We start from the raw sequence: 57,196 nt of genomic DNA on the forward strand, positions 1-57,196 counted from the left end.
CGCCGGTTGAGTGAAGGGCATGTTAGAACCAGGGAAGAGAGCGATGAAAGGTTCAGATCACAGAATGGGAGAGAAGTTCAAAAAAATCCCCAAGCGACGCTTGGGGATTTTTGTATAAGAGACAGCCGTTATGGTGGCCTTGTTGTTGACTGCAGTGACAGACCCGCTGGCTCGGTAATCCGAAGAGGCAGGCCGCAGCAGTTAAACGGACTCGATATAGTAGGCCTCAACGGTGCCTTTCAGGGTGATCAGGATCGGCTGACCGCGACGATCCAGCGCCTTGGGGGAGGGGATTTTCACCCAGCCTTCACTGATGCAATACTCCTCGACATCGGTGCGCTCTTTACCATTGAGTCGAATACCGATCGGGTGTTCGAAACAGGCTGCGACATGGTGCGGGCTGCGCGGGTTGCCCGCAAGGTGATCCGGCAGTGCCGGTTTGGTGTTGGTATCGCTCATCAATATGACCTGAAATGGGTAAAAAGTGCGTCATTGTAGAGAATGCCGTCATGGCATTCAAGGTGGTCATAAAGCCCACAAGCAGCACCCGCCACCCATTTTTGGGGCCTCATTATTGCTCGTTGGTGTTCAGGATGTTTATTGGTTTTTTCGGTCAGTGTCGGGCTTGGCTGACCGTTTGACATGACGGTGTGCAACATATTAACGGGACTGCGTTTCGCTTTGTTTTCTGAATGCGCTTGTCGTCCGCCGTCTGCACGATATTGATCGTTCGGGATGGTGGGGATGTGTCTTTTTTGTCCCTGTCATCGGCCCCTTTGTGTTGATCTATTTTCTCTCGCAGCAAGGCGATTCATACGCTCAATCAGCGAGGAGGACATAATGAAACATTATCTATGGTTGCTCATGCTGGCGTGTCCGGTCCTGCTCGCCGAGACTGTTGATATTCATGATTTCCCCAAGGGGGCGCTGGGTATATTGTCGGTAGAGCGTTTGACTCAGGGAAGTCTTTTATGGATGCAGGGGCGAGTTGGTGAAGGGAGCTATACCACAGCTGATAGTGAAGGTCGCCACTGTACAGTCAAGGTACCTGTTGTGGTTGGGCGGGTAGCAAATACCGGGCTGGGAATAGATTCAGTGACGGGACTGTCGATCATTGTGATGAATCAACAGCTAAGTGACGCCTTGCTCAAGGGTGAGCGTATTAATAGTAACGAATGGCATTTTGCCGGGGTGGCAGAACAGTTGTCAGCAGATGGCTACATAGTAAAAGGCATTGAGGCAGATGAAGGGTTTGTTCTAAATTCAAAACGGCGCTGGATTTCCTGGCTGCTGGATGACAAACCCGCGTTGAACTGCCGCTAATTGAATATAAAAAACACCGCCAGCTGGCGGTGTTTTGATATGGCGGCTTATTGAGCCAGTGATTTCAGTTGCTGCTTGTCCGGCGGGTTATTCCAGTCGATGGGGCCGTGGGTGAAGCGATACTGCAGGCGGGGCAGGCTGGTTTCCAGCCACTCTTCCCGAAAATAGGCATAGCCCTGATCCCAGTCAGGATCGTTTGCCCAGCCGCTTTGCAGGAAGTAGAGGCGAGTACCCTGACCTTCAGGCACAAAACGCAGGCTGACCTGAGTTTTTTGCAGACGAATATGGGGCAGGGAGGGCGGAAAGTTCCAGCTGAAGCTGAGCAGGTCGTGTGGCATGACGGCCATCACCCGACAGCCTTCGCTACCACGTTCACCCAGCGGGGCATCGGGCCTGAAATAGATCTCGAAGGGACCATTCGGTTCGGGCACCATCAGGCATTCCGGCGCCAGGAAGCTGCGCAGGCCGCTCTCGGTTGTCCAGGCACGCCAGACATCGTCGATATGGGCCGGAACAAAGATGTTGCCTTCTATCTGCTTGTTATCCATAAATCAGCGAGCCTCAAACCATCCATACATGGGACTCAGGCAGTATAGCCCCATGGGCGATAAAATGGACAGAGGTGTGTCACACCCGTGCCATCGGTCGGTCGTTATTCTGACCATGATATTTGACACTGTGCGGCGATCCATCCGACAGTGTTGCCAAGTGATAATAGTGACGAAGGAAGGCCTGATGATCAGAGTCATGCGAGAGACGGATATTCACCAATTGGCGCAGCTGTACCTGAAGGGGCGGCGTCAGACCTTTCACTGGGTCGACCCTTCCCACTTTCGGCTGGAGGATTTCGACGAGCATACCCGGGGCGAGCAGCTCTGGGTGGCTGAACAGGGTGGCACCCCTTGCGGGTTTGTTTCCATCTGGGGGGATGAGAGCTTCGTGCACCATCTCTACGTATCGGCCGACTGGCACGGTCAGGGGCTGGGGCGGGCACTGCTGAGCCAGGGGTTGGCGGCTTGTCGGAAGCCTGCCTCACTCAAGGTGGCGACCCACAATACCTCTGCTCTGGCCTTTTATCATCGCCTCGGCTGGCAGAATACGGAGGAAACGGGTCACTGCGAGATCACAGGCCCCTGGCGTCGCTTGATCCTCAAATAACATGATGTGAAGCGCGAGGGTGAGAATATAGGGATGGCAGGCATGGGGCACTATGGGGCAGTAATATATAGCGCCATTCGTCTACCTTGAGCCTCGTCTGAGTGGTACAGGTTTTAACCACAATGGCCAATTGTGAAAATAGCTGACATAAGTGTGATGAGAAATATGCCTGGGTGTGTCCGTCTATTTGTCAGGCACGCCGGGGAGAATTGTGTGGTGAGCGATCACGGCGGTTACGACAATGAGCAACGAGTGAATAAAGTTGCTGGCATATTCAGCCAATCGTTTTTGTTAAGAAAGTGACAGGAACTATAAAAACAGTATGTTGTTATCAAACAGGCATGCTATTCTCAAGCTGTGTTATCCCTGTGACAAACAAAAATAATTTTGTGAGGAAGTAATGAACGAATTTCTGAAAGTTCTGCTGAACATTCGCAGCCTGCGTGCTGCCATCCGTGAATTGCCGTTTGAACAGCTGCAAGAAGCGAAAGAAAAGTTTGAACTGGTATATAACGAGCGCGCCGAGTCTGTTGAGCAAGAGCGTGCCGAGCAGGAAGAGCGTCAGCGCAAGCTGAGCGAGTTCACCGAAATGCTGCAGCAAGCCGGTATTGATCCCCGTGAGCTGATCAACAGTGCCGCTGCCCCAGCCGCCACTGCTGGCGCCGCCAAGAGCAAGCGCGCACCACGTCCTGCCAAGTACAAGTATCAGGAAGATGGCCAGGAGAAAACCTGGACCGGCCAGGGCCGTATGCCGAAAGCCATTGCCGAGCAAGTTGCGCTGGGCAAGGATCTGAATGATTTCCTGATCTGATCCACCGGATCGATCATGAATGATGCCGCCCGCAAGGCGGCATTATTATTTGTATTCACCGAAGTATTCTCCTGTCAATTCCCTCCTCACTTTGTGCCGTCCCTGTTTGTCGCAGTGCGACAGCATACTGTCAGCCGTGATGCTTGCCTTCCTTATTGGCCGATTAATTGTCATGTGTGCATCGGCTTGTGGTTTCCCCATCTTGTATTGCCAGCAGTTCACCGACGACCAATGAGAGACGAGTCACTGGACTCATATAGCCCATTGTATATTCTCCTCCACCATTCCCCAGAAAATTAGGGGGCATTAAGCTGCCCGCAAGCAAACTACGATTCTTTTTACTCATCGGAGGGGCTTTTTCCATTAACTGACATGCTTTTCAGTTTTATCTGACATGGCATAAAGGGGTGCCGGTATGCCGGTTGCTGGTCATCGAGTGAAGAATGGAGGGAGATAGCACGGATATTTTCTTTATCCCATCCAAAGCCCGCACCCTATGGTCTTTATCCTGAACGGATAAGTCGGGGCCATTTTATTTGGCGACCTGGCGGACTAAATGGTAATGACGGGACTTGCAGATAATAAGGCTCCCGCTGGGGGAGCCTTCTCTTGTTCAGCTGGCTAATTGGGTATCCCAGTGTACCGTTCCGGGCTGGCGTCGGGTCCGGCTCTGGCGACGTAACTCGACAGCCTCGGCCAGCATGGCGAGCAGGGTCTGGGTATCGTCCCAGCACAGGCAGGCGTCGGTGACCGACTGGCCATAGGCGAGTTCGTTCAATGGTGCAGGCTTCTGGCTGCCCCCTTGCAAGAAGCTCTCGACCATGACGGCGGCGATGGCGTCGCTGCCTTCCCCCAGCTGACGGCAGAGCTCACCTGCCACCCGGATCTGATTTTTGTGCAGTTTCTGGCTGTTGCCGTGGCTGCAATCCACCATCAGGCGGTGGCTGAGCCCCTGCCGCGTCAGGCGTTCGGCGGCATCCTCCACGTCGCTCTGGTGATAATTGGGGCGTGTGCCACCACGCAATATGATGTGGCCTGCGGGATTGCCTTCGCTCTTGATCACCACAATGCCGCCCTGACTGCCCGGCGCGGTGAACAGATGGGAGGCTTCACTGGCCTGAATGGCATCGATGGCGACCCGGATATTGCCGTCCGTGCCGTTCTTGAAGCCGACAGGACAGGGCAGCGCCGAGGCCAGCTGACGGTGCACCTGGGATTCTGTGGTGCGGGCGCCGATGGCTCCCCAGCTGATGAGGTCGGCAAGATAGAGGAAGCTGGTGGTATCGAGAAACTCGGTGGCGGTGGCCAATCCCAGACGGTTGATGTCGAGCAGCAGCTGACGTGCCAGCTGCAGGCCGTGACCTATGTCGTTGCTGCCATCCAGATGGGGGTCGAATACCAGCCCCTTCCAGCCCACTGTGGTGCGTGGCTTCTCGAAATAGGTGCGCATCACTATCTGCAACCTGTCTTGATAGGCGTCGGCCAGCCGTACCAGTCGCTGTGCGTAATCGAGGGCGGCGAGGGGATCGTGGATGGAGCAGGGACCTATCACCACCAGCAGGCGATCGTCTTCTCCTGTCAGGATCTGGCGAACTTGCTGGCGATGGTGATCGATCTGCGCTGCAACCTCGCTGGGACAGGGATGAAGTGCCAACAGGTCGGCAGGAGTGGGAAGAGCCTCCACCGCGAAGGCGCGCATTACTGAGTTCAAAACTGCCATCTGGATTACCTTGCTGTGCAAACGGGAGTGAATGACGTGCGCTCCACATCCAAACCCGGGGCATGGAGAGAGGCTGCAATGGGGCGTCATCACTGTTTATTGTTGAGAGTGATTATCATTATCTGGTTGTTTGCATCAAATCAAGCACAACCGCTCGGATCACCACAATGGGGGGCAAGGAGCAAATCAGGGGAGTGCAGATAGCAATCAAGCCCATGACCGGCAGGCCATGAGCTTGATATTCCAAGGAAAAAATGGGCAGATCAGCTGTCCATCACATCGTGACGGGCGTGGTGATAGGCCTCTTCATCTTTGCCGTGGCGCCAGTAGGGGACTGCGTAGACCCGAGTGCGATCCACCTCCAGGGTGCGTCTGACGTGACGGCGCAATGGCACCACCAACCCTTCTTCACCGCCGAACCAGAAGTAGCTCGCCTGCTCCTGCATCGGCAGGGCGGTGAAATACGCCACCAGTGGTTCAGTCTGCTCGGGGGTGCCGATAAACCAGCGCAAGGTCACGCCGGCGGGTAGCGACAGATCCTGCACATCTTCCTGATAGGGTACCAGCAGGGCGATGTGGCCCTGGGCGTCGGCGGGCATTACCTCGGCCATGGCGCTGATGGCGGGCAGGGAGGTGAGGTCACCCACCATGTAGTAGTGCCGGGCGGGCTGCAGCATGGGATCCGGGCCACCCGGGCCCGAGATGGCAAGCAGATCGCCGGGTTTGACCTGCATGGCAAAGCGGCTGGCGGGGCCGGCATCGCCGTGCAGCGCGAAGTCGATGTCCAGCTCCAGTGCCTCGCGACGAAATGCCCGTATGGTGAAGGTGCGCATGATGGGGCGCTGGCTCGGGTCTTCCCAGCGCGGCCCTTGCGGGGTGGGCGTGGGGAGTACGGCGTGGGTCTGGCCCGGCTGTGGCAGCATGATCTTGATATGGGCGCCGCCGCAGGTGAAGGGGTAGTCAGCGAGTTCCGGGCTGGTCAGGCAGACTCGGCGCAGGTGCGGGCTCACATCCCGGACGTGTTTGACCGTGAGCAGACGAGGGCGATTGACCGGGGTGGGCTGAGACATATGAATACTCCTGACTGACAATGGCGCCCATTTTTCATTAAATGAAAACTATTATCAATTGCTTTGTGTGACAGGCAATCAGGAAGGGGACATCAAGAGGGGGAAAACGCACCGCCTCTCATGGCATGAGAGGCGGTGTTGAGCGCGCTGGCTTAGCTGTGATCACTGCCCCCCAGCGCCTTGTAGATCCTGGCCATGGTGTTGAGCTGATCCTTCTGTTGACCGAGCAGGGCCAGCTCGGCCTCCCACAGGCGGTTCTGCTCATCCAGCCAGGGTTGTACCCCGGTGGCACCGGCCTGGAAGCGAGCCCGGGCAAGCCGTTCCGCCTCTTTGGCAAACGTCAGCTGCTCGGCCAGATAGTTCAGGCGCTGCTCGCCGTGATGGCGGGCGGCCAGGCCGTCTTCCACCTCGACCAGTGCGGTATAAAGCTGCTTGCGAAATTCGGTTTCGGCAATCTGGTAATCAAGCTCTGAGCTCGCAATGGAGATCCGGGTCTTGTTGTATTCGAGGAAAGGCAGCGCCAGGCTGGCACCCAGAGTGCCCACCGGATTTTGCAAGACCTGGGTCAGGGTGTCAGAGGTGCTGCTGGCACCGCCGGTGAGACTCAATGAGGGATAGAAACCGGTGCGGATCTCATCCCCTTTTGCCAGTGTCTTGCGCAGGCGCAACTCGGCGGCGCGCACGTCGGGGCGCCGCGCCAGCACATCCGCTGGAATGCCGACCGCCAGTGATGGCACCGGGGTCGTCGTCAGTGCTGTCGGGGCAAATTCCAGCGGTCCGCTGCTGCGCCCAAGCAAGAGGCGCAGCCCGTTGCGGGCCTGTTCCTGCTGCATCAAGAGCGAAGTGAGCTCAGCTTGTTTGTTGGCCTTCTGCTGGCTGGCCTGCACCAGATCGAGCCGGGTGATGGCGCCGGCCTGGTACTTGGCCTGGGTCAGCTGCTCGGCGCGGGTGTAGTTTGCCAGTTGCCGCTCGCCCAGTGTGATGGCCGAGCCGAGATAGGCCAGCTGCCAGTACTGCTCCAGCGCCTTGCCGATCAGCATCAGACGGGTGGCTGCAAGATCCTGGGCGGAAGCCTGGGCTTCCCAGCTCGCCTGATCCCGTATCGAGGCGAGCCGACCCCAGAGATCCACCTCATAACTGAGGGTGAGAGAGGGGCCCATGCCGCTGCTGGCACTGCCATCTTTCAGATTTTTGGTGCCGTTGGCCCCCAGGCTGGCACTGACCGAGGGGGTCTGGTTGGTATCGGCAAAATCTGCGCCCAGCAGTGCGCTCCTGAGCCTCAACCCGGCGACCTGCATGTCCGGGTTGGCGGCCAGCACGGCCTCCACCAGCTGATCCAGCGCCGGATCATGAAACCCTTGCCACCAGAGGCCGGCCTGCTGATGGGTGAGGCCGTCATCCGGCTGTTGCCAGCTCGGAGCCAGTGCCAGATCTTGTCTGTGATAGGTGCTCTGCTGGCTGCAGGCGCTCACGCCAGTGGCAAGGGCCAGGCAGAGCGCCAGTTTGGATAAGTTGTGCATCGTCATTCCCTCGCCAGCGCCTCGACCGGATCGAGCCGGGCGGCATTGCGGGCGGGCAGGTAACCAAACAGGATCCCGATGAGCGAGGAGCAACCAAACGCCATCAGGATGGAAAAGAGCGAGAACTGCATCTGAATGCTCTCCACGAACAGGGAGAAGAGCAGGCCTATGAACAGGGAGACGCCGACCCCGAGCATGCCCCCGAGCAGGCTGACCATCACCGCCTCGATCAGAAACTGCTGCAAAATGTCGGACTGGCGAGCGCCGACCGCGATGCGGATCCCGATTTCGCGGGTACGCTCCACCACTGAGACCAGCATGATGTTCATCACCCCGACCCCGCCGACGATGAGGGAGATCACCGCAATGGCGGAGACCAGCAGCGTCATGGTGGCTGTGGTCTTCTCCACAGACTTGATGATGCTGTCGCTGCTGAAGGTGAAGAAGTCCTTCACCCCGTGGCGCTGGGTCAGCAGCTCTATGGCAGCCTGTTCGGCAAGGGCGGGTTGCACCCCGTCCTTGACCCGAATGGTGAGCTGGCTGAAGTGGTTCTGGGAGATGAGGCGGCTCATCACGGCGCTGTAGGGCAGCCAGACGTTCACTGACTGGCTGCTACGGCCAAACCCCGTCTCCTCTTCCACCACACCAATGATGCGCACCGGCAGGGTGCCGACCAGTACCACCTGACCGACGGGATCTTCCTTGCCAAGCAGGCTCTCTATGGTCTTGCCATCCACCACTGCCACCGCGGCCCGGTTCTGGATGTCGCGCTCGTCAAACAGGCGGCCACTGGTGAGCTTCATCCCCTTGACCCGGAAGAAGTCGCTGCCGACTCCCACTATGCTGCCACTGCTGGTTTTGTTGCGATAACGCAGCTGACCCGACGAGGCAATCTGGGGGCTGGCCCCTTCCAGATAAGGTTGGCCGAGCAGCGCATCGAGATCCCGCTTGTTGAGGGTCTGGATGCTGGCAGCCTTCTCGTCTCCCCAATCCTTGCCCGGGAAGATGTCGATGGTGTTGGTGCCCATGGCGTTGATCTGGTCGACCACCTTGGCACGGGCCCCCTGACCGAGCGCGACGACGCTCACCACGGCGGCTATGCCTATGATGATGCCGAGCATGGTGAGGAAGGTGCGCATCCGGTGTGCCAGCATGGCGTGCAGCGCCATGCGTCCCGCCTCGCGATAGCGATCCCAGTCGTTGCCGCTCACCCTGGTGGCGGGGGCTGCGGCCGGGAGGCGGACTGTGGTCGTAGCCGGTTTACCGCTGTCTTCCAGCACCCTGCCATCGCGCAGCGTGATGATGCGATCCGCGTGGCTGGCCACTGCCATGTCGTGGGTCACCAGAACAATGGTGTGACCCTGGGCGTGCAGCTCCTTGAGGATGGCCATTACTTCCTTGCCGCTCTGGCTGTCGAGGGCACCCGTGGGTTCGTCCGCCAGGATCACTTCGCCGCCATTGGCCAGCGCCCGGGCAATGCTGACCCTCTGCTGTTGACCGCCGGAAAGCTGCCCCGGGGTGTGATGGCTGCGATCACTCAAGCCCAGCCGTGTCAGCAATGCGTTGGATCGCGCCTGCCGATCGGGGCGGGAGGTGCCGGCATAGACGGCCGGGATCTCCACGTTGGCGGCGGCGTTGAGGTGTGGCAGCAGATGGTAGCGTTGAAAGATGAAGCCAAAGTGGTGACAGCGCAACCGGGCCAGGGAGAGGGCATCCAGAGTGGCGGTGTCCTGCCCCCTAAACAGATACTGGCCCGCGCTTGGGCGATCCAGGCAGCCTAGCAGGTTCATCAGGGTGGATTTGCCGGAGCCGGAGGCGCCGACGATGGCGATCATCTCACCCGCTTCAATGGTCAGATCCAGCGGATGCAGGACTGTGACCTCCTGCTCTCCGCTCTGGTAGCGTCGCTCTATCCCTTTGAGCTGGATCAGTGGCTCACTCACAACATCATCTCCACATCGGGGCCGTTGACGGGAGCACTTTGACCCAGCTTGACCTTGTCCTGCTCGGTGAGGCCGCTGACTACCTCGACCTTGATGTCATCTTTCATGCCGGTCTTGATGCGGCGTGTCTCTTTCTGATCGTCATCCTTGATCAGGGTGACTTCGTACTCGTTCTCCCCCAGCTTCTTGCCAAGGGCCGTCTGTGGAATGGTCAGCACCTGCTTGCGCTCGCCGAGCACTATGGTGACTTGCGTGGTCATGGCGACTCGCAGGGTGTGATCCGGATTGGGTACGTCGAACAGGGCGTAGTAATAGACGGCGGCATTGTTGGTGGCCGTGGTGCTGGTGGCCTGCTCGTTGATGTTGGTGGGGGCCAGTTCGACCGTGCGCAGGGTGCCGTGATAACGGGTATCCGCATCGCCCATCAGGGTGAAATAGACCGGCATGCCTGCCTTGACCCGGGTGACATCCGCCTCAGAGATCTGTGCCTTGACCGTCATGGTTTCCAGATTGGCGAGCTTGAGCAGGGTGGGCACAGTCTGGCTGGCGGCCAGGGTCTGGCCCTGGCGGGTAACTATGCTGACGACTGTGCCATCCATGGGGGCCAAAATGCGGTTATAGCCCAGCTCCGTCTTGGTGCGATCCACCTTGATCAGAGCATTTTCGATCTCGGCCTGGGCGCTCTGCAACTCGGCCCGGGTGACCGCCAACTGGGCTTCGGCGTTCTCCAGATCGGCGCGGGAGCTGGCTTCCTGCTTGAACATCTGCTGCTGACGGCGCCAGGCCAGCTCGTTTTGCTTGAGCTGTGCCTGTTTGATCTTGAGCTGGGCACGGCGGCTGGCGAGATCCGCCTCGGCGGTCTTGAGGTTGTTCTGGGCGATCAGGGGATCTATCTCGGCCAGCAGGTCACCCTGCTTGACGCTCTGTCCTGCCTCGACGGCCAGATAGGTCACCTGACCCGAGACCTGGGCACCTACATCCACCTGCTCTATGGCCTGCAGGACGCCGCTTGCCAGCACAGTCTGCTCCACATCCTGGCGGGTCACTGGCGCGCTCAGCACCGGGTCCGGGGTCGTATTCGGCCAGGCCAGCCAGGTGATGGCGGCCAGGGGGATGAGTGCGAGCAGGGCAAATTTTCTCTGCTTGGGAGTTATGTTCATTTATCACCTGAATGAAACGTGCGAAGGCATGCAAGGGCAATATCCTGCAGCAAACGAGGCTTAAAAAACAGCGATGAATATGTAAGGAAACATGTAGATAGGCTTGTCATTAGTGAGGCTGCCAGCGGGCTGGGCAGCGGTGACGGCAATGAGCGAGTCGCGTGGTGGACGGGTAAAAATGCGGGTGTTGACGGCAACAAGAGGGGACAGGGGGAGATGAGGCGCCCACCACTTGAGTGGGCGCCTTGCAGGTTAGCTGACGGCTTTGAGCTGCTCTACGTAGGGTTCGTGGCAGATCTGGATATCGATCGGCAGCTTGTAGATAAGCAGACGGGCCAGGGATCCTTCCATCCAGTGATGGCGGCTGCCCACCAGCAGCAGATCCGTCGGGTGTGAAGCCAGCCAGTGCTTCAGGTCCGACACAACGTCATCGACCACCAGGCACTGATAATCCACCGGATGCTGCAAGGTGGTGATGAGTTCACTGATGATGGCCTTGGCATCCAATGTGCCCTGGGCACTGCGCTCTTCTTCGGACAGCGACAGGCTTTCGCGGCGCACCTTGCTGCTATGAGTCAGGTGCAGCAGGGTCAGCTCAGTGCCCATGCTCTGTGCCAACCGACTTGCTTTGGCCAGCGTCTCCTGCTCGTAATCCTTGCCTTCCAGCAAGAGCACAATATGGGTTGAGGTCATAAGCAGTTCTCCTTGGCATGACGCGGGGCACCAGAGACACCAGGTGTGTCTCTTACCACTGTGTTCCCGCTATATATATGGTATGGCGCTAACATGTCCTGGTCGTCTGGCGTCACCCTCTGTCGGTGATGCATAGTGAAACCATGTTCGTTTACATCAGCATAACAGACCGAGTTGAATGGAGAATGAAGGGATCCCGGATATTTGGCGGTTAGTGGGGGAATTGCGGATAAAAATGGTATTTTTTTAGCATGTTTGCATGGTTAGCAAGCACTGCATATCTGAATCATGCTGCCTGGTCTCTACCTGAGTATCGCGTGACGCCGTGAGCACGAACAAGCAGGATGAGGGAAGTTGACGACAGGGCGTACAGAAAAAGTCGAATGCCGACCGAGGTGGCGTGTCAAAGCCATGGGGTAGAAAGAGAGAGCAGGGAACCCGGCATGTACCGCTTCCCTGCCACTTGGCATCACACCGGGTCTGTTGACAGATAGTGGGCCAGCCAGGGCAGACCCTCCTTCTTGCGGCTGACGGCACCGGCCAGATGGATGGGTTGCTCGGGCAAGATGCCGTTGCTGGCGAAATAGAGCAGGCTGTTCCCCTTGGCGAGATCGGTCAGCATCAACACATAGGCATCCAGCTTGTCCTGTTCCAGTCGGGCCTGCATGGCCTGAACCAGCTCTGCTTGCCGTGACTGAAGCTGTGCCGGATCCATCACGCATACCTGGCTGACAGAGAGTGTGTAACCGGCAATCTGGTACGCCTTCTCATCGGCGATGAGCAGCTCGGCCAGGGGAGCATCACCTAACTGGGTGCGGCGTTCCAGCAGGGTCTGTGCGAAGGGTTCCAGCGCCAGATCGGCCAGGGGCAGCAGCGCATTGACGGCGGCGCGATCACGGGGCGTGGTCGTCGGCGAGGTGAGGCTGAAGGTATCACTGATGATGGCGCCCAGCAGCAGGCGAGCCTGGGAACGGGAGAGGCTGTCATAGCCCATCAGTTCCAGCAGTACAGTGGCACTACAACCCACGGCACGGATCCAGGCATCGAGGGGGCCCCGAGTCACAAGAGTGCCAATCCTGTGGTGATCGATCAGCCCCTGCACGTCCGCCTCGGCAAGGCCCTCTGGCCCTTGCTCCAGCTCGCTGAAATCGACCAGAAACACAGATTTGTTGGCCACGCTCCCCTGCAGCAGGGGCGGGGCATCGACCCCGGCGGTTTCCAGAATGAAGCGGGTCTCGGCGATGGGGTCACCCAGTGCATAGGCCTGGGCCGGTCTGCCCTGGCCATTGAGCCAGTCGGCGGTGACCAGAGCGGTGCAGATGCTGTCGCTATCGGGGTTCTTGTGACCAAACACGTGGAGCATAAAGGCATTCCTGAAGTTGGAGGCGCCTGGTCGACCGCGCAAGGCCGCTGGCCGGACAAGGGGGCAGATAAAACAGGTGAAGGCGTACGGTTTTTTGCTCCCGACCTGGTCTCACTCTATGCGTCGGTGCTGGCCATGGCAACCTGGATGACTCGCAACGTCAGATAGCCATATTCAGATAGCTATATAAAGAAGGGGAACCTCACACCCGCAGGTGTGGGGTTCCCCTGTTACTGGCCGTATTGGGCGTTCCTTCTCAGGAGGCAAGCAGCTCGCGGGCGTTGGCCAGGGTATTGTCGGTGATATGATCGCCGCCCAGCAGACGAGCCAGTTCCTTGAGGCGAGCGCCCTGATCCAGTGCCTGCATCTGGGTTTCCGTTGTCTTGCCGTCTGTGTGCTTGCTCACCACCATGTGCTGGTGGCCCTTGCCTGCTACCTGGGGCAGGTGAGTGACCACCATGACCTGTGTGGATTCACCGAGCTGGCGCAGCAAACGACCCACTACGGCGGCGGTGGGGCCGCTGATCCCCACGTCCACCTCATCGAAAATCAGGGTCGGGGTCGAGACCTTGCGGGCGCTGATCACGACGATGGCGAGGCTGATCCGCGACAGTTCACCGCCCGAGGCCACCTTGCCCAGCGGCTGGATCGGTTGCCCCGGGTTGGTGGTGACCATAAATTCCACCCGATCGATGCCGAGCGGCGACAGGCTGCTCTGGGCATCCGGCCGCACCTCGATGGCGAAGCGGCCGTCCGGCATCGCCAGCTCGTGCATGCTGGCGGTCACCTTGGTGCCGAGCTCCTCGGCGTAACGCTGACGGCTCTGGCTCAGTGCCTCTGCGGCCTGTACGAAGGCAAGGCGGGCTTCGGCCAGTTCATCTTCCATGCCTTCCAGGCGCTCTTCGTCCGAGTTGAGGCGGGCGAGATCACTGGCAAGATCCTGATGGTGCAGTGCCAGCTCGGCTGGTTTGACATGGTGCTTGCGGGCCAGATTGATGGCTTTGGAGAGGCGCGCCTCCAGCTCGGTGAAGCGCTCAGGGTCCAGCTCAAGCCGATCCAGATAGCTGCGCAGCTCGCTGTGGCTCTCCTGCACGCCTATCATCGCCTCGTTAAGCATCTCCAGCACAGGGCTGAGGCGGCTGTCCATGCCCACCAGACCCTCGGCTTTGTCGACGGCGATCTGCAACAGGCCAGCGATGGTGGTCTCTTCGTTGTCATAGAGCAGATCGAGACAGGCGCCGCACTCCTGCATCAGTTCGGTGCCATTGGCGAGCCGCTGATGCTCCTCTTCAATGGCCTCGAATTCCCCCGGTTGCAAGGCAAATTCGTCCAGCTCCTGCACCTGATATTCGATGAGCTGACGGCGGGCCTCCCGCTGTTGCTGTTCGGCCTTGAGGCGATTGAGCTCGTTTTGCAGCTGACGCCAGAGCTGATAGTGCTGGCGCACTTCTTCCAGCAGCAGGTGATGGCCGGCATAGCCATCCAGCAAGCTGAGCTGGTAGTCGGGTTTGAGCAGGAGCTGGTGGGCGTGCTGGCCGTGGACGTTGACCAGCAGCTGACCCAGGTTCTTGAGTTGGGTCAGGGGGACGGGCACGCCGTTGATGTAGCTGCGTGAGCGCCCTTCGGCAGAGAGCACCCGCCGCACTATGCATTCACCTTCGTTTTCCAGCTCGTTGGCGGCGAGCCAGGCGCGGGCGGCGGGGTTGCCGTCCAGCAGGAAACGGGCGCTGACCTCTGTCTTGTCGCTATCGGGGCGCACCATGCTGGCCTCTGCCCGCTCACCCAGACAGAGGCCGAGTGCGTCTATGGCGATGGATTTACCGGCACCCGTCTCACCCGTGATGCAGGTCATGCCGGGTTGCAGATCGAGTTCGAGAAACTTGACGATAGCGAAGTTGTTGACGGTCAGCTGGGTCAGCATGGTCTCATCCTGTATGGGCCAACATTACTGTGTATGCATCCAGTATATACTGGTTTTCCATACAGTAAAGAGTCGACCCGCAACAGGATGGACAAGAGCGGGTTGAAAGCGGCTTAGAACAGCTTGCTGCCCCAGCCGAGCTTGTTGCGCAGCACGTGGAAGTAGCTGTAATCGAGCGGATGCACCAGGTGCAGCTTGTGCTTGCTCTTCTTGATGAGGATCTCGTCCCCCGGGTGCACCGCCAGTGTCACCTGACCGTCGCAGCTCACTTGCATGGCATCATCCTGATTGTCCGGCGAGACCAGCAGGCGCACCTCGCTGTCCGCATCCAGCACTATAGGGCGGCTGCTCAGGGTGTGCGGGAACATGGGCACCAGCGTGATGGCGTTGAGCTTGGGAGTGAGGATGGCGCCGCCTGCCGATAGCGAATAGGCGGTGGAGCCGGTCGGGGTGGCGACTATGATGCCGTCCGAGCGCTGGCTGTACATGAAGCTGCCATCGATATAGACCTCGAACTCGATCATGTGGGCTATCTTGCCCGGGTGCAGCACGGCTTCGTTCACCGCCAGGTTGCTCGATTTGCGCTCCCCGTGACGATAGACGGCGGCTTCCAGCAAGAAGCGGTGTTCACTCTTGTAGTGGCCGGAAAGCACCTGTTCCAGCGGCAGCAGATAATCCTGCGGCGACAGGTCGGTCAAAAAGCCGAGATTGCCCCGGTTGACCCCGATCACAGCCACATCGAACCGTGACAGCACCCGGGCCGCTCCCAGCATGTTACCGTCCCCGCCGACGACGATGGCCAAGTCCGCCTGCTCACCAAGCTGGACCAGATCCATCACGTTTTCATCCATGATGCCGAGGGTGTGGGCGACTCGGCTTTCGACCAGCACCTTGAAACCACGGGTAGTGAGATACTGATGCAAGCCGGTCAGGGTCTGGTTGGCCCCTTCGTGGTGGGGTTTGCCAATCAGGGCAATGGTTTTGAACGGAGAATCCATAGTCTGTCGGGTCTGGGATGAGTATTGGGGGGAGTATACCCCGCTTTGTGGGGGATTTGTCTGCTGCCAGCGCTCTGCTCGCTCATCGCACCGGGAAAAGTGGCAATTTGCCTGTCGGTGCTGCTCATTGGCGACGATAGCGCCTTTTTCCCCTTGAAAGCCGAGGCTGCGTCCCCATAATAGCGCCATTACAGGGTCTGTTGCCGACTTGTCTCGCACCCGAACGTCAGCAGACCCTCATAAGCAACCCTGAAATTGGAGATGTCATGAACCACGAAGAACAAAAGGTTGAAACGATGGAGCAAGTGGAAGCCCAGCCAGTCGAGCCGACCGATGTAGACAGTGAAGTGACAGCCGAGCAGGCCCGCATTGCCGAGCTGGAGGCCCAACTGGAAGCCGCCCAGCTGGCGTCCAATGAAGAGCGTGAGCGTGCCATTCGTGCCGTCGCCGAAATGGAAAACCTGCGTCGCCGTGCCGCCCAGGATGTGGAGAAGGCCCACAAGTTTGCGCTGGAGAAATTCGCCGCCGAACTGTTGCCGGTACTGGACAACCTGGAGCGCGCCATCGAGCTGGCCGACAAGGAGAGCGAAGAGCTCAAGCCGATGATAGAAGGGGTCGAGCTGACCCTGAAATCGATGCAAAGCGGCGTGGCCAAGTTTGGTCTGAATCCGCTTGATCCGCTCAATCAGCCGTTTGATCCCAATGCCCATCAGGCGATGAGCATGATCGAAAATGGCGAGCTGGCACCGAACACTGTCATCGCCGTGATGCAGAAGGGCTACGAGCTCAATGGCCGGGTGATCCGTCCGGCCATGGTGATGGTCTCCAAGGCGCCAGCCTGATTGCCATCGCTGTGCTGAGCCCGCCGCTCGGCGGGCTTTTTATTGGTTGCGGCGCCAACTGCTTATTTTTGGCGTCATTTGGCAAGCATTCTTCCGTAAACAAGGCAAGAATGTGCGGTTTTTTGAGAGCAGGGCTTGAAGCGTCAACTTGAGACCCCATATAGGTTCCAAGGCCACGGCGGCACAAAAAATTTGATGCCGGGAGCTTGAAAGCCACACTGGCAGCCCCCACCTAGCCGTTAACGCATTAAGGCGAGTTCCTCGCCAGTTTATTCAAAGTATTTGGAGATTCGTCAAATGGGTAAAATCATCGGTATTGACCTGGGTACTACCAACTCCTGCGTCGCTATTCTGGATGGCGACACTGCTCGCGTGATCGAGAACGCAGAAGGCGATCGTACTACTCCGTCCATCATTGCCTATGCCGATGATGGCGAGATCCTGGTTGGTCAGCCGGCCAAGCGTCAGGCCATCACCAACCCGAAGAACACACTGTTCGCCATCAAGCGTCTGATCGGTCGCCGTTTCGAAGATGAAGAAGTGCAGCGTGACCTGAAGATCATGCCGTACGCCATCGCCAAGGCTGACAACGGTGATGCCTGGGTGGAAGTGAAGGGCAAGAAAATGGCACCGCCGCAGATTTCTGCCGAAGTGCTGAAGAAGATGAAGAAGACCGCCGAAGATTATCTGGGTGAGCCGGTGACCGAAGCCGTTATCACAGTGCCGGCCTACTTCAACGACGCCCAGCGTCAGGCTACCAAGGATGCTGGTCGCATCGCCGGTCTGGATGTAAAACGCATCATCAACGAACCGACCGCAGCGGCATTTGCCTACGGCGTGAACAAGGTCAAGGGTGAGCGCAAGGTTGCCGTGTATGACCTGGGTGGCGGTACTTTCGATATCTCCATCATCGAGATCGACGAAGTCGAAGGGGAAACCACCTTCGAAGTACTGGCGACCAACGGTAACACCCACCTGGGTGGTGAAGACTTCGACAACCGTGTCATCAACTATCTGGTAGATGAGTTCAAGCGTGAGCAGGGCATTGACCTGCGCAACGACCAGCTGGCCTTGCAGCGTCTGAAAGATGCCGCCGAGAAAGCCAAGATCGAGCTCTCCTCTGCCCAGCAGACCGACGTGAACCTGCCGTACATCACTGCAGATGCCACCGGTCCCAAGCACATGAACATCAAGGTGACCCGCGCCAAGCTGGAATCTCTGGTGGAAGACATGGTGAAAGACTCGCTCGAACCAGTTCGTACCGCCCTGAAAGACTCAGGTCTGGCCGTTGGTGAGATCGACGACGTCATCCTGGTGGGCGGTCAGACCCGTATGCCTATGGTGCAGAAGACCGTTGCCGAGTTCTTTGGCAAAGAGCCGCGTAAAGACGTCAACCCGGACGAAGCCGTGGCCATGGGTGCTGCCATCCAGGGTGCCGTACTATCCGGTGAGAAGACCGACGTACTGCTGCTGGACGTGACCCCGCTCTCTCTGGGTATCGAAACCATGGGCAGCGTCATGACTGCGCTGATCGAGAAGAACACCACTATCCCGACCAAGAAGTCTCAGGTGTTCTCCACTGCCGAAGACAACCAGTCTGCCGTGACCATTCACGTGCTGCAGGGTGAGCGCAAGCGCGCCAGCGACAACAAGTCCCTGGGCCAGTTCAACCTGGAAGGCATTCGTCCGGCTCAGCGCGGCCTGCCGCAGATCGAAGTGACCTTCGACATCGATGCCAACGGTATCCTGCACGTCTCTGCCAAAGACAAGGAGACCAACAAGGAGCAGAAGATCACCATCCAGGCTTCCTCCGGTCTGTCTGATGAAGAGATCGAACGCATGGTACGCGAGGCAGAAGCCAACGCGGCCGAAGACAAGAAGTTTGAAGAGCTGGTGCAGACTCGCAACCAGGCTGACGGTCTGGTCCACTCTGTACGCAAGCAGATAGCCGAAGCCGGTGATGCCCTGCCTGCCGACGACAAGACCAAGATCGAGACTGCATTGAGCGAGCTGGAAGCCGTCATCAAGGGTGACGACAAGGCTGTCATCGAAGCCAAACAGCAGGCTCTGCTGGAAGCGTCCCAGAAGCTGATGGAGATTGCCCAGCAGCAATCCCAGGCTCAGGGTGCTGGCGCCGATGCCAACCAGTCCTCTTCTTCTTCCAAGGCTGACGACGATGTGGTCGATGCCGAGTTCGAAGAAGTGAAAGACGACAAGAAATAAGCCACACCCAGATGGGTAGAGCCCGCTCTACCCATCGGCTTGAACGATGAATTTACGGGCGTTGGGTGACCAACGCCCGTCTGCATAACTGTTTACGTAGCAACAGGATCAGTATGTCAAAGCGCGATTTCTATGAAGTGCTCGGGGTATCGAAAGGTGCCGATGAGCGCGAGATCAAGAAGGCGTACAAGCGTCTGGCGATGAAGTTTCACCCGGACCGCAATCAGGGTGATGCCGCATCCGAAGAGAAGTTCAAAGAGGTCAAGGAAGCCTATGAGATCCTGACCGACGAGAATCTGCGGGCTCGCTATGACCAGTATGGTCATGCCGGCGTGGATCAGAGCCAGGGTGGCGGTGGCCACGGTGGCTTTGGCGGCGGTGCCGATTTCGGTGATGCGTTCGGCGATATCTTTGGCGACATCTTCGGTGGCCGCAGCGGCGGCGGTCGTCGTGGTCCGGCCCGGGGGTCAGACCTGCGCTACACCATGGAGCTGACCCTGGAAGAGGCGGTGCGCGGTGTCTCCAAAGAGATCAAGGTGCCGTCCCTGGTCCACTGCGAGGTCTGCAACGGCTCCGGTGCCCACACCGGCAGCACAGCCCAGACTTGCCCGACCTGCCACGGTGCCGGTCAGGTGCAGATGCGTCAGGGCTTCTTCGCGGTGCAGCAGGCCTGTCCGCACTGTCACGGTCGCGGCAAGATCATCAAGGATCCGTGCCGCAAGTGCCATGGCGAAGGTCGTTACCAGAAGACCAAGACACTGTCGGTCAAGATCCCGGCGGGCGTCGATACCGGTGACCGTATCCGTCTCTCCGGCGAAGGGGAAGCGGGGGAGGCGGGCGCTCCGGCCGGGGATCTCTATGTACAGGTGCACGTCAAGGAGCACGAGATCTTCGTGCGTGACGGCAACAACCTCTACTGCGAAGTGCCCATCAGCTTCACCGCAGCCGCCCTGGGTGGCGAGATCGAAGTGCCGACCCTGGATGGCCGCGTCAAGCTCAAGGTCACTCCCGAGACCCAGACCGGCAAGATGTTCCGCATGCGGGGCAAGGGCGTCAAGTCAGTGCGCTCCGGCCAGGTTGGGGATCTGATGTGCAAGGTGGTGATCGAGACTCCGGTCAAGCTGACCGAGTCCCAGAAAGAGCTGTTGCGCCAGCTGGACGAGTCGTTCAGCGGTGCCGCCGCCAAGACCCACAAGCCGAGATCGGAAGGTTTCTTCGAAGGGGTGAAACGCTTCTTCGACGACCTGACCCGCTGATCTCAGCGCATCCCAGCAAAGCCGGCCTCTGTGCCGGCTTTCTTTTTGCCTGCCATTCGGCCCGTCTCTTCGTTATTGAGTGGATCCTGATGAGGGATCCACCTCACAACTCCCGCCAATTCATTCTGTACAAATGTTATCCCGCTCACAGAGTGGCTGAAACGGTTTAGCTGGCATCTTGAGTTGGCTAAAGCGGTTTAGCTATGCTCTCTTCGCCGATAAAAACAGAGCCCAACCGGGCAACACACGACAGGTGAGGAAGATGACCATGTTCAAGAGCAAATTGGCGTTGGCAGTGGCGCTGGGATTGGGGATGAGCAGCCCGCTGTGGGCGGCGGAGGGCGGTATCGAAGCCAGGCTGGCGGCGCTGGAGGCGCGGGTACAGGCGGCCGAAGCAAGAGCCGAGGCAGCGGAGAGTCGTGCCAGTCAGGCCGAGATAAAGGCGAGTGCGGCCAGTGAGGAGGCCCAGGTCGCCAACACCCGCAGCCAGAAGGTGGATGAGAAGACGGCGGGGGCACAGGGCTTCGAGTTTCACGGCTATGCCCGCTCGGGCTTGCTGGTCAACAGCAATGGCAACGGCGGGCGGGGCGGTCCCTACATCACGCCGGCAGGATCTGTGGGGGGCGCAGTGGGCCGGCTTGGCAACGAAGACGACACCTACATGGAAGCGAATCTGCTCAAGACCCAGACGTTTGATGACGGCAGCTGGGCACGCTACAAGCTGATGCTGGCAGATGGCGTGGAGACCAGCAACGACTGGACCGCCAGCGATTCGAGCCTCAATACCCGCCAGGTGTTTGCCGAAATAGGCAATCTGGCGAGCTTCGATGGCGCTTTCAAGAATGCGGTGCTGTGGGCGGGCAAGCGCTTTGATCGGGACAACTTCGACATCCACTGGCTCGACTCGGACGTGATCTTCCTGGCCGGTACCGGTGGCGGTGTCTATGACGTGCAACTGGCCGACAGCTGGAAGGCGAACTTCTCCCTCTATGGCCGCGACTATGGCGACATCAGTGCCAGCGGTCTGTCGGACATAGAGAGCTACATCCTCACCATGAACAACCGCTTCGGCAGCTGGCAGTGGATGGTGAACGGCCTCTCGGCCAATGACAACGAACAGCGCATCAACGACGGTGGCAAAGGAAGCGAGGCGGCAGACAAGGGGGCTCATACCCTGGTGGCTTATCACGCCGACAGCTTCTTTGGCATCAACCCCGGCTTCTCCAAGGCGGCGATCCTCTACGGTCATGGTCTGGGTGCCGAGCTCAAGGGCTTGGGTTCCGACAGCGAACTGCTGCCCGATGCCGATGCGGTACGAGTCGCCGTGTTTGGCGCCACCGACCTCAACTCGCGCTGGCGTTTCGCACCGGCCCTGCTGGCAGAGCAGAGCCAGGATCGTTACGTGAAAGGGGATGAATACCAGTGGCTGACCCTCAATACCCGGGTAGCCCAGGTGCTGAGCCAGAACGTCGAGCTGGTCTATGAGGCGGCATGGCAGTACATGGATCTGGATCCCAAGGGCTACAAGGGTCGCCAGGCGGTGAACGGCAACTTCACCAAGCTCACCTTCGCACCCACCTTCAAGGCGCAGACCGCCGGCTTCTTCGAGCGTCCGGAGCTGCGGGTGTTCGCCACCTGGATGGACTGGTCATCGGAGCTCGACAGCTACGCCAGTGACGATGCCATGGGCCAGAGCAACTTCACCGCCGGTGGCGAGTGGAACTTTGGCGTGCAGATGGAAACCTGGTTCTAGTTCGTTATCCCGATCACAAAAATGGCAGCCGGTGCCAGGATCTGTTGGTTGGCTAAATCGGTTTAGCTGATAATGAAAGCCAAGAGAGATGAGGGCCCGGCCCTGTCAATGAATCCTGTGCAGCAGTGGAGTAGCAAGGTGACGAATCGTGTGTGGGTAATGGGGGATGCGGTGGTGGACTTGATCCCGGAAGGGGAGCTGCACTACCTCAAGTGCCCGGGTGGCGCACCCGCCAATGTGGCGGTCGGGGTGGCGCGGCTTGGCGGTGAGGCGGCCTTTATCGGCCGGGTCGGCGCGGATCCCTTTGGCCGCTTTATGGTCGACACCCTGAGCGGGGAGGGGGTGGATATCGCTGCGTTGCGGCTCGATCCTGACCATCGCACCTCTACCGTGCTGGTGGCACTGGATGAGGAGGGGGAGCGCAGCTTCACCTTTATGGTGCGCCCCAGCGCCGACCAGTTCCTCACCCCGAATGAGTTGCCCCGCTTCGATGCCGGTCAGTGGCTGCTCACCTGCTCCATAGCGCTCGCCAACGAGCCGGTGCGCAGCAGTTGTCTGCAGGCCATGGCGGCCATCAAGGCGGCCGGGGGACGGGTCTGCTTCGACCCCAACCTGAGGCCCGAGGTATGGGGCAACCCGGCCGAGATGCTGCCGCTGGTGCGCGAAGCCATGGCCCTCGCAGACGTGGTCAAGCTCTCGGTGGAGGAGCTGCAACTGCTGAGCGGTCTGGACGATCTGACGGCGGGGCTCGCCACCATGGCGGGGCCGGCGCTGGTGCTGGTGACCCGGGGGGCGGCCGGTGTGGTGGCCCGTCTGGGTGGCGAGCAGCTGGAGTGGGTAGGGCCGAAAGTGACCCCGCTCGACACCACGGGGGCGGGGGACGCCTTCGTCGCCGGTCTGCTGGCGGCCCTGTCCGGGCGTTCATCGCTGCCGACGCTGGCCGAGCTGCCCGCCATTCTGGCCCAGGCCCACGGCTGCGGGGCGCTCGCCACCACGGCCAAGGGGGCGATGACGGCGCTGCCGACCCGCTCCGAACTGGATGCCTTTTTGCGATCAGGCGCAAGCGGCTGTTGATCCGCGGCTAGAAGCCCGGCTCAACAGCCCCTACTCTCATGTGACAAGGGCCCGCCAGCGTGGCGGGTCATAAGAGGAAGAATATGAATATCAGTGCGATAGCCAAGGATCTGGTGCCCCTGCTCGGGGGCAAGGAGAACATCGTCAGCGCTGCCCACTGTGCCACCCGGCTGCGGCTGGTGCTGGCCGATGACAGCAAGGTGAACAAGGCCGCCATCGACAAGCTGGAGGGGGTCAAGGGGTGCTTCAGCAACGCGGGCCAGATCCAGGTGATCTTCGGCACCGGTCTGGTCAACAAGGTCTATGCAGAGTTCGTGGCGCTGACCGGTACCGGCACCGCCAGCAAGGCAGAGCTGACCGACATGGCGACGGCCAAGCTCAACGTGGCCCAGCGGCTGGCGCGAACGCTCTCCAACATCTTCGTGCCCATCATTCCGGCCATCGTCGCATCCGGTCTGCTGATGGGGCTGCTCGGCATGGTGCGCACCTATGGCTGGGTCAATGCCGACAGCGCCCTTTTCGTCATGCTCGACATGTTCAGCTCGGCGGCCTTTATCATACTGCCCATCCTGATCGGGTTCACGGCGGCGCGTGAGTTTGGCGGCAACCCCTATCTGGGGGCCACCATGGGGGGGATCCTCACCCACCCGGCCTTGACCAACGCCTGGGGGGTTGCCGGTGGCTTCAAGACCATGGATTTCTTCGGTCTCGATGTCGCCATGATCGGCTATCAGGGCACCGTCTTCCCTGTGCTGCTGGCGGTCTGGTTCATGTCCCATCTGGAGAAGCAGCTGCGCAAGCGCATTCCGGACGCACTGGATCTGATCCTCACGCCGTTTCTCACCGTCATCATCACCGGCTTTGTGGCCCTGCTGTTTATCGGCCCGGCCGGACGGGTACTGGGTGATGGCATCTCGTTTGGTCTGAGCGCCCTCTATGAGCAGGCAGGCTGGCTGGCGGGGCTGGTGTTTGGCGGGACTTATTCCCTCATTGTCATCACCGGCATCCATCACAGCTTCCATGCCATAGAGGCGGGGTTGCTCACCAATCCGGCCATAGGTGTCAACTTCCTGCTGCCCATCTGGGCCATGGCCAACGTGGCGCAGGGCGGTGCCTGTCTGGCGGTCTACTTCAAGACCCGGGATCCGAAAATCAAGGCCATTACAGTGCCGGCGGCCATGTCCTGCCTGCTCGGCATCACGGAAGCGGCGATCTTCGGGGTCAACCTGCGCTACATCAAGCCTTTCCTGGCCGGCCTGCTCGGCGGTGCCCTGGGTGGCGCCTACGTGGTGGCGGCCAAGGTGGGGATGACGGCGGTGGGCCTGACCGGTATTCCCGGTATGGCCATCGTCCAGCCCATGAATCTGATCCACTATGTCATCGGCCTGGTCATCGCCTTTGGCGCCGCCTTCGCTGCCTCCTGGCTGCTCAAATACAAGGTGGAGTGATGAAGGAAGTCGATTTTTTCAAACAGATAGTCCGGTCTTTGCTGACCGGACAGCTCAAGGCGGCGGCCGATCCCCATCGGCCCCGCTGGCATCTGGCAGCCCCGGTGGGGCTGCTCAATGACCCCAACGGCTTTATCGAGCACGGCGGCCGGTATCACCTTTTTTACCAGTGGAACCCGCTGGGCTGCACGCACAGCAACAAGGGGTGGGGGCACGTCAGTTCCAGCGATCTGCTGCACTGGCAGCACGAGCCGATCGCCTTGCTGCCCACCGAGGCGTATGAGAGCCACGGCTGTTATTCGGGTTCGGCGGTGAGCGATGAGCAGGGGCGCCTTACTCTGATTTACACCGGCAATGTCAAATACCCGGACGGCGGCCGCACCGCCTATCAGTGTCTGGCCCGCGCCGACGGTGAGGGTGGTTTTGCCAAGCTGGGACCAGTGCTCGATTTACCTGAGGACTACAGCGGCCATGTGCGCGACCCCAAGGTGTGGCATGACGGCCAGCAGTGGCTGATGGTGCTGGGAGCCCGCACCCAGGACGACAAGGGGGAGGTGCTGCTCTATCGTGGCGAGAGCCTGCAAAGTTGGCAGCTGCTCGGCCCCATCGCCGGCAGCGGGCGAGGCGGTCTGGGGGAGTTCGGCTATATGTGGGAGTGCCCGGATCTCTTCCCGCTGGCTGATCGCCATGTGCTGATAAGTTGCCCGCAGGGGATTGCCCCGCAAGGGGAGGATTATCGCAACCTCTACCAGTGTGGCTGGCTGGCGGGGCAGTTCGATGGCGAGCATTTCGAACACGGGGCTTTTCACGAGCTGGACCGCGGCTTCGAATTCTATGCACCGCAGACCACGCAAGATAGCCAGGGCCGTCGCCTGCTGTTTGGCTGGCTGGGGCTGCCGGAGGAGAACGAGATGAGCCAGCCGACCATTCCCTATGGCTGGATCCACCAGATGAGCTGCCCGCGGGAGCTGTTCTGGCAGCATGAGTGGCTCTGCCAGCGGCCGGTGGCTGAACTTGCCGCCCTCAAGGGGGAGCTGACCCGTTTCGAGGGGGTCGTCAGCGAGTTTCCGGGGATGACCATCGACTCGGCCTGGCTGGATCTGACGCTGACCGGCGCGGGCAGTCTCTGGCTCGGCACAGTGGCCGAGCTGGTGTGGCAGAAAGGGCGCATTGGATTGCGTCGCCAGAACTGGCAGAGCGGGGCGTGGGAAGAGAGGTCAGCTCCCTGGCTGGGTGGCCCGCTGACACTCTTGTGCGATCGGTCCAGCCTCGAGTGTTTCGTGGATGATGGGCGTCAGACGCTGTCAGCCCGTTACTTCCCCGGTGAAAAGCCGCAACTATCGGCAGGGGATGCAGGCGAGGGCGGCAAAATTTGCCTCAATCACTGGCCGCTGTCGGCGTGCCTAGTACAATAGCCCGGTTCTAGTCAGCCGGGAGGCCAGGTGGAGAAGAAGAAACGGATCACGATTGCCCAGATAGCCGAATTGGCAGGGGTGTCCAAGGCGACCGCCAGTCTGGTGCTCAACGGCAAGAGTGCGGAGTACCGGATTGCCGACCAGACCCGCAAGCGGATCCAGGCGGTGGCGGACGAGTGCCACTACCAGCCGAGCTTTCATGCCCGTGCCCTGCGCGAGACCCGCAGTTACACCTGGGGGCTGGTGATCCCCGATCTCACCAACTTCGGTTTTGCCAGTATCGCCCGGGCCCTCGAGGCCCACTGTCGCGAGGCCGGGATCCAGCTGCTGATCGCCTGCTCCGAAGATGATCCCACCCTGGAGCAGAAGGTGGTGGACAACCTCATCAGTCGTCAGGTGGATGGCATTATCGTCGCCTCCAGCGGCCACAGCGATGACACCTATGCCCGTATTCACGACCGCCTGCCCGTGGTGCAGCTGGATCGCCACATCGGCGAGTCGCGCCTGCCCATGGTGATCTCCGACGCCTGCAAGGCCACCGCCGAGCTGGTGCGGGACATGGCTGGCGAGTGCGGGGCGGAGATCTACTACTTCGGCGGCCTGCTGGATCTCTCCCCCAGTCGCCACCGGCTGGCGGGTTATGAGCTGGGCCTGCATAGAGCCGGGCTTGAGGCCCAGCCTGCCCGGGTGCGCCATCGCGATTATCAGCCCAGCTCCGGCTATCAGCTGATGGCCGAGCTGGTCGCCGAGCTGGGGGCGCCCCCCAGGGGGCTCTTTACCGCCTCTTTTACCCTGCTGGAAGGGGTGCTGCGCTACCTCAACGAGGCGGGGCTGATGGAGACGGGGATGCGCCTGTGTACCTTCGATGATCACGACCTGCTCGACTGCATTCCGATGCGCATCGACTCTGTGGCGCAAGATTGTCCGGCGCTGGCCCGCGCCGCCTTCGAGCTGATGCAGCAGCTGATTGCAGGGAATGTTCCCGGCCAGACCGCTCAGGTCATAGCCCCCAGAGTGCGCTGGCGCAGTTGCCGCTAGTCGCGCTCCCATCAAAAAGCCCCGCCAATGTTGGCGGGGCTTTTTGTTTATCGGGAGAGGACGCAAAGATATTCCCCGTGCGTTCAATCCGTGGTGCTGGCGCGCCAGAACACCTGCTTGATATGGGGATGAATGGCCAGCTTGACCATAAGAGCATCCAGCTCGTCGCCATCGATGGAGGTGGCCAGCAGCACGGCGGAGATCTCCAGATCCCGCTCGCCGAACGGTGCTATGTCCAGCTCGCTCAAGGGGTAGTTGGCCTGCTCCATCATCTCTTCCAGCCAGTGCAGCACCTCCTTCTGATACTCGCGCTGGGCGAGGGCCGTGACCCTGTAGGTCACCTCGGTATCGGTATTGTCCACCGGGCGGCGGTTGATCTGGTTGACCAGGGGGCGCAGCAGGGTGTTGGCTGCCAGCACGAAGAGGGCGCCGAGCACTGCTTCCATGGCGAGCCCGGCCCCGCTGGCTGCGCCCACGGCGGCGACGCCCCACAGGGTAGCTGCCGTGTTGATGCCGCGGATGTTGCCCGACTCGCGCATGATGACACCTGCGCCGAGAAAACCGATGCCGGAGACGATGTAAGCCACCACATGGACCACGTTGTAGTTGCCACCGTGCAGGTCATAGATGCGCTGGGCCAGGCTGACGAACAGGGCGGCCCCCACGGCGACCAGCACGTTGGTGCGAAGACCCGCGGTACGCTGGCGGTACTGGCGCTCCAGCCCCACCAGGCTGCCCAGCACGAAGGCCAGCAACAGGCTGGCCAGGGTGTCGAGCAGGGAAATCATGTCAATTTGCTGCCACATTCTCATGGCGTACTCCTTCTGATAACTGGTGGCCTTCGGGATGCATGATGGCGTGCCAATGGACACTCCTGATGAATCGCAAGGCTGCATGCGGTAAAGACCATCATGGAAATGAAAACGGACGTCCGGGTCGCACAGAGCCGGATGCTCAGGCGCTCAATGGGAGGCGATGGGCAAGGTGCCGGATCAATGGAGAGGGGCCAGCATGGCTGGCCCCGGATTCACCTGATAGCTGTCAGTTGAGCACTGGCTCGGCATCACGCCGGGGGCGCAGCTCCCAGCGTACCGGGTGGGCTACCCCGACCTGGTGCACGAACTGCACCAGATACCGGCGCTGGGGCGGGGTGCAGTGCAGGTTGAGCACCAGCTCCCGACCACCACTGCGCCCAGGTCTCAGGGATTGCATGGGATGCAGCCCTGCTGGTTGCAGTGTGTGGCTCACCATGTCGAGTACCTGCTCCATGTCGGCGCGATCCTGGCAGCGGATCTGCAACCGGTAGTGGTGCTGACTCGGCTTGCCACGCAGCCAGAGTGGCAGCAGACCACGGCCCAGCTTGCTCAGCAGGGGGTGAGCCTGGGTGGACCCAGATTTGGTTGAAATAAAACGCATAGCAGCCTCCTTGTGGGAAGCAGAAACTATGCAGGCAAGGTGTCCTGGGCCATTGGCCACGAGTCACCTGACGTCAAGTGTAAAAACAGAGAAGAGGGGAGTGGATTTCCGCTTCTCGCAGAGTTGCGAGAACGCGGCAGAGGAAGACCTGCGGCTATCTCGCGACCTGGGTGCCGACGATGAGGGTCGGCCTACAACTGTCACTTGATGAATTGCCCACTGATGGTCTCCGCTGTTGATGAACGGCCAGATGGTACTCATCCAGAGCGATGAGGTAAAGCCCTATCCTCCTTCAGCAACATTTAGATACAAGTTTGTCAATAATGTGAGCCATTTGGCTACATCAGCGACAACCCAGCCTGCGCAGTACCATGGCGGCAGGGCAGAAACCGGTGAAAGCGCTCTGGATCAGGTTGACCCCGACAAAGACACTCAGCCAGAAAAAGCCCGGATGGACCCATTGGGTCAACGCCAGTGACAGCAACAGCATGCTTCCCGCCACGATTCTCACTCCGTTATCAACAGGCATATCTTGCTCCTTGGTTGTTTATCCGGCTGGTTACGAAGGTATAAAATTAGAAGTTGCTAATTTAGATTTTATTTATAGAATAAAACCAAATATAAGCAACTACTAATTTATGCCTATGGCCCCTTTCGATGAGATGACCCGCCACGCAAGCGAGGCAGCAGCCCTGCTCAAGGCGCTGGCCCATCCAGAGCGATTGATGGTGCTCTGTCAGCTGATTGATGGGGAGAAGGGGGTCGGCGAGTTGTTGGCCCACAGCAAGTTGGGGCAGTCAGCCTTTTCCCAGCAACTGGCGGTGCTCAGGCGTAGCGGCCTGATCCGATCGCGCAAGGTTGCCCAGCAGATCTACTACTCGCTGGCAAACGGGGCGGCGGCGGATGTGCTGGCCGTGTTGCAAACCCATTTTTGTCACTCCCAAGAGGATGAGGTGTCTTGATGTTTGAAACCCAATGGTTGCTTGCCCTGTCCGGGGGCATGCTGGTGGGGCTCTCCGCCCTGATGTTGATGCTGTTCAATGGTCGTGTGGCCGGGATCAGCGGCATTCTGGCGGGAGCTTTGCAGCACAGGCATGCCTGGCGCTGGCTGTTTTTGTTGGGACTGGGGGCGGGCGCCTGGTTGGCGTTCAGCCTGGGCTGGGCCCGGATGCCGAGATTCAGCGCTCTGCCGACCTGGCCACTGGTCGCGCTGGCGGGTCTGCTGGTGGGTATGGGTACCCGTCTTGGTAATGGCTGCACCAGTGGTCACGGTATCTGCGGTATGGGGCGGCTCTCGGTGCGCTCCCTCTTTGCCACCCTCATCTTTATGGCGGCCGGTTTCATGACGGTGTTTGTCACCCTGCATCTGTTGTAACGAGGTAATGAGATGAAACTCTTTATCAGTCTGCTCGCTGGTCTCTTGTTCGGGCTCGGTCTGGCCATCTCCGGCATGGTGGATCCGGCCCGTGTCATCGGTTTTCTCGACCTGGCAGGGGCCTGGGATCCCAGCCTGGCCTTCGTGATGGGGGGCGCCTTGCTGGTGTTCATGCCGGGCTACCAGCTGTTGGTCAAACCGAGCAGCCGCAGCCTGCTCGATGAGCCATACCAGTTCGGCCAGCTCCGGCAAGTGGATCGCCGCCTCATCGCAGGGTCGGCCCTGTTTGGTATCGGCTGGGGGCTGGTTGGCATCTGCCCGGGGCCAGCCTTGAGTCTCATTTCCAGCGGTCAGCCCATGATATTGTTGTTTGTGGCAAGCATGGTGGCCGGGATCTTGCTGGTTGATAAGGGATTGAATCGGGTATGGGTGAAGGTGCAGCCATCTCCCATCGCCTGATCCTGTAACGTGAACCGCTGGCGTACTGAACCGCAGCACCAAGGAGGGAGGTTATCATGAAGCATTTTCGGTTGCCGGGGGCCACCTTGCTGGTCATGACATCCACCCTGGCGCTGGCCGGGGAGGCAGAAACCCTGACCTCGTTTACTCTGTCGCCGCAGCTGGTAACCGACTGGCTGATGCTGGATGGCACCGTCAGTGCCATTAATCAGGGGACGGTGGCGGCCCAGACCAGCGGCCGGGTCTCCCGTATGCTGGTGGATGTGAACGACGAGGTGCAGGCGGGGCAACCCCTGCTCGAGATCAGCGGCAAGGAGCAGTTTGCCGCCGTCACGGGTGCGCAGGCGCGACTGGCGCGGGCGCAGGCCCAGCAGGTGGAGGCCGAGCGCCAGCTCGCCCGCTTTCAGGCACTGATTGCCAAGGGGGTGATCACCCGCGCCCAGCTCGACAATGCTGAGGCCTCAGATCGTGCCGCCCGCGCCGAGGTGAATGCGGCCGATGCGGCCCTCACCCAGGCCCGCGAGGCCTACGGTTATACCCGCATTCTGGCCCCCTACGCCGGTGTGGTGACCAAACGGTTGGTGGAGCTGGGGGAGACGGTCGCCCCCGGTACCCCGCTGCTGTCGGGCTTCTCCCTCGACACCTTGCGGGTGGAGGTGGAGTTGCCCCAATCCGCCCTGACGCTTGCTCGCGAGCCTGCGGACGTGCAGGTGCTGCTGCCGGATGGCAAGCCTGTTACCCCGGTCAAACTGACCCGCTTCAACTATGCCGACAGCCAGAGCCACGCCTTCAGGTTGCGCCTCGACTTGCCGCCGCAAACTGCCGGGGTATTGCCCGGCATGTGGCTCAAGGTACAGCTCAAGCAGGGTGAGCGTCAGGTGTTGCAGGTGCCGGATCGCGCCTTGCTGCGGCAAGGGGAGTTCAACGGCGTCTATCTGCAGCAGCCTGCTGGCTGGGCCCTGACGCCGGTGCGGGTCGGCCACTGCTTGGCGGGGCAGTGCGAGATCCTGGCAGGGCTGCAAGCCGGTGACAAGTTGGCCCCCGATGCCTGGGCGCAGCAGCAGGAGCTGGCCCATGAGTAGCGAGCTGAACGGCAACAAGGGGAGACTGGGACCTGCCGGTCGGCTGGCGGCGCTGTTTCAGGGCTCGGCCATCACCCCGCTGCTGGCGCTGGTGGGGCTGCTGCTCGGCCTGTTTGCGGTGTTGGTGACCCCCAAGGAGGAGGAGCCGCAGATCGATGTCACCTTCGCCGATGTCTATATCCCCTTCCCAGGAGCCAGCCCGGCGCAGGTGGAATCCCTCGTCACAACCCCTGCCGAGCAGGTGGTCTCCCAGATAAAGGGGATCGATACCCTCTACTCTTTTTCCCAACCCGATGGCGCCCTGCTGGTAGTGGTGTTCAAGGTGGGTGTGAGCCGCGAGCAGGCTATTGTCGATCTCAACAACCAGCTCGACTCCAACCGCGACTGGCTGCCACAGGGGATCGGGGTCGGTCAGCCACTGGTGAAACCCCGGGGGATCGATGATGTCCCCATCGTCAGTCTGACCTTATGGAGCAAAGATGGGAGCAAGCAGCTGGGTGCACCCGAGCTGACTCGGGTCGCCCATGAACTGGAGACCGAACTCAAGCGCATTCCCGGTACCCGCGATATTTACACGCTGGGCAGCCAGAGCGCCGTGCTGCGGGTGATGCCGGATCCGGCGACCCTGAGCGCCCACGGCATCAGCTGGGGCGAGCTGAGCCAGCGACTTGCGGCCGCCAATCAGGTGGGCCCGACACAGGCTATCGAGCAGGACAACAGTGAGATTAAGGTGCAGGTGGGGCAGTTCCTGCAAAGCGAGCAGGAGGCCCGCGAGCTGGTAGTGGGGCTGCACGACGGCAAGCCGGTCTACCTGGGGGATGTGGCAAAGGTTTCTCTGGGTCAGGAGACCCCGACCAAGCGCAGCTGGATGGGGAAAGGGCAAGCCAGTTATCCGGCGGTGACCCTGGCCATCGGCAAGCAGCCGGGCCAGAACGCGGTCGATGTGGCCAAGCGGGTGGAGGCGCGGGTCGAGAGTTTACAGAACCGATTGATCCCTGCCGGGGTCGAGGTGACGGTGACCCGTGACTACGGCGTCACCGCCGAGACCAAATCCAACACCCTCATCGGCAAGCTGATTTTTGCCACCACTGCGGTGGTGCTGCTGGTACTGGTGAGCATGGGCTGGCGCGAGGCGCTGGTAGTGGGCGTTGCCATCGTCATCACCCTGGCACTGACCCTGTTTGCCAGCTGGGCCTGGGGCTTTACCCTCAACCGGGTGTCGCTGTTTGCGCTGATCTTCTCCATCGGCATTCTGGTGGATGACGCCATAGTCGTGGTGGAGAACATCCACCGCCATCGCGGTCTGGGCAAGGGGGCGCTCAAGGATCTTATTCCGGGGGCGGTGGACGAGGTGGGGGGGCCGACCATACTGGCGACCCTGACCGTGATCGCGGCCCTGCTGCCGATGGCCTTTGTCAGCGGCCTGATGGGCCCCTACATGAGCCCCATCCCCATCAATGCCAGCATGGGGATGCTGATCTCTCTGCTGGTGGCTTTTATCTTCTCCCCCTGGCTGGCGAGCCATTTGCTCAAGGGGGAGGTGCACGGTGCCCACGGCGAGGCCAAGGCCGGCCTCTTTCACCGGCTGATGACCCCTTTCCTGATCGGTGATGGTGCCAAGCGTGCCAGACGCAAACTCTGGCTGGTGGTGTTGCTGTTGGTCGGGGCCGCCACCGCCATGCCGGTGGTGCAGTGGGTTGTGCTCAAGATGCTCCCCTTTGACAACAAGTCGGAATTCCAGCTGGTGCTCGATATGCCTGAGGGGGCAACTCTGGAGCAGACCGAGCGCACCCTGCTGGCGGTTGGGCGGGAGCTTGCCAAGGTGCCGGAGGTGAAGGATTACCAGATCTACGCCGGCACCGCTGCCCCCATCAATTTCAATGGCCTGGTGCGCCACTACTTTATCCGCAGCGGCGCCAACGTGGGGGATATTCAGGTCAATCTGGTGGACAAGCATGAGCGGGATCGCAGCAGTCACCAGATTGCCCAATCGGTTCGGGCGCCGCTGCAGGCTATCGCCAGTGCGGTGGGGGGGAACTTCAAGGTGGTGGAGGTTCCCCCCGGCCCGCCGGTCTGGTCACCCATAGTCGCAGAAGTGTATGGCCCGACACCGGCCGCCCGCGAAGCAGCCGCGCGCGCCGTTCAGGCCCGTTTTGTGGCCACGGCGGATCTGGTGGATGTCGACATCTATCTGACCGACCCGCAGCCCAAGTGGCGGCTGGTGGTGGATCGCAGCAAAGCGGCCCTGCTCGGGATCGATCTCGGGGATCTGGTTAGCAGCCTCAATGGCGGGGTGGGCTATCAGGATGCCAGCTGGCTGCAGGGGCACGGCGCCAAATATCCGGTGCCGATCCGCATCGAGCTTGCCCCCGGTGACAAACGGGATCTGGCGGGTGTGCTGGCCCTCAAGGTGCGCAGCCAGAGTGGCCAGCTCATCAGGGTCTCCGAGCTGGTGAGTCGCAAAGACGAGGTGGCTCCCAGCTATATCATGCACAAGAACATGCAACCCATGGTGATGGTGGTGGCCGACATGGGCGGCCATACCGACAGCCCGCTCTACGGCATGTTTGCCGCCGGAGCTGACATCGACTTGCCCCAATATTACGTGCAGCAGCCCGACAAACTGGGGGAGGTAGCGCTGTTGTGGGACGGGGAGTGGAAGGTAACCTACGAGACCTTTCGCGACATGGGTATCGCCTACGGGGTGGGGATGATCCTCATCTACCTGCTGGTGGTGGCCCAGTTCCGCTCCTATCTGGTGCCGCTCATCATCATGGCCCCCATTCCGCTCACCCTCATCGGGGTGATGCCGGGCCACGCGCTGCTGGGGGCCCAGTTTACGGCCACCTCGATGATCGGGATGATCGCCCTGGCCGGGATCATAGTGCGCAACAGCATACTGCTGGTGGACTTTATCGAGCAGCAGCGCCGCGCCGGAGTGGCGTTCGAGCAGGCAGTGATCGAAGCGGCGCAGGTGCGGGCCAAACCCATCATGCTGACGGCGCTGGCGGCGATGATCGGGGCCCTGTTTATCCTCGATGATCCCATCTTCAACGGGCTGGCCATCAGCCTTATTTTCGGCATTCTGGTCTCCACCTTGCTCACCCTGGTGGTAATACCGCTGCTCTACTACAGCCTGATGGCGCGGCGTGTTTGACGGGAGCAGAGCGCGGCCAGTGCTTTCAGTGTTTCACCAGACCGGGCGGGGGAGAGGCGAGGGGGCCATCGGGCGAGAGGAGGGCCTCTTCCTGCATGCTGGCCTTCAGCAGCGGGAAATAGCGTTTGTCCTGCTTGACCATGTGACCCAGCACCAGATCCTGCAACACAAATTCCAGCAGGGTGAGGCTGGTCAGCTCGCCAGTGCGGGCCGCCTGATAAAGGCTGTCGGCCCGACGGAGCAGCTTTTGATGCTCCTGACGGTGAGTGTCCAGCTCTGCGTACTCCAGCTTGGCCAAAATGGCCTCTTCATTGTTGAAGTGGCGGGCGGCCAGGGCCAGTAGGGCCTCGAAGTTTTGATGAAACTGGTCTGTATCCTCTTCCATGGTCAGCACACCGTTGAGCAACTGGTTGGCCAGGGCAAACAGCTGGCGATGGTCATCATCGATCTGCGGGTGGCCGCAGTCGTGGCTCTGTTTCCAGCCCAGCTGCATCTGGTTGGCTGCCTCTCGCGTGATCCCGCCCGCCATCTGGGGCGTGAACAGCTGGATGCGGTTGCGCCCCGCCTCCTTGGCCTGATACATGGCCTGATCGCCGTGATTCATCAACTGCTTCTGGGTGGTGCCGTGCTGCGGATAGAGGGCCACACCGATGCAGCTTGAGATATGGAAATGGAGCGCATCTGTCATGGCAAAGGTCTGGTTGAGACTCTGGTGGATGGCCTCGGCGATGGCGATGGCCCCCGTTTCTCCCGTTATTTCGGGCAGCAGCACCATGAATTCATCCCCGCCGATCCGGGCGACCGTGTCCCCCTCCCGCACACAGTGCAGCATGCGCTTGGCGACGGTGGCCAGCAGCCAGTCGCCTGCCTCGTGCCCATGCTGATCGTTGACCGGCTTGAAGTGGTCGAGATCGATGAACAGCAGGGCAAGCGGCTTTCCGTCCGCCTGTTGCAGTGAGTGTTGCAGCCTGTCTTGTAGCAGACGACGGTTGGGCAGGTGAGTGAGGGGATCATAAAAAGCGAGCTGGCGCATCATCTCCTCGCTGGCTTTGCGATCGCTGATGTCCCGGGTTACGCCGAGCACAGAGACGGGGTTGCCATCTTTGTCGGCATGCAGTGTGGTCACCACTTCTGTGTGAATGAGGCGCCCATCCTTGTGAGGCTGATCCACCAGGGTGACTCGCTTGGTATTGATGTGATCCCCCGCCGCCCAGGTTGCCAGCGACTCCTTCATCTGGCGGGCGATGCGGTCGGCAGATTCAGCCGTCATCAACTCCTCGCCCGTCTGGGCCAGCACCTCCTCGACGGTGAAACCACGCAAGTGCTGCACCGACGGGCTCAGGTAGGTGAAGCGACCACTCTGGATATCCATGGTCCAGATGACGTCGGCACTGTTCTCCGTGATGAAGCGGAAGTGGCGCTCGTTGTCGGCTATCTCCTGGCTTAGCTGATGGCGTGCCTTGCTCTCTTCCCGCAGACGGCGGTTGAGACGCAGGAAGATCATAAGCAATATCAATAGGAAGGCGGTGACCAGCAGGCCGATGGCGATGCCCTGATAGATCATCAACTGCTGTTGGTGCGCTCTCTCTTCCTGCTGGCTGTAGAGGAAACTATCCAGATCCGGCATGGCAGTGAGCAGGCCGAGGTCCATATAGGTTTGCGCTATGTGTTGCCAGCGGCCGGGATACATGTAGCCCATCTCCACCAGATCGGCGCGGATCAGCGGCTGCATCTGCTTGGCTTCAAACAGCAGCTTGCTGCGGTCCAGGGCCGGATTATTGGTCGCCGGATATTGGGTGAGGATCCAGGCTACCACCTCTTCGGGATGCAGCATGGCGTAACGCCAGCCCTTGAGGCTGGCTTCGCGAAAGGCTCTGACTCTCGCCCCGTGGTCGCGCAATTCACGCTCGGAGGTAAACAGGTTGTCACCGTAGAAGTCGATACCGGCGCTGCGGGGAGTAAAGGTCTGATAGGGCACACCGCTTTGCTGCAATGTGTAGGTTTCATCCGTGTTGTAGGCGCTCATGGCTTCCACTTCGCCCCGAATTAGCGCATCTGCACTCAGGGTATGGGGCTGGCGATGGAGCAACCCAAGAGCAACCCCTTCGTGTTGCAGGTAGGCGATCAGCTCTTCGGAGTGATATTCCAGCATCAGACGGCGGCCAACGAGATCATGCACGTTGTCGATATCGGCACGGGCCAGCAGCACCAGAGGGGAGTGTTGAAACGGGGTAGCCAGGACCACGACAGGTTGGCCGCGCTGGCGATCCAGCAGCAAGTCACTGCTGCCGACTCCATAATGGGCGCGTCCCGAGACAACTTCGTCGACCACGTCCGTGCCCGGGCCGGCCTCTCTGAGCCTGACATCGAGCCCTGCATCCCGGTAATAGCCCTGGGCGATGGCCGCATAGTAGCCGGCAAACTGGAACTGATGATGCCACTTCAACTGTAAAACAATCGGATCCTGTGCCGCGACTCTGGCCGGCAGACAGGCCAGTATGATCAGCAGCAACGGCATGAGCAAAGGGCCAATATGCCGGCCCGAGCAATGGAAAAATGCAGGGGGTAAGCTCAAGTAAGGCCGCCTGGTGATGTATCTATGGCTAGCGTCGGGCAATTTCTCTCATGCTGCAAGTGTCAATCCCTCGGTCAGGGGGGATTTTTGCACGGTTGTGACCGTATCGGTGCTTTTGGCGTCATTCTTGTCAATTTTTGATGGTCTATGGCCACAACCTGGCCTGGTTGAAGACTGCAGGTGAGAAAGAAAGTGGTAATATCGGCCCGCTATTGACTCGATAAAGGCCTGCCCATGACTGCTCTGCGTCTGCTAGTTTCCGACTCTCACGATCCCCTGTTCAACCTGGCGGTGGAGGAGTGCATCTTCCGGCAGATGGACCCGAACCAGCGGGTACTGTTTCTGTGGCGTAACGCCAATACAGTGGTGATTGGCCGTGCCCAGAACCCGTGGAAGGAGTGCAATACCCGCCGCATGGAAGAGGATGGCGTGACCCTGGCCAGGCGCAGCAGTGGAGGGGGCGCCGTGTTTCACGACCTTGGCAACAGCTGCTTCACCTTCATGGCGGGCAAGCCGGGCTATGACAAGAGCATCTCCACCGCCATAGTGCTCGATGCGCTCAAGCTGCTCGGGGTGAATGCCTTTGCTTCCGGGCGCAACGACCTGCTGGTGGCCACCCAGGACGGGGATCGCAAGGTGTCTGGCTCGGCCTATCGGGAGACCCATGATCGCGGTTTCCATCATGGTACCCTGCTGCTCGATGCAGACTTGAGCCGCCTCACCAATTACCTCAATCCCGACCCCAAGAAGCTGGCCGCCAAGGGGATCAGCTCGGTACGCAGTCGGGTAGCCAACCTGTGCGAGTTGCTGCCCGGGCTCGAACATCAGCAGGTGAGTCATGCGCTCATTGAGGCCTTCTTCGCCCACTACGGTGCGCGCGTCTCCCCCGAGCATATCTCCCCGATCCAATTGCCGGACTTGCCCGGCTTTGCCGACACTTTCGCCCGCCAGCGCAGCTGGGAGTGGAATTTTGGTCATGCGCCTGCGTTCACCCATCAGCTGGACGAGCGCTTCGACTGGGGCGGGGTGGAGCTGCATTTCGATGTGGAGAAGGGGATCATAGGTCGGGCGCAGATCTTCAGCGACAGCCTGGATCCGGCCCCATTGGATGCATTGGCCCAGCGGCTGGTGGGCGTGGCCTATCGCAGCGACGCCATCGCCGCGCTGCTCGGGCAACTGAAGACCGATTTCCCGGCTCGGCAAGCCGAGCTGGATGCGCTTGCTGGCTGGTTGCAGGCGGCACTGCGCTGACCGCAATGTCCAGGCAGCATGCTCACTGACGAGGTGCCCAAACGCACCTCAAGATAAACGGCGGGATGGAGAGTCCCGCCGTTTATCTTGTCCGTCAATTCACTGTTTTTGCAGCTGGGTGACTGTCAGCTTGCCAGCCGGGTTTTCGGCGTGAAAGCGCACCGTATCTCCGACCTTTAGCCCCTTGGTCAGGGCCGGATCGGCCAGCAGGAACACCATTGTCATGGGGGGCATTTTGAGGTTGGTGATGGCCTCGTGTTTGATGCCCACCTTGCCGCTGGCCTCGTCGATACGGCTGATGATCCCCTTGGTCATCGCGTTCTCTCCCGTCGCCTGCATATCCATCCCCTCCATCTGGGCCATATCGTGCCCCTCGTGGCTCATGGTCATTTCGGCCCGGGCCTGGAGAGAGGCAAGGCCGAGCAGCAATGTCATTGCAAATGTCTTGTAGTTCATGGTCTTTTCCTCGTGATTGATTCAAACACTTCGTTGATTGCAAAAGGGTTAGTCGGCTTCTTGGTCTGCCTGCTTGCCAAGGCTGTGGCTGCGCCACAGGTAGTAGGCGGCTGGCAACACCAGCAGGGTCAGCACCAGGGCGCTCACCATGCCGCCGATCATCGGCGCGGCGATGCGCTGCATCACCTCGGAGCCGGTGCCCTGGCTCCACATGATGGGCAAGAGGCCGGCGATGATGGTGACTACCGTCATCATCTTGGGGCGCAGGCGCAGGGCGGCGCCGTGGATCACTGCCCGGTGCAGACCCGCCTTGTCCGGATTGCCGCTCGCCACCAGCTCATCCCAGGCGTGGTTGAGGTAGACCAGCATCAGCACGCCTGTCTCCACCGCCACCCCGGCCAGGGCGATAAAGCCCACCCCCACCGCCACCGAGAGGTTGAAGTCGAGCAGCCAGAGGGTCCAGATCCCGCCCACTACCGCGAGCGGCAAGGTGGTGAGAATGAGCAGCACCTCCTGGAAGCGGCGAAACGCCAGATAGAGCAACAGCACGATAATGGCGACGGTCAATGGCACCACGTAGGCGAGGCGTGCCTTGGCCCGCTCCATGTATTCATACTGACCCGACCAGGTGAGGGCGTAGCCCGCCGGCAGCACCAGTTGCTTGCTCACCTCGGCCTTGGCCTCTGCCACAAAAGAGCCGATGTCGCGGCCGCGAATATCCACGTAGACCCAGCCGTTCAGGCGCGCGTTCTCGCTGCGCAACATGGGGGCTTCGTCACTGATGTAGACCCGGGCCACGTCCGCCAGCGCGATACGTGCGCCGCTCGGCGTGACCACCGGCAGCAGCTCCAGGCTGGCCACCGAGTCGCGATAGCTCTGGGGGTAGCGCAGGTTGATGGGGTAGCGCTCGCGCCCCTCTATGGTCTGGCCCACCTCCATGCCGCCCACAGCGGTGGCGAGCACCGCCTGCACATCGGCGATATTGAGGCCGTAGCGGGCCGCTTTGAGCCGGTCTATATCCACCTTGACGTAGCGGCCACCCGCCACCCGCTCGGCGTAGACGGATGCAGCGCCCTCCACCTTGCCGACGATCTGCTCCAGATGCTGGCCGACTTGCTGAATGACCTTGAGGTCGGGCCCCGCTATCTTGATGCCGACCGGGGTCTTGATGCCGGTGGCCAGCATGTCGATGCGAGTCTTGATGGGAGGCACCCAGGCGTTGGTGAGGCCGGGGAAGCGGATGAGGGAGTCGAGCTCCTCTTTCAGCTTCTCCGGCGTCATGCCGGGGCGCCACTGGTCGCGGGGCTTGAGCTGGATGCTGGTTTCCATCATCACCAGATCGGCTGGGTCTGTGGCGGTCTCGGCGCGCCCCGCCTTGCCGAACACGTTCTGCACCTCGGGCACGGTGCGAATGAGCTTGTCGGTCTGCTGCAGGATCTCCCGCGCCTTGCCCACCGAGATATTGGCCGCTGTGGTGGGCATGTACATTATGTCCCCCTCATCGAGGGGCGGAATGAACTCCGAGCCCAGATACTGGAGTGGCCAGAAGCCCGCCACCGTCACCATGGCGGCGATTGCTAGAGTGGTTTTGGGGCGCGCCAGCACGGCTTTCAGCAGCGGTATATAGGCCTGGCTCAAGCCACGGTTGAGAGGATTGGCCTGCTCGGCCAGCACCTTGCCGCGAATAAAATAGCCCATCATGACTGGAACGAGGGTGATGGCGAGTGCCGCGGCGGCCGCCATGGCGTAGGTCTTGGTGTAGGCGAGCGGATGGAACATCCGCCCCTCCTGCGCCTCCAGCGCAAACACCGGCAAAAAGCTCATTGTGATGATGAGCAGGGAGAAGAAGATGGCGGGCCCCACTTCTATGCTCGCCTCCGTGATGATGCGCCAGCGGTTCTTGTCGGTGAGTGCCTCCCGCTCCATATGTTTGTGGACGTTCTCGATCATCACAATGGCGCCGTCCACCATGGCGCCGATGGCGATGGCAATGCCCCCCAGCGACATGATGTTGGCGTTGATCCCCTGCAGGTGCATGACGATAAAGGCCACCAGAATGGCGATGGGCAAGGTGATGACCACCACCAGCGACGAGCGCAGATGGAACAGGAAGGCCAGACAGACCAGCACCACCACGGCGAACTCCTCCAGCAGCTTGCCGGAGAGGTTGTCGATGGCGCGCTGGATAAGGTCGGATCTGTCGTAGACAGTGACCACTTCTACCCCTTCCGGCAGGCTGCTTTTCAGCTCCGCCAGCCGCGCCTTGACCCCGTCTATGGTGTGCTGGGCATTCTCGCCATAGCGCATGACGATGATGCCGCCCACCACTTCCCCTTCGCCGTTGAGCTCGGCGATACCGCGCCGCATCTGGGGGCCGGTGACCACATCCGCCACATCGCCGAGCAGCAGCGGGGCGCCGCGCACAGTGGTGCCAAGCGGGATCTGCTTGAGGTCGTCGACGCTCTTCAAATAGCCATTGGAGCGCACCATGTACTCCGCTTCCGCCATCTCGATGACGGAAGCGCCGGTCTCCTGATTGCCCTGCTGGATGGCGGTTTCGATAAGGGAGAGCGGAATGCCGTAGGCGCGTAGCTTGTCCGGGTCGACCCGTACCTGATACTGGCGCACCATGCCGCCGACGGTGGCGACCTCGGAGACGCCATTGACGGTTTGCAGCTCGTACTTGAGGAACCAGTTCTGCAGGGAGGTAAGCTCGCTCAAGTCATGCTTGCCGGTTCTGTCCACCAGGGCGTACTGATAGACCCAACCCACACCGGTGGCATCGGGGCCGAGCTGGGGTTTCGCCTCGGCCGGCAGATTGGGGGCGACCTGGCTCAAATACTCCAGCACCCGGGCGCGGGCCCAATAGAGATCCGTGTTGTCGTCAAACAGCACATAGACGAAGGAGTCGCCGAAGAAGGAGTAGCCGCGCACCGTGGTGGCTCCCGGCACCGCCAGCATGGCGGTGGTGAGCGGGTAGGTCACCTGATCCTCCACCACCTGGGGGGCCTGCCCCGGGTAGGCCGTCTTGATGATCACCTGAACGTCAGAGAGGTCCGGCAGGGCATCCACCGGGGTCTGTTTCACCGACCAGAGCCCCCAGGCGGTGAGCATGACGGTCAACAGCAGCACCAGAAAGCGGTTGCCCACGGACCAGCGAATAATGGCAGGGATCATGATCTGGCTCCTTGCTCATGTTGCGCAGAGCGCGGAGCTTGGTTGTCGGCAACGTAGCGAATAAGCGAGGGGATCATGGCTTGGCCCCCATACCGTGCTGGCTAGGATCCATGCCTTCCATCTCATCTGTTGCCTGCTCCGGAGCGTGGCCGGTGGCCGGTGCACTTTCCTTGGCACTCTCCTGATGGATGGTGGTGATGCGGTACTCATCCCCCTCCTGCATCACCTGCAGATGGAGGCTTTGCCCCTCGGCCAGTTTGCTGATATCGACTCCTTCGGCGACGGTGAACTCCATCTCCATGGCAGGCCACTGCCACTGGGGGATGGGCGGGTGGGCCACCATCAGGGTGCGGCTGGCCAGATCCATGCTTTGCACAGTCCCTTGAGTCCACACCTGCGCCGGGCGCACCGCCGTCATGCGCTGGAAGTCCGAATCGATGGCCGATTCGGAGTCGAGGAGGAACTGGGCCGAGCGGACTATGCTATCCCCAGCCTCTACCCCTGCCTTGATGGCCACCTTGTCGCCAAACTGAAGGCCCAGAGTGACGGCCACCGACTTGAAGTTGCCATCCCCCAACGCCAATACCAGCCGGTTCTGGTTGCCGGTGCGGATCACGGCTTCGCTCGGTACCACCACTTGGGGCTCACCCTCGCCGGTGCGAATACTCACCTTGGCGAACATATTGGGTTTCAAAAACTCGTCCGGGTTGTCAACGCGCAGCCGCACCTTGAGGGTGCGGGTAGCGGCATCCAGGGTTGGGTAGAGGTAATCCACCCGGCCCTGCCAGCGGCGGCCCGGGGCGTAGTCCAGGGTCATGGTGACCGGATCCCCCACTTTCAGCTGTGCGGCCTGGCGCTCGAACACCTCGGCGCTCACCCACACCTGCTGCAGGGTGCTGATGTTGAACAGGGCGGCGGCGGGCTCCACATACTGACCCTCGCGCACCTTGAGCTCCGAGACATAACCGCTGCTCGGGGCATAGATGCCAATGGTTTCACGCACCTGACGGCTGCGTTTGAGGGCGACAATTTGATCCGCCGGCACCTGCAGGGACTTGAGCTTGCCCTCGGCGGCGCGCAGCAGCAGCGGGTTGGCTGTGTTGAGGGCGAGCAGGTACTCGTGCTGGGCGTTGACCAGATCCGGCGCGTAGATCTCGTAGAGCAGGGCGCCTTTGGCCACCTTCTGCCCCTCGCTCTTGATGGCGAGGGTGCGGATCCAGCCCGCCATGCGGGCGTTGATGGCCTCCAGCCGATCTTCGTCATAGCCGACGTAACCCACTGTCTCGATCTGCTGGTGGATGGGCAGTCGCTCCACTTTGGCTAGCCGCACCCCCAGGTTCTGCTGGATCTCGGGGCTGATGGTGACTGTGCCCGGCGAGCCGCTTTTTTGCTCCTCATAGACGGGGATAAAGTCCATCCCCATGTTGTCCTTGGCCGGGCCATCGCGCTTGTCGCGCGGATCCATGGGGTTGACCCAGTAAAGGGGCGTCTTCTCTTTGGCGGTTGCACCGTCGCCAGTCTGTTTGGCGGCCCAGTAGCCGCCACCGGCCCCGAGGACCAGCAGCAGGGCTGAGACAAGCAGCTTTTGGCTTGATTTATGGCTCATAGGGAACCTCCGACCTGCATCAGGCGGGCGCTAATGGTGCAAGGGTGAGCGGCAACAGGCTCGGTCAATCGGGCAGATGACATATGCATCTTCTCTTCTGTCAGGCCGCCGGCTTGTGATGGTGACAGACGCATAACGAGCGTCTGGTTGCTGCATCTATCGCAGCAGATCACACAGGCTGGGCGGCAAACGGGGCGTTGCTGACGAGTCAGCGGACGCACGGTTCCCTGCTATTGCTGGCGGTGCCAGCCGTCACAGGGTCAGGCAAGGACGTGCAGTGTTGGGCAAGGTCAGCCTTGTCCCATGCACGGGAGAAGATCCTTCTAGTGGCGCAGTACCGACAGCATCAGATGTCGGCGGGGCCAGGAGGGGGGATGAGTGCCACGGCTACGCAGGAAGGGATCCCGCAGCCAGTGATCGAACAGATGGCTGGCGACCCCCAGATGGGGCAGCAGCAACAAAGGGAGAACGAGCAGGGTCAGCAGCGCGGCCAGCAGTGGCAAGCCGGCCCCGGTTGGCGAGGTGAGGCCGCCGTGCATCTGGCAGTCATCCTGGCTCTGGGTGCTGGCCTGGCCATCGTGGCAGGGGAGGCTCTGCATGGCCGGGGAGGTCTCGGCGCTGCCGCTCATGATCATCATGGCATCCGGGGACTGGGCAGCGCCTTCGTCGACCGTGGCGCCATGCCAGCTAATGCAGAGGGTGAGATTGCAGACGAGCAGCAGCCCCAGCAACAGCCGGGCGATGAGCACTGTGGGCAATCTCGATGACAACATGGGTGGTTTCCCTGCGACAGATGGGCCGAATGTAAACCTTGCCGAAAGGTGAAGGTCAAGGCGTGGCAAGCCCCCTCTGTCAAAGAGTTTATATGGATTAAGAAATGGCGGAATTGCGAACACAAAAGCCCCCGCATCGGCGGGGGCTCAGGGTCAGGGGCGACAGGATGCCAGGCTACCGGGATCAGGCGAATGTGGCCCAGATGGGAGCGTGGTCGGAGGGTTTTTCGATACCGCGCAGCTCGTAGTCGATGCCGGTCTCGGTCACTGTGTCCTTGAGGGCGTCGGAGGCCATGATGAGATCGATGCGCAGGCCGCGGTTCTCGTCAAAGCCCTTTGAACGGTAGTCAAACCAGGAGAAACGCTCGCACTCCGTGGGGTTGGCTGCGCGGAAGGTGTCGGTCAGGCCGAACCCTTTCAGGCGCTCCATCCATTCGCGCTCGATGGGCAGGAAGGAGCACTTGCCCTCTCGCAGCCAGCGTTTGCGGTTTGCCTCGCCGATGCCGATGTCGAGATCCGTGGGGGAGATATTCACATCGCCGATCAGCACGAGTTGATCATTCGGGGTGTGGTGAGTTTCCAGATAGTGCTGCAAGTCCTCGTAGAACTTCTGCTTGGCCGGGAACTTGGTCTCGTGATCCTGGTTCTCCCCTTGCGGGAAATAGCCGTTCATCACCTTGATGAGGGAGCCATCCTCCCGTTTGAAGGTCGCCATGATCATGCGGCGCTGGGCATCTTCCGGATCGGTAGGGAAGCCTTTTTGTACCTCGACCGGCTTCTGCTTGCTCATGATGGCCACCCCGTAATGGGCCTTCTGACCGTGGAATTCCACGTGATAGCCCATGGCTTCCACGTCTGCCAGCGGGAAGGCCTCGTCGTGTACCTTGATCTCCTGCAGGCCGATCACATCCGGCTGGTGTTTGTCGATGATGGCTTGCAGCTGATGAAGGCGGGCGCGCAGGCCATTGATATTAAAAGAGATGATCTTCATGTCCGGGATGCTCATGTCATTTTTATAAGTCGCTATTGGACTAGGAATCCGCCGCGGATGCAAGTTAAGGGGCCGGCTTGGTCCCGCTTGCATGGGCGCTTGCCCCGGCGCCATCGCTGGCTGGGGAGGGCGGCGCCACTCAACGGGTCATCTTTTTCACGAACACCACCACAAACAGCGCCAGCGTGAAGCTGCCGGTAAAGGCCTCGAAGGCGGCGAAGATCCGCGACAGGCCCACGGGAGTGAAGTCGCCATACCCCAGGGTAGTGAAGGTCACCACGCTGTAGTAGAGGCATTCGAGCAGGAAGATGGCATTTTGCTTGAAGGGGGCGCCGGGCTGGTAGATAAGGTGCTCACCCTGGAAGTTCAGGCCGAAGAAGAAGTAGAAGATGCTGCAGATGAAGATGAGCAGCAGGGAGAAGAGCACCACCCGCATCGGCGCCTCGCCGTAGCCGCAGAAGAGGTCGACTATCCAGGAGGTGAATCTCTGGATTGACCAGAGCGGCAACTGCAGGCGGCGCATGGTGAGCTCCCGCTGTATGTAGCGGCCTGACATGGTGAAGATGCCTTGCGCCTCCGAGGCTTTGCGCAGATCCCGGTAGGTCTCTTCCGCCTCCTTGAACCAGATGCGGGCCTGTGCCGGATCCCGCTCGCTGCGTCCGCGCCGCTCCTGCATCAGTCGTTTGCCGGTGTTGAGGTTGTCGAGGCGGGTGTTGTGCCAGCGGATGCCGAGCAGATTGACGTCGTCGAGTTCGGCGCAGTGGAGGTTGGCGTCACTGAGATCCGCCTTCATAAGGCTGCCGCCCTTGATGCGAATACCGTAGAGGTGGGCACCTTGCAAGTTGGCCCGATAGAAGTTGCACTGCTCCAGCAAGAAGCCCTGTGGTGCTCCCTTCTTCACCAGATTGAGCCCGGCCAGGTTGGCACGGGCCAGTTGCAGGCCGTGGCACAGACCGCCCTGATGAATGTAGTGTTCCAGCTCATGCGCCGTCTGGGGATCCTGATGATCAGCATGGGGATCGTGCCAGCGGCACAGCTCGTGCTCCCCTGCCTCCTCGCTGCAGTGACGCCCGTCCGCCACCAGATATCGACACATCGCCATTGCGGTTCTCCTCCCCTCGCCGAGTCTGTATCAGCATAGGCGAGGGGAGCCGCTCTTGGGTCAGCTGAGCTGGGTAAACTCCTGACGCAGCTTGCGAAAACGATCCTGCTGGGTGGGGTTGAGGGGGATGCCGTCCAGCACCTCCAGCGTCTCTTTGCACTCGGCGCCAAACTCCGGGCTCTTGCGATTCTTCTGCATCAGTTGCAGCAGCACCTGGATCTTGTTGAGGGCAGCACCTGTATTGGCGGGAGCGCGGCGCAGGGCCTCGCGAAAGTGGCCGAGGGCCTGCTCCAGCTCACCGCTCTGATAGGCCTTGATACCGAGATCGTTGAGCTGCTGGTAGCGCTGACGCCGCTCCAGCACTGTCTTGTCATCGCGGGTGGCCTGGATGCAGGTGGTGAGCAGCCTGTCTTCATCTTCCGCCAGCAGTGCCTGCAGGCTCTCGGCGTATTCGAATTCGCCGAGCTGGTAGAGGGCCAGTATGGTCTCGCCCAGCAGGCTGGGGGGCATAGTGGCCGGTTGATCGAGCCAGTTCTGGTTGGCGCGATAGAGCATCTTCTTGCCCTTGAGCAGCTCCCCCAGGGCGATCTGCACCCTGGCCTGGCAGATCTGCTCGAACACCGGGTAGTTGAACTCCGCCATCATCAGCGAATCGCGGATGCGAGACAGGGCCGAATTCACCTGTTTCTGCAGATTGGCGATGTGGTAGCTGTCGTTGCTGTTGAGGGCGTACAGGGTCAGAGTCTGGATATAGGCCCCCAGATAGTGGGGGGTGCGATGGATGGAGTTGCGCGACAAGTCGATGAGGGAGAGCAATACATCCTTGGCCTGGGCGTAGTCGTGGCGTAGCAGGCACACTTCTGCCAGCCGGCGGGAGAGCTGCACCGACTGGGGCGAAATATCCACCGCTCGCCTGAGCTCCTGCTGGGCCAGCTCGCTATTGCCAAGGGCCAGCTGGGATTCTGCCAGCCACATGTGGGCCTCCACCATCAGCGGGGTATTCTTGAGGGTAGCCTGCAGGTGGCTCACGGCCTCCTCGTTCAGGCCCAGGGTGTGGCACGCCTTGCCCAGCGTCAGCCGGGCCCAGCTGTTCTCTTGCCCGGCCAGCAGTTGGCGCATCAGGCTGCGCGCCTCCTTGGCCTGCCCCAGCTTGAGCTGGGTATCGGCTTGCAGGCAGCGGCAGAAGTTGGCAAAGCGGGGCACCGCATCGGCCCGTTCTGCACAGACGGTCAGCAGAGCAGGCAGATCGTCCTTGGCAAGAGCGGTGAAGACGCTCTCCAGCGCCTGGCGGCGGGCGAGGGCACGCTTGAGGCGAAACGAAAACTGTTCCTGGGAGAAAGGCTTCATCAGGTATTCGTCGGGCTCGGCCTCCAGCGCACTCAGCACCATGGCGCGGGAGCTGTCAGCGCTCACCATGATCACCACGCTCTGGGGGGGGATGAGATGCTGATCCCGCAGGCTTTCCAGCAGTTGACGCCCGTTCTCGCCGCCCCCCAGTTCGTAGTCGAGCAGATAGATGTCAAAGGTCTCTTTCTGACAGCGGCGCCGGGCCTCCTCGGCCGCATTGACGTAGGTAATGCGGTTGATGCCCAGGTTGATCAGCATGGCCTTCATCATCACCTGAAAGGATCGCTGTTCGTTGACCAGCAAGATGCGCTTGGGCTTGGGCGGGGCTTTTTTCTCTGGTTCGGTGTCAGGTGTCTGCATCTGTCAGGGTCAAGGCGCTACGGGCGGATAACAGAAGTGTGCCACCAAAGCGCGCAGACAGGCAATTTAACATGGGCAGGCCCCGCTGTTTTTCAGCGGGGCCATACGGCTTATGGCTTTTCTTGCACCAGATAAGGGGCAAACTGGGGAGTGAATTTAGCGGTAAAGCCCTGCTCCGTCTTGATGATGAGATAGGCCGCCAGCTGGTGTGCTTTGGCGAAGGCCATAGCCTGCTCAGGCCCCATCACCATGAGCGCTGTATCGAGGGCATCGGCTTCCAGCGCTGTGTTGGCCATCACGCTGGCGGAGACCAGCTTGTGGGTCACGGGGGCGCCTGTTTCCGGGTCGATAATGTGGGAGTAACGCTGGCCATCGAGCTCGTAGTAGTTGCGATAGCTGCCTGCGGTGCTGAGGGCCATGCCATTGGGGGTTACAACATCGGAGAAGGCGCCGGGTTGATCCGCCGGCTTGACAATGGCGACGCGCCAGGGCTTGCCCTTGTTGTTGTGACCTTTGCTGCGCACTGCGCCCGCCACCTCGATGAGGTAGTTGTGGACTCCCCTGCTCTCAAGCAACACGGCAATTTCATCCGAGGCGGCGCCTTCCCCCAAGGTAGAGAGATCGAGGTAGAGATCCGGGATGGCCTTGCTGAGCAGGAAGTGGTCCCCCCGCGGGGTCAGGGTCAGTTTGTCGATACCCACCTTTTGACGCGCCTTGGCGATCTGTACATCACTGGGTTTTTTGAGCGGGCGCATGTCCGGCCCGAATCCCCACAGGTTGACCAGCGGACCTATGGTGACATCCAGCTTGCCATGAGTGAGATGACCCGTATCAATGCCCTGCTGCACTATGATGGCCATGGCAGGCGGGATCATCATGGGCTGGTTGGCTGGCCCCTGGTTGAAACGGGAGATGAGGGAGCTCTTGTCATAGGTGGAGATCTCCTTGTTCATCCGCGTCAGCAGGGTATCAACCTCACCTTGCAGTGCTGCTTCACCCCCCGGATAGGGGTCGTTCACCGTCACCACATAGTAGGTCCCCATGGTTTGACCCTGAATGCGGGTCTGGGTGGGGGCCGGCTGGCAGGCGGTCAACATCAGCACCAGAGGTAACAGCAGGCCGCGCAGGGCCGATACAGAGGTGAACGACATAAGCAAGATCTCTATCTCAAACAGGGCGTTGTGCCACAGGGTCGCCAGCTTAGCCAAGAGGTTGGCGGGTGGCGAGGGTCTGGCGCACAAAATCGCGGACAAAATTAAACACAGGTGGGCCGGTGACGAGACCGACGCGTATTCATTCAAACTCAATATCTATTGTTCATCGGGTCAATCTGGTGATGTGACCCGCAGCTTTGCACTAAAGCCATAGCCGATTGACAACACTTGAGTAGAATAAGGTCGATTTTGACAGCATCTTTGCCCGTTGTGGATCACAGCCTGAGGCAATTGTGTTGCCATCTATTGCCAATCAAAGGAGAAGATGATGAAAAAGGCGATCACCCTGCTGTTTCTGAGCACCCTGGCGGCCCCGGTCCTGGCCGATGAGTGCGCGTTGGTCATCGAAGGCAATGATGCCATGCAGTACAACCTCAAAGAGATGAGCGTACCGGCGACCTGCAAAGAGGTGACAGTGACCCTCAACCACACCGGCAAGATGCCGGTGACCGCCATGGGCCACAACTGGGCGTTGTCGAACACCGCCGACTATCAGGCTGTCGCCACCGCCGGCATGAGCGCCGGTGCCGACAACAACTATTTGCCCAAGGATGATCCGCGGGTGCTGGCCCACACCAAGATGATTGGCGGCGGCGAGAGCACCAGCGTGACCTTCAAAACCGATGGTCTTGCCGGTAAAGACCTTACCTTCTTCTGCTCCTTCCCCGGCCACTTCGCCATGATGAAGGGCAGCTTCAAGATCGGCTAAGCCGCTTGTTCTGGTTGTCATGAAGAAAAAGCCGGGCTGCCCCGGCTTTTTTATGATGCGCAAATCTTGTATCGATCGCGGATGTAGATGAGCCAAGCGATTGAATAAAGGGTTCATTTCGTGATCTGGCAAGGAGTTGCCACGCCTTGGACGGGATAAAATAGGCCGCAAGCGGGGCCTGCTGGCCCGGACACTGAATGGATGTGAGTGATGAGCGCAGTCAAATGGATTGTCAGCTGTTGCCTGATGCTGGTGTGCGCCCTGGCGCTGGCGGCTGAGCCCCCGGTCAAGAAGAGCCGCAATGGCATCTGCCACCCCCAGGGCGGCACCTACTACAGTCGCACCAAGCATTATGTTCCCTACGACACCATGCAGGCCTGTCTCGACAGCGGGGGCCGCGCCCCCAAACGTTGATCCTGTCTCCAATGGCCTGCGCGGGCCTCTCCCTTAGCTGGCTTGCAGGGTAAAGAAGGCGATGGCGGTTTTCTTCTGGCACTCCAGCCGTATGCTCTCCTCACCGGTCACCACCAGGGTCTCGTTGATCGCCAAGGCCCGATCCTGCACAGTGAGCTGACCGCTCAGCAGATGGCAAAGATAGATTTTGTCGGCCTCCAGAGTCAAGGTGAGGGGAAACGGCAGATTGAGCACCCGTACGTTGGCGCTGATGCGCGCAGGGTCGTAGATGAGCCCCAGATCCGTCACCTCTTTTTTCAGCAAGGCGCAGTGGGTCTCGTCATCCCCGCTGAAATGGGCCGCTTCAAGGGTGGCGTAAGGATGGCCGTTGAGCACGAAGCCGGCGCCGCTGACGGGCAGCAGGATGCGCTGATAACCCGGGAACCGGGAGAATACACCGGCTTCCTTGATGGGGGCCGAGCTCAGCCGGTAGTCAAAGTCGAGTTTGTCCAGAGTCGCCCCCTTGGGAGAGATGAGGATCTGGGCTGTGGTGCCCTGCTTGTTCTTCCAGGGCATCTTCAGCTGGTCCGACTCTTTAATCAGGGTGATCACAATGGCGCCTCGGCAGATGGATGAGAGAAGTGGTCAATGAGGCCAAGTGATACCATTCCGCACGGCGGCTCACAAGGTGGCAGCTATCCGCGGCCGTCCGGTTGCCCACTATTTCAGCACTCTTTCGCTGCGCAGGCCGGCTGTCAGGTTACCGGCCTGTCTCTGCCACCCGTTCTGCTCAAGAAGACGCCACTCGACCCGCTCCGGGGGAAGGCAATCGTCAGGGTGTGATCACAGCGCTGTTAAACGGGCAGGGTGTCGTTACACTGGCAGCTCCGTTGTTGTCTGGAGGCCCTATGAGCCACAAAATCATTCTGGATACCGACCCGGGTATCGACGACGCCATGGCAATTCTGTTTGCCGAGGCGCACCCCGCCATCGATCTCATCGCCATCACCACCGTCTTTGGCAACGCCACCATCGACAATGGCACCCGCAATGCACTCTGGCTCAAGCAGAAGTACGGGATGAAAGCAGATGTTGCCCAGGGCGCGGCCGCGCCGCTGCTGCGCGATCCCGTGGGGCCGACCACTGTCGTGCACGGCCCGAGTGGTTTCGGCGATGTCGAGGCCGGGGAGGTGAACCTCACCCCGGATGCCCGCCCGGCCTGGCAATACATAGTCGACGCGGTGAAAGCCGCCCCCGGCGAGATCACCCTGGTCACCATAGGGCCGCTCACCAACCTGGCGCTCGCGCTGCAGGAGGCGCCGGAGATCACCGGGTTGGTGAAGCAGGTGGTGGTGATGGGCGGCGCCTTTGGCGTCAACGGTCATCGCGGCAACGTCACCCCCTATGCCGAGGCCAATATCCACGACGATCCCGATGCCGCCGACCGGGTGTTTACCGCCAACTGGCCCGTGGTGATCATAGGGCTGGATGTGACCCAGCAGAGCTTCTTCAGCAGTGGTTATCTGGATGCGCTGCGCGATGAGGCGGGCGAGCCGGGCCGCTTCCTGTGGGAGGTCAGCCGTTTCTATCTGCGCTTCTACTCGGAGCGCATCGGCCTGGATGGTTGCCACGTACATGATCCCTCCGCCATCGCCTACGTGATCGATCCGACTCTGTTCACCCTGAGAAAGGGGCCTGTGCGGGTGATCAACAGTGGCCCCGCCATTGGTCATACCCTGCAAAAGTTCGATGACAAATCCCACCCTCATGACGGCTGGGCCGACTATCGTGCCCAGCATGTGGGGGTGGCGGTGCGGGATCAGGCGCTGCTGGCGCTCTATCGCGACACCCTGGTGGCCTGGGGCAAGGATTGCTGACCTGTATAGGGTGACTGAACGCAAGGTGAGTCGACGGCTGTGATCCGCACCAAACATTCCGGCAATGGGGCCGCTTATACTGTCTGACAGCAAGACGTCAGCGTGGGTGGAAATAGCCTGGAGTGACGTGCTGACACTGAGTCGTTAGGAGGGAAGAGATGGCCTGGTTATCCTTGTTGGTGGCAATTGCCCTGATCGGGTGGTTGATGACGCTGGGGCGGGGAGCCCTGTTCGAGATCCGGTTGCAAGCGGACAAGGTGGTGGTCAAGCGGGGCAAGGTATCCCCCGCGTTTTTGGCCCAGGCCCGGCAGATCCTGCACCACGATCCCGTGCGGGGCCGCATCCTGGGTCAGCGGGACGGGCATGGGGTCAAGCTGGTCTTCTCCCGTTCGATCCCTGAGCCAGTCGCCCAGCGTTTTCGCAATATCTTCCCTTACGCCGATTACCACCAGTCAGTTGTGTCCACCCAAGGTCCCAAGTCCCGCAAGGGCTGACGCCCTGATGGCACACAGCAAACGGGCCTCCATGGGAGGCCCGTTTTTTATGGCTAAGGTCAGCAGTCGTGCTACTCGTGCAGCTCGCGCTGGGCCTTGACGGCTGCCGGTTTGATGGCGGCTCCTTCATTGCCCCAGGAGGCGCGCAGCGTATTGGCCAGCTCGGCCATCTGCTCGTCGTTGAGGGTCCAGCCATAACCCGGCATGTGGTAGCCGAGATGGCCCTGGGTGATCGGGGTCTCGGCGCCGTGCAGCAGCACGTTGAGCAGGCTGGAGGGGTCATCGGCCAGCACAGTCTGGTTACCCACCAGTGAAGGAATGACGTGGTCATTGCCCTCACCGTTGACCCCGTGACAGGTCGAGCAGTACATGGCGTAGTCTGCCTTGCCGCCCGCGCTGGCGTAGGCCCGGTTGCCCTTGCTCACCGGCGTGTCGTCACTGAGCTCGGTGAGATAGGTGGCGATGCTGGCCAGATCGGCGTCGCTGAAGTACTGACTGCTGTGAGTGATCACTTCCGCCATGGGGCCAGAAACGGCCTGATGCTGGCTGAGGCCGGTTTTCAGCAAATCGATGATCGCCTGCTTGTCGTACCGGGCACCGCGGATATTGGGGGCATACCAGCCATCGAGCGTTGCACCGCTCAGATAGAGGGGGTCTGCCTCGGTCAGGGCCTTTTCCTGCATGCCGAGCCCGCGCGGGGTGTGGCAGCTGCCACAGTGACCGGCACCCTGCACCAGATAGGCGCCACGATTCCACTGCTCGCTCTTGCCCGCTACCGGGGTGAAGCGACTGTCATCGTGATAGAGCCAGTTCCAGCCCATCAGCGGCCAGCGCATATTGAGCGGCCAGGGGATGTCGCTATCCTTGTTGGCCACCGCCAGCGGGGGAACCTCCTTCATCAGGTAGTGATAGAGATTTTCAAGATCCTTATCGCTCATCTTGGCGTAGGCAGTGTAGGGCATGGCCGGATAGAGCCGATGACCATCCCGGGCCACCCCTTCGCGCATCACCTTGATGAACTCCGGCAGGCTGTAGTTGCCGATGCCGTGGGTCTTGTCAGGGGTGATGTTGGTGGCGAACACTGTGCCTATGGGGGTCGGGAAGCCCTTGCCACCGGCAAGCGGGGCACTGGCCTCGCTGGTGTGGCAGGCGGCGCAATCCCCCAGCTTGGAAATATACTCGCCCGCCGACATGGCGGAGCCTGCCTGTGCGGGTTGGGCCGCCATGGCTGCCAGCAGGGCGGTGGCGGTCAGTGACAGGGTGCGGATCATTGGGCACCTCCTTTTTGCATGGCGACCAGCTCGTTGACCGCGCGCCAGGCCTGATCGATGGCGGAGTGGGCGTAGGGGCTCCAGTCCGAGTCGGAGTTGGCGATAGTGATGTTGCCGATAGGCTGACGACCCAGCTCAATCCATTTTTCGCACTGCGCTTCGTCATCAAACAGGGTATTGGTGATGTAGGAGTAGCCGTGGGACCAGCGGTTGACCGTGATGACGAGGATGTCCTGCTCATGGTTGAAACCGGCGCTGCCCAGCATTCCCTGCAGTTGTTCGCGGATCATCTGTTCGTGCTGCTCGAACGGCATGCCGAGGATCATGGCGCGTCCCTTGCGGGACTGTTCGCGAGCCGACAGGCCGCTGCCCGGCAGGGTCGGCACATAGACCATGTGCAGGCACATGGGCTGATCCGGATTCTTGGGATGCTCATAGCCGCCGAGGTTGACCGGGTAGTCCAGCTTGACCCGGCTGTAGGGCGCCGCGGGGGAGTAGACCTCGTGCACTCCCAGCTTGACGAAGGATTGCCAGTTCTTGATCACCACCTTGGTGTAGACCAGCGGCGCCTTGGCGTTCTGGCGCAGCGCCTCCTTCTGGGGCTCTGCCATCTCCGGCACCATGTAGGGGATCATCATGTTGTATCCAGCCATGACTGACTGTTTGGCCCGCACCCTATGGAGCTTGCCCTCCTTGATGTAGGTGACATCCACCCCAGTGCTGCCATCGGTGCGGCGGATGTTCTTCGCCTGCAGCGCTGTGCTGCCAAGGCGTAGTTGCACCTTGTGCTCCGGCAGATCGAGCTTGCCGTAGTCAAACTTGGCCAGCACCACATCCTGCATGGTGTGGCCCGGCGCCACCTGCGGGATCAGCTTGCGCACCATCAGGCGGGTGAGGCCGGCGTTGCCATCCGGGAAGTGGAAGATGTAGGGATCGTCCAGCTCCGCCTGCTCCTCGGCATCGAGAGGAGTGAGGTTCATGCCGCCAAAGCCAGGCAGGGCACAGAGGCGCGCATCGGCGCAGGCGGTGGCATCGATACCGACCGCCTGGAAGTCGTTGGTGCGCTGCTGGAAGTAAGTGATTGCACGCTCGCTCAGGCCCACCTTGTCTCGCAGGAAGCTGGTGTAGCTGTTGCGGGTCATCCAGAGATCTTTCTCCTCCCGGCTCATGCCACTGAGGTAGTCGATCTTCTCTTCGTGCAGGGCCAGCAAGGCTGCACGGTCGTGCTCATCGAGCGGGAAGTCACCGATGAATTCGGCCAGGGGGCGGCCGTTGAGGCGATCCCGGGGGATGTCATCGGCCACGTTGTGGCCAGGGTCACCGCTCACCACCTTGTTGACGCCAAAGTGCTTCTCGTCGAAGTAGACGCCGCGGCTCAGGCCCAGATCCGGATAGAAGGTCTGCTGGAAGCCGGCGGCCAGTTCGTCGATGTTCACCTCGAGCGTCTTGAGCAGGCCGAGTGCGATGGGGCTGTAGACGGAGCGCGGCGATTGCAGGGATTCGCTGCCGCCGTAACCCAGTCGCAGGCCATCGGGGGTTGTAAACTCGTTGCGCTTGGCGTGGCCGCCAAAATCGTCGTGGTTGTCCAGCAGCAGGATCTTTTTATCCGCGCCGAGCAACTGTTGATAGAAGCAGGCGGCGGCCAGACCGCTGATCCCGGCGCCGACGATCACCAGATCGTACTCCCCCTCGAGGGGAACATTGGCGAAGTCATACTGCTTGCCGTCGCGGGCTATGCTGTGGGCCGGTTCAAAGGAGCCTGGGTGGTTGCCTCGCAACCCTGTGAGGGCAGGCGGATAGGCAAGCGTCTTGTCGGCCAGCGCCTTGCCGCCCTCTGCCGCCTGCAACAGATTGATGGGGGCGATGCCTGCCGCTATGGTGATGGCTACGCCGTTGAGAAAGTCTCTGCGTGTGATACTCATGGCAATCCCTGTGGTATGAAGAGTCAAATGGGGAATGGGATAGGTCGGTTTCGTCACTGGCTTGGCAACGAAGGGGCGCAACCTAACGCCATATCCGGATGGAGTCCATGGGTTTGATAATAACTTATTAAACAAGATGATGACGGTTGTGATGAAGCAGACCCGATGAAATGCATGAGACAGGTATGTTCAGGAGATAGTCTCACCAAGAGCATGGAATTAACTGGAATGTATTTTGATTAATTAAGGGTCTGTAAGAGTCTTTATATCTGCTTTTTATGTGGTTATTTCCATTGTTGAAAACAGGGCCGCTTGCAGCTGACGTAAATAGAGGGAAAGTCATTTAACCGCATCAAGTAAAGGGTTTAAAGCTGGCTGTTCACTTGCTGAGCTAATTCTGATTGAAATGAAATCAATGGTGCTGGTGAATAATTGCACAGACTTGTGAAAGTGGCGGCTGTCAAGGCATTAACATACATCACAGGTCACCTCCAAACAGAAAACAACTTGCAGATTAATTTCCCACCTTGTTTACATCCATTCTCAATGCAATATAATGATGCGCTTTTTTTATACCTTTACGCCTGCGAATGATGAGGACACTGCATGAGACCTTTTGAATTAAAGAGGGGCTTGGGTGCTTTGCTGTTGATCGCATCGGCCAGCTTGCTGACCGGCTGCGACATGGCGTTGATGAACCCCAAAGGGCAGATTGGTCTGGAGCAGAAATCACTGATATTAACCGCCTTGGGGCTGATGTTAATTGTGGTGATCCCTGTGATTATTATGGCAGTGGTATTTGCCCGTAAATACAGGGCATCCAATACCGACGCCAAATATACCCCGGATTGGTCTCACTCCAACAAGATTGAAGCGGTTGTCTGGACCGTTCCCGTCATTATCGTCGTCATTCTGGCGACCATCACCTGGAAAACGTCCCACGAGCTGGACCCTTACAAGCCGCTCGATTCCGAGGTCAAACCGATCCTGGTTGATGTTATTTCCCTCGACTGGAAATGGTTGTTTGTCTACCCGGAGTTGGGGATTGCCTCGGTCAATGAGTTGGCCTTCCCGGTCAACACGCCGGTGAATTTCCGGGTGACGTCTGACACCGTCATGAACTCCTTCTTCATTCCCAAACTGGGCGGGCAAATTTATGCCATGGCCGGTATGCAGACCAAGCTGCATCTCATCGCCAATGAGGCCGGGAAATATGACGGCATCTCCAGCAGCTATAGCGGTGCTGGTTTCTCCGGGATGAAGTTCAAGGCCATCGCCACGCAGGATCAGGCAGGTTTCGACGCCTGGGTCGCCAAGGTGAAACAGTCACCCAAGCAGCTCACCACAATGGCGGAGTTCGATGCGCTGGCCAAGCCGACCGAATACCATCCGGTGGAGTATTTCTCCAGCGCCGATCCGGCATTGTTCGTCAACCTGATCAACAAGTTCATGGGTGACAT

General features: G+C 60.4%; 48 protein-coding genes and 1 pseudogene (1 of these 49 cut by a window edge). 23 read left to right on the plus strand and 26 right to left on the minus strand.

The window, feature by feature from the left end:
• Positions 1 to 201: 201 nt before the first annotated feature.
• Entirely contained in the window at positions 202 to 459 is a 258-nt protein-coding gene (locus GWQ29_RS18490; RefSeq protein ID WP_005312504.1) for a DUF3297 family protein, read from the minus strand.
• Positions 460 to 688: 229 nt separating this feature from the next.
• Here GWQ29_RS18490 and GWQ29_RS18495 point away from each other — a divergent pair.
• Positions 689 to 841 (plus strand): annotated as a pseudogene (locus GWQ29_RS18495) (DUF805 domain-containing protein); the annotation flags it as partial.
• Complete coding sequence (locus GWQ29_RS18500; RefSeq protein WP_265421285.1) at positions 841 to 1,323, plus strand: hypothetical protein; 483 nt, start codon at positions 841 to 843, stop codon at positions 1,321 to 1,323. The pseudogene GWQ29_RS18495 and the gene GWQ29_RS18500, both read left to right, overlap by 1 nt.
• A gap of 47 nt (positions 1,324 to 1,370) precedes the next feature.
• On the opposite strand, the gene GWQ29_RS18505 is transcribed toward GWQ29_RS18500, so the two are convergent.
• Entirely contained in the window at positions 1,371 to 1,871 is a 501-nt protein-coding gene (locus tag GWQ29_RS18505) for an SRPBCC domain-containing protein (RefSeq protein ID WP_021138069.1), read from the minus strand.
• Positions 1,872 to 2,058: 187 nt separating this feature from the next.
• Here GWQ29_RS18505 and GWQ29_RS18510 point away from each other — a divergent pair, with 187 nt between their 5' ends.
• Both GWQ29_RS18510 and GWQ29_RS18515 read left to right on the plus strand, forming a co-directional pair.
• Positions 2,059 to 2,481 carry a GNAT family N-acetyltransferase gene (locus GWQ29_RS18510; protein WP_265421284.1) on the plus strand — a complete coding sequence of 141 codons (423 nt, stop codon included), beginning with the start codon at positions 2,059 to 2,061 and terminating at the stop codon, positions 2,479 to 2,481.
• A 400-nt stretch (positions 2,482 to 2,881) separates the two neighbouring features.
• Positions 2,882 to 3,292 carry an H-NS family nucleoid-associated regulatory protein gene (locus GWQ29_RS18515; RefSeq protein ID WP_005312526.1) on the plus strand — a complete coding sequence of 137 codons (411 nt, stop codon included), beginning with the start codon at positions 2,882 to 2,884 and terminating at the stop codon, positions 3,290 to 3,292.
• Positions 3,293 to 3,905: 613 nt separating this feature from the next.
• Here GWQ29_RS18515 and GWQ29_RS18520 read toward each other — a convergent pair.
• From GWQ29_RS18520 to nadK, 9 genes are all read right to left on the minus strand, one after another.
• Positions 3,906 to 5,012, minus strand: coding sequence for a 3-deoxy-7-phosphoheptulonate synthase (locus tag GWQ29_RS18520; protein ID WP_265421283.1), 1,107 nt, complete (start codon positions 5,010 to 5,012; stop codon positions 3,906 to 3,908).
• Positions 5,013 to 5,275: 263 nt separating this feature from the next.
• Positions 5,276 to 6,082, minus strand: a complete 807-nt coding sequence (locus GWQ29_RS18525; protein WP_058394302.1) for a siderophore-interacting protein — start codon at positions 6,080 to 6,082, stop codon at positions 5,276 to 5,278.
• Between the two features lie 152 nt (positions 6,083 to 6,234).
• Positions 6,235 to 7,608 (minus strand): efflux transporter outer membrane subunit, encoded by a 1,374-nt coding sequence (locus GWQ29_RS18530; protein WP_275920034.1) that lies wholly within the window; start codon positions 7,606 to 7,608, stop codon positions 6,235 to 6,237.
• A complete protein-coding gene (locus tag GWQ29_RS18535) occupies positions 7,605 to 9,545 on the minus strand; it encodes a MacB family efflux pump subunit (protein WP_275920035.1) in 1,941 nt (646 codons plus the stop codon). The genes GWQ29_RS18530 and GWQ29_RS18535 overlap by 4 nt, the downstream gene beginning before the upstream one ends.
• Positions 9,542 to 10,705, minus strand: coding sequence for an efflux RND transporter periplasmic adaptor subunit (locus tag GWQ29_RS18540; protein ID WP_265462187.1), 1,164 nt, complete (start codon positions 10,703 to 10,705; stop codon positions 9,542 to 9,544). The genes GWQ29_RS18535 and GWQ29_RS18540 overlap by 4 nt, the downstream gene beginning before the upstream one ends.
• Positions 10,706 to 10,957: 252 nt before the next feature.
• On the minus strand, positions 10,958 to 11,398 hold the full coding sequence (locus tag GWQ29_RS18545; protein ID WP_058394299.1) for a universal stress protein: 441 nt from the start codon (positions 11,396 to 11,398) through the stop codon (positions 10,958 to 10,960).
• A 469-nt stretch (positions 11,399 to 11,867) separates the two neighbouring features.
• On the minus strand, positions 11,868 to 12,761 hold the full coding sequence (locus GWQ29_RS18550; protein ID WP_275920036.1) for a DHHA2 domain-containing protein: 894 nt from the start codon (positions 12,759 to 12,761) through the stop codon (positions 11,868 to 11,870).
• Positions 12,762 to 13,017: 256 nt separating this feature from the next.
• The gene (gene recN, locus GWQ29_RS18555; RefSeq protein WP_219598601.1) at positions 13,018 to 14,682 is read right to left on the minus strand and encodes a DNA repair protein RecN; all 1,665 of its coding nucleotides are present in this window, start codon (positions 14,680 to 14,682) and stop codon (positions 13,018 to 13,020) included.
• 113 nt (positions 14,683 to 14,795) lie between these two features.
• Positions 14,796 to 15,680, minus strand: coding sequence for an NAD(+) kinase (gene nadK, locus GWQ29_RS18560; protein ID WP_005312583.1), 885 nt, complete (start codon positions 15,678 to 15,680; stop codon positions 14,796 to 14,798).
• A 266-nt stretch (positions 15,681 to 15,946) separates the two neighbouring features.
• Between nadK and grpE the strand changes: the two genes are divergently transcribed.
• The 8 genes from grpE to GWQ29_RS18600 all read left to right on the plus strand — a co-directional run bounded on the left by grpE (position 15,947) and on the right by GWQ29_RS18600 (position 26,729).
• Positions 15,947 to 16,522, plus strand: coding sequence for a nucleotide exchange factor GrpE (gene grpE / locus GWQ29_RS18565; protein WP_005312586.1), 576 nt, complete (start codon positions 15,947 to 15,949; stop codon positions 16,520 to 16,522).
• Positions 16,523 to 16,819: 297 nt separating this feature from the next.
• Positions 16,820 to 18,745, plus strand: a complete 1,926-nt coding sequence (gene dnaK / locus GWQ29_RS18570; RefSeq protein ID WP_275920037.1) for a molecular chaperone DnaK — start codon at positions 16,820 to 16,822, stop codon at positions 18,743 to 18,745.
• A gap of 113 nt (positions 18,746 to 18,858) precedes the next feature.
• The gene (gene dnaJ / locus GWQ29_RS18575; RefSeq protein WP_021138057.1) at positions 18,859 to 20,001 is read left to right on the plus strand and encodes a molecular chaperone DnaJ; all 1,143 of its coding nucleotides are present in this window, start codon (positions 18,859 to 18,861) and stop codon (positions 19,999 to 20,001) included.
• 262 nt (positions 20,002 to 20,263) lie between these two features.
• Positions 20,264 to 21,754, plus strand: a complete 1,491-nt coding sequence (locus GWQ29_RS18580) for a carbohydrate porin (RefSeq protein ID WP_275907360.1) — start codon at positions 20,264 to 20,266, stop codon at positions 21,752 to 21,754.
• Positions 21,755 to 21,871: 117 nt separating this feature from the next.
• A complete protein-coding gene (locus GWQ29_RS18585) occupies positions 21,872 to 22,828 on the plus strand; it encodes an aminoimidazole riboside kinase (RefSeq protein WP_275920038.1) in 957 nt (318 codons plus the stop codon).
• Positions 22,829 to 22,911: 83 nt separating this feature from the next.
• Entirely contained in the window at positions 22,912 to 24,276 is a 1,365-nt protein-coding gene (locus GWQ29_RS18590) for a sucrose-specific PTS transporter subunit IIBC (RefSeq protein ID WP_275920039.1), read from the plus strand.
• Positions 24,276 to 25,691, plus strand: a complete 1,416-nt coding sequence (locus GWQ29_RS18595) for a sucrose-6-phosphate hydrolase (RefSeq protein WP_275920040.1) — start codon at positions 24,276 to 24,278, stop codon at positions 25,689 to 25,691. Before GWQ29_RS18590 ends, GWQ29_RS18595 begins: the two co-directional genes overlap by 1 nt.
• 27 nt (positions 25,692 to 25,718) lie before the next feature.
• On the plus strand, positions 25,719 to 26,729 hold the full coding sequence (locus tag GWQ29_RS18600; RefSeq protein WP_275920041.1) for a LacI family DNA-binding transcriptional regulator: 1,011 nt from the start codon (positions 25,719 to 25,721) through the stop codon (positions 26,727 to 26,729).
• A gap of 83 nt (positions 26,730 to 26,812) precedes the next feature.
• On the opposite strand, the gene GWQ29_RS18605 is transcribed toward GWQ29_RS18600, so the two are convergent.
• From GWQ29_RS18605 to GWQ29_RS18615, 3 genes are all read right to left on the minus strand, one after another.
• On the minus strand, positions 26,813 to 27,541 hold the full coding sequence (locus tag GWQ29_RS18605) for an MgtC/SapB family protein (RefSeq protein WP_034523310.1): 729 nt from the start codon (positions 27,539 to 27,541) through the stop codon (positions 26,813 to 26,815).
• Positions 27,542 to 27,770: 229 nt separating this feature from the next.
• A complete protein-coding gene (locus GWQ29_RS18610) occupies positions 27,771 to 28,145 on the minus strand; it encodes a hypothetical protein (protein WP_021138050.1) in 375 nt (124 codons plus the stop codon).
• Between the two features lie 343 nt (positions 28,146 to 28,488).
• Positions 28,489 to 28,674 carry a DUF2892 domain-containing protein gene (locus GWQ29_RS18615; protein WP_275920042.1) on the minus strand — a complete coding sequence of 62 codons (186 nt, stop codon included), beginning with the start codon at positions 28,672 to 28,674 and terminating at the stop codon, positions 28,489 to 28,491.
• Between the two features lie 115 nt (positions 28,675 to 28,789).
• Here GWQ29_RS18615 and GWQ29_RS18620 point away from each other — a divergent pair, with 115 nt between their 5' ends.
• Genes GWQ29_RS18620 through GWQ29_RS18640 form a run of 5 tightly spaced genes read left to right on the plus strand, consistent with a single transcriptional unit; the run spans position 28,790 to position 34,218 of the window.
• Positions 28,790 to 29,107, plus strand: coding sequence for a metalloregulator ArsR/SmtB family transcription factor (locus GWQ29_RS18620; RefSeq protein ID WP_005312624.1), 318 nt, complete (start codon positions 28,790 to 28,792; stop codon positions 29,105 to 29,107).
• Positions 29,107 to 29,520 carry a YeeE/YedE thiosulfate transporter family protein gene (locus GWQ29_RS18625; RefSeq protein WP_275920043.1) on the plus strand — a complete coding sequence of 138 codons (414 nt, stop codon included), beginning with the start codon at positions 29,107 to 29,109 and terminating at the stop codon, positions 29,518 to 29,520. The genes GWQ29_RS18620 and GWQ29_RS18625 overlap by 1 nt, the downstream gene beginning before the upstream one ends.
• Before the next feature lie 12 nt (positions 29,521 to 29,532).
• Positions 29,533 to 29,979: a YeeE/YedE family protein gene (locus GWQ29_RS18630; RefSeq protein ID WP_059168662.1), complete on the plus strand. Its 447-nt coding sequence runs from the start codon at positions 29,533 to 29,535 to the stop codon at positions 29,977 to 29,979.
• A gap of 56 nt (positions 29,980 to 30,035) precedes the next feature.
• Complete coding sequence (locus tag GWQ29_RS18635) at positions 30,036 to 31,061, plus strand: efflux RND transporter periplasmic adaptor subunit (protein WP_275920044.1); 1,026 nt, start codon at positions 30,036 to 30,038, stop codon at positions 31,059 to 31,061.
• Positions 31,054 to 34,218, plus strand: a complete 3,165-nt coding sequence (locus GWQ29_RS18640) for an efflux RND transporter permease subunit (RefSeq protein WP_275920045.1) — start codon at positions 31,054 to 31,056, stop codon at positions 34,216 to 34,218. Before GWQ29_RS18635 ends, GWQ29_RS18640 begins: the two co-directional genes overlap by 8 nt.
• A gap of 25 nt (positions 34,219 to 34,243) precedes the next feature.
• Here the strand turns inward: GWQ29_RS18640 and GWQ29_RS18645 are convergent, their stop codons facing one another.
• Positions 34,244 to 36,736 (minus strand): diguanylate cyclase, encoded by a 2,493-nt coding sequence (locus tag GWQ29_RS18645; protein ID WP_275920046.1) that lies wholly within the window; start codon positions 36,734 to 36,736, stop codon positions 34,244 to 34,246.
• A 291-nt stretch (positions 36,737 to 37,027) separates the two neighbouring features.
• On the opposite strand from GWQ29_RS18645, the gene GWQ29_RS18650 reads away from it, so the two are divergent.
• On the plus strand, positions 37,028 to 38,044 hold the full coding sequence (locus GWQ29_RS18650) for a lipoate--protein ligase A (RefSeq protein ID WP_275920047.1): 1,017 nt from the start codon (positions 37,028 to 37,030) through the stop codon (positions 38,042 to 38,044).
• A 99-nt stretch (positions 38,045 to 38,143) separates the two neighbouring features.
• On the opposite strand, the gene GWQ29_RS18655 is transcribed toward GWQ29_RS18650, so the two are convergent.
• The 8 genes from GWQ29_RS18655 to GWQ29_RS18690 form a co-directional block, all read right to left on the minus strand.
• Positions 38,144 to 38,500 carry a copper-binding protein gene (locus GWQ29_RS18655; RefSeq protein ID WP_275920048.1) on the minus strand — a complete coding sequence of 119 codons (357 nt, stop codon included), beginning with the start codon at positions 38,498 to 38,500 and terminating at the stop codon, positions 38,144 to 38,146.
• A 48-nt stretch (positions 38,501 to 38,548) separates the two neighbouring features.
• Entirely contained in the window at positions 38,549 to 41,677 is a 3,129-nt protein-coding gene (locus GWQ29_RS18660) for an efflux RND transporter permease subunit (protein WP_275920049.1), read from the minus strand.
• Positions 41,678 to 41,750: 73 nt separating this feature from the next.
• The gene (locus GWQ29_RS18665) at positions 41,751 to 43,283 is read right to left on the minus strand and encodes an efflux RND transporter periplasmic adaptor subunit (RefSeq protein ID WP_275920050.1); all 1,533 of its coding nucleotides are present in this window, start codon (positions 43,281 to 43,283) and stop codon (positions 41,751 to 41,753) included.
• A gap of 323 nt (positions 43,284 to 43,606) precedes the next feature.
• Positions 43,607 to 44,056 carry a hypothetical protein gene (locus GWQ29_RS18670; protein ID WP_169046510.1) on the minus strand — a complete coding sequence of 150 codons (450 nt, stop codon included), beginning with the start codon at positions 44,054 to 44,056 and terminating at the stop codon, positions 43,607 to 43,609.
• A gap of 184 nt (positions 44,057 to 44,240) precedes the next feature.
• On the minus strand, positions 44,241 to 45,047 hold the full coding sequence (gene xthA, locus GWQ29_RS18675; RefSeq protein ID WP_021138035.1) for an exodeoxyribonuclease III: 807 nt from the start codon (positions 45,045 to 45,047) through the stop codon (positions 44,241 to 44,243).
• A 139-nt stretch (positions 45,048 to 45,186) separates the two neighbouring features.
• Positions 45,187 to 46,149, minus strand: coding sequence for an ion channel (locus GWQ29_RS18680; protein ID WP_275920051.1), 963 nt, complete (start codon positions 46,147 to 46,149; stop codon positions 45,187 to 45,189).
• Positions 46,150 to 46,209: 60 nt separating this feature from the next.
• Entirely contained in the window at positions 46,210 to 47,856 is a 1,647-nt protein-coding gene (locus GWQ29_RS18685; RefSeq protein WP_169046508.1) for a tetratricopeptide repeat-containing response regulator, read from the minus strand.
• A gap of 110 nt (positions 47,857 to 47,966) precedes the next feature.
• Positions 47,967 to 49,007: an FAD:protein FMN transferase gene (locus GWQ29_RS18690; RefSeq protein ID WP_275920052.1), complete on the minus strand. Its 1,041-nt coding sequence runs from the start codon at positions 49,005 to 49,007 to the stop codon at positions 47,967 to 47,969.
• Between the two features lie 331 nt (positions 49,008 to 49,338).
• Here GWQ29_RS18690 and azu point away from each other — a divergent pair, with 331 nt between their 5' ends.
• Positions 49,339 to 49,779 (plus strand): azurin, encoded by a 441-nt coding sequence (gene azu / locus GWQ29_RS18695; protein WP_005312677.1) that lies wholly within the window; start codon positions 49,339 to 49,341, stop codon positions 49,777 to 49,779.
• A gap of 210 nt (positions 49,780 to 49,989) precedes the next feature.
• Positions 49,990 to 50,193, plus strand: a complete 204-nt coding sequence (locus GWQ29_RS18700; RefSeq protein WP_021138030.1) for a hypothetical protein — start codon at positions 49,990 to 49,992, stop codon at positions 50,191 to 50,193.
• Positions 50,194 to 50,226: 33 nt separating this feature from the next.
• On the opposite strand, the gene GWQ29_RS18705 is transcribed toward GWQ29_RS18700, so the two are convergent.
• The gene (locus GWQ29_RS18705; RefSeq protein WP_169046506.1) at positions 50,227 to 50,784 is read right to left on the minus strand and encodes a HutD family protein; all 558 of its coding nucleotides are present in this window, start codon (positions 50,782 to 50,784) and stop codon (positions 50,227 to 50,229) included.
• A 296-nt stretch (positions 50,785 to 51,080) separates the two neighbouring features.
• On the opposite strand from GWQ29_RS18705, the gene GWQ29_RS18710 reads away from it, so the two are divergent.
• The gene (locus GWQ29_RS18710) at positions 51,081 to 52,049 is read left to right on the plus strand and encodes a nucleoside hydrolase (protein WP_169046505.1); all 969 of its coding nucleotides are present in this window, start codon (positions 51,081 to 51,083) and stop codon (positions 52,047 to 52,049) included.
• Positions 52,050 to 52,207: 158 nt separating this feature from the next.
• Complete coding sequence (locus tag GWQ29_RS18715) at positions 52,208 to 52,543, plus strand: DUF3634 family protein (protein WP_275920053.1); 336 nt, start codon at positions 52,208 to 52,210, stop codon at positions 52,541 to 52,543.
• A 71-nt stretch (positions 52,544 to 52,614) separates the two neighbouring features.
• Here the strand turns inward: GWQ29_RS18715 and GWQ29_RS18720 are convergent, their stop codons facing one another.
• Together GWQ29_RS18720 and GWQ29_RS18725 are read right to left on the minus strand one after the other, a co-directional pair.
• The gene (locus GWQ29_RS18720; protein WP_275920054.1) at positions 52,615 to 53,814 is read right to left on the minus strand and encodes a cytochrome c; all 1,200 of its coding nucleotides are present in this window, start codon (positions 53,812 to 53,814) and stop codon (positions 52,615 to 52,617) included.
• The gene (locus tag GWQ29_RS18725; RefSeq protein WP_275920055.1) at positions 53,811 to 55,736 is read right to left on the minus strand and encodes an NAD(P)/FAD-dependent oxidoreductase; all 1,926 of its coding nucleotides are present in this window, start codon (positions 55,734 to 55,736) and stop codon (positions 53,811 to 53,813) included. Before GWQ29_RS18725 ends, GWQ29_RS18720 begins: the two co-directional genes overlap by 4 nt.
• A 606-nt stretch (positions 55,737 to 56,342) precedes the next feature.
• Between GWQ29_RS18725 and cyoA the strand changes: the two genes are divergently transcribed.
• Positions 56,343 to 57,196, plus strand: the 5' portion of a protein-coding gene (gene cyoA, locus GWQ29_RS18730) for a cytochrome o ubiquinol oxidase subunit II (RefSeq protein ID WP_080937866.1). The gene runs 172 nt beyond the window's last position; 854 of the gene's 1,026 nt are visible here — the first part of the coding sequence; its start codon is at positions 56,343 to 56,345; the stop codon falls past the right edge of the window.

This window comes from Aeromonas sp. 2HA2 (genome assembly GCF_029237345.1).
Taxonomy (GTDB): domain Bacteria; phylum Pseudomonadota; class Gammaproteobacteria; order Enterobacterales; family Aeromonadaceae; genus Aeromonas; species Aeromonas salmonicida.

What these genes read in the sequence shown, in the direction of transcription:
- GWQ29_RS18715 (WP_275920053.1), top strand. Translation starts at nt 52,208, where the DNA reads ATGGCCTGGTTATCCTTGTTGGTGGCAATTGCCCTGATCGGGTGGTTG.
- GWQ29_RS18655 (WP_275920048.1), bottom strand. Translation starts at nt 38,500, where the DNA reads ATGAACTACAAGACATTTGCAATGACATTGCTGCTCGGCCTTGCCTCT.
- azu (WP_005312677.1), top strand. Translation starts at nt 49,339, where the DNA reads ATGAAAAAGGCGATCACCCTGCTGTTTCTGAGCACCCTGGCGGCCCCG.
- GWQ29_RS18500 (WP_265421285.1), top strand. Translation starts at nt 841, where the DNA reads ATGAAACATTATCTATGGTTGCTCATGCTGGCGTGTCCGGTCCTGCTC.
- GWQ29_RS18590 (WP_275920039.1), top strand. Translation starts at nt 22,912, where the DNA reads ATGAATATCAGTGCGATAGCCAAGGATCTGGTGCCCCTGCTCGGGGGC.
- GWQ29_RS18665 (WP_275920050.1), bottom strand. Translation starts at nt 43,283, where the DNA reads ATGAGCCATAAATCAAGCCAAAAGCTGCTTGTCTCAGCCCTGCTGCTG.
- GWQ29_RS18520 (WP_265421283.1), bottom strand. Translation starts at nt 5,012, where the DNA reads ATGGCAGTTTTGAACTCAGTAATGCGCGCCTTCGCGGTGGAGGCTCTT.
- GWQ29_RS18630 (WP_059168662.1), top strand. Translation starts at nt 29,533, where the DNA reads ATGAAACTCTTTATCAGTCTGCTCGCTGGTCTCTTGTTCGGGCTCGGT.
- GWQ29_RS18650 (WP_275920047.1), top strand. Translation starts at nt 37,028, where the DNA reads ATGACTGCTCTGCGTCTGCTAGTTTCCGACTCTCACGATCCCCTGTTC.
- GWQ29_RS18690 (WP_275920052.1), bottom strand. Translation starts at nt 49,007, where the DNA reads ATGTCGTTCACCTCTGTATCGGCCCTGCGCGGCCTGCTGTTACCTCTG.
- recN (WP_219598601.1), bottom strand. Translation starts at nt 14,682, where the DNA reads ATGCTGACCCAGCTGACCGTCAACAACTTCGCTATCGTCAAGTTTCTC.
- GWQ29_RS18710 (WP_169046505.1), top strand. Translation starts at nt 51,081, where the DNA reads ATGAGCCACAAAATCATTCTGGATACCGACCCGGGTATCGACGACGCC.
- GWQ29_RS18720 (WP_275920054.1), bottom strand. Translation starts at nt 53,814, where the DNA reads ATGATCCGCACCCTGTCACTGACCGCCACCGCCCTGCTGGCAGCCATG.
- GWQ29_RS18635 (WP_275920044.1), top strand. Translation starts at nt 30,036, where the DNA reads ATGAAGCATTTTCGGTTGCCGGGGGCCACCTTGCTGGTCATGACATCC.
- GWQ29_RS18625 (WP_275920043.1), top strand. Translation starts at nt 29,107, where the DNA reads ATGTTTGAAACCCAATGGTTGCTTGCCCTGTCCGGGGGCATGCTGGTG.
- GWQ29_RS18645 (WP_275920046.1), bottom strand. Translation starts at nt 36,736, where the DNA reads ATGCCGTTGCTGCTGATCATACTGGCCTGTCTGCCGGCCAGAGTCGCG.
- GWQ29_RS18580 (WP_275907360.1), top strand. Translation starts at nt 20,264, where the DNA reads ATGACCATGTTCAAGAGCAAATTGGCGTTGGCAGTGGCGCTGGGATTG.
- GWQ29_RS18725 (WP_275920055.1), bottom strand. Translation starts at nt 55,736, where the DNA reads ATGAGTATCACACGCAGAGACTTTCTCAACGGCGTAGCCATCACCATA.
- GWQ29_RS18605 (WP_034523310.1), bottom strand. Translation starts at nt 27,541, where the DNA reads ATGAGAATGTGGCAGCAAATTGACATGATTTCCCTGCTCGACACCCTG.
- GWQ29_RS18670 (WP_169046510.1), bottom strand. Translation starts at nt 44,056, where the DNA reads ATGTTGTCATCGAGATTGCCCACAGTGCTCATCGCCCGGCTGTTGCTG.
- GWQ29_RS18530 (WP_275920034.1), bottom strand. Translation starts at nt 7,608, where the DNA reads ATGACGATGCACAACTTATCCAAACTGGCGCTCTGCCTGGCCCTTGCC.
- GWQ29_RS18490 (WP_005312504.1), bottom strand. Translation starts at nt 459, where the DNA reads ATGAGCGATACCAACACCAAACCGGCACTGCCGGATCACCTTGCGGGC.
- GWQ29_RS18610 (WP_021138050.1), bottom strand. Translation starts at nt 28,145, where the DNA reads ATGCGTTTTATTTCAACCAAATCTGGGTCCACCCAGGCTCACCCCCTG.
- GWQ29_RS18540 (WP_265462187.1), bottom strand. Translation starts at nt 10,705, where the DNA reads ATGAACATAACTCCCAAGCAGAGAAAATTTGCCCTGCTCGCACTCATC.
- GWQ29_RS18545 (WP_058394299.1), bottom strand. Translation starts at nt 11,398, where the DNA reads ATGACCTCAACCCATATTGTGCTCTTGCTGGAAGGCAAGGATTACGAG.
- GWQ29_RS18685 (WP_169046508.1), bottom strand. Translation starts at nt 47,856, where the DNA reads ATGCAGACACCTGACACCGAACCAGAGAAAAAAGCCCCGCCCAAGCCC.
- GWQ29_RS18595 (WP_275920040.1), top strand. Translation starts at nt 24,276, where the DNA reads ATGAAGGAAGTCGATTTTTTCAAACAGATAGTCCGGTCTTTGCTGACC.
- dnaJ (WP_021138057.1), top strand. Translation starts at nt 18,859, where the DNA reads ATGTCAAAGCGCGATTTCTATGAAGTGCTCGGGGTATCGAAAGGTGCC.
- GWQ29_RS18510 (WP_265421284.1), top strand. Translation starts at nt 2,059, where the DNA reads ATGATCAGAGTCATGCGAGAGACGGATATTCACCAATTGGCGCAGCTG.
- GWQ29_RS18700 (WP_021138030.1), top strand. Translation starts at nt 49,990, where the DNA reads ATGAGCGCAGTCAAATGGATTGTCAGCTGTTGCCTGATGCTGGTGTGC.
- GWQ29_RS18505 (WP_021138069.1), bottom strand. Translation starts at nt 1,871, where the DNA reads ATGGATAACAAGCAGATAGAAGGCAACATCTTTGTTCCGGCCCATATC.
- grpE (WP_005312586.1), top strand. Translation starts at nt 15,947, where the DNA reads ATGAACCACGAAGAACAAAAGGTTGAAACGATGGAGCAAGTGGAAGCC.
- GWQ29_RS18550 (WP_275920036.1), bottom strand. Translation starts at nt 12,761, where the DNA reads ATGCTCCACGTGTTTGGTCACAAGAACCCCGATAGCGACAGCATCTGC.
- GWQ29_RS18615 (WP_275920042.1), bottom strand. Translation starts at nt 28,674, where the DNA reads ATGCCTGTTGATAACGGAGTGAGAATCGTGGCGGGAAGCATGCTGTTG.
- xthA (WP_021138035.1), bottom strand. Translation starts at nt 45,047, where the DNA reads ATGAAGATCATCTCTTTTAATATCAATGGCCTGCGCGCCCGCCTTCAT.
- nadK (WP_005312583.1), bottom strand. Translation starts at nt 15,680, where the DNA reads ATGGATTCTCCGTTCAAAACCATTGCCCTGATTGGCAAACCCCACCAC.
- GWQ29_RS18640 (WP_275920045.1), top strand. Translation starts at nt 31,054, where the DNA reads ATGAGTAGCGAGCTGAACGGCAACAAGGGGAGACTGGGACCTGCCGGT.
- GWQ29_RS18680 (WP_275920051.1), bottom strand. Translation starts at nt 46,149, where the DNA reads ATGGCGATGTGTCGATATCTGGTGGCGGACGGGCGTCACTGCAGCGAG.
- GWQ29_RS18660 (WP_275920049.1), bottom strand. Translation starts at nt 41,677, where the DNA reads ATGATCCCTGCCATTATTCGCTGGTCCGTGGGCAACCGCTTTCTGGTG.
- GWQ29_RS18515 (WP_005312526.1), top strand. Translation starts at nt 2,882, where the DNA reads ATGAACGAATTTCTGAAAGTTCTGCTGAACATTCGCAGCCTGCGTGCT.
- GWQ29_RS18525 (WP_058394302.1), bottom strand. Translation starts at nt 6,082, where the DNA reads ATGTCTCAGCCCACCCCGGTCAATCGCCCTCGTCTGCTCACGGTCAAA.
- dnaK (WP_275920037.1), top strand. Translation starts at nt 16,820, where the DNA reads ATGGGTAAAATCATCGGTATTGACCTGGGTACTACCAACTCCTGCGTC.
- GWQ29_RS18620 (WP_005312624.1), top strand. Translation starts at nt 28,790, where the DNA reads ATGGCCCCTTTCGATGAGATGACCCGCCACGCAAGCGAGGCAGCAGCC.